Annotated in this window: 32 protein-coding genes, 2 pseudogenes and 1 riboswitch; of the genes and pseudogenes, 20 read left to right on the forward strand and 14 right to left on the reverse strand. The window is 44.9% G+C overall.

Annotated features, from left to right (window positions below; genetic code table 11):
* Window positions 1-195: pseudogene (locus tag AEA42_RS01865) on the reverse strand (IS4 family transposase); the annotation flags it as partial.
* Between the two features lie 110 nt (window positions 196-305).
* Here AEA42_RS01865 and AEA42_RS01870 point away from each other — a divergent pair.
* A pseudogene (locus tag AEA42_RS01870) lies at window positions 306-584 on the forward strand (sugar ABC transporter substrate-binding protein); the annotation flags it as partial.
* A gap of 314 nt (window positions 585-898) precedes the next feature.
* Window positions 899-2,068 carry a YgiT-type zinc finger protein gene (locus AEA42_RS01875; RefSeq protein ID WP_226871854.1) on the forward strand — a complete coding sequence of 390 codons (1,170 nt, stop codon included), beginning with the start codon at window positions 899-901 and terminating at the stop codon, window positions 2,066-2,068.
* Between the two features lie 450 nt (window positions 2,069-2,518).
* On the opposite strand, the gene AEA42_RS01880 is transcribed toward AEA42_RS01875, so the two are convergent.
* The 3 genes from AEA42_RS01880 to AEA42_RS01890 are packed head-to-tail and all read right to left on the reverse strand — an operon-like array spanning window position 2,519 to window position 4,660.
* A complete protein-coding gene (locus AEA42_RS01880) occupies window positions 2,519-3,247 on the reverse strand; it encodes an amino acid ABC transporter ATP-binding protein (protein WP_055646796.1) in 729 nt (242 codons plus the stop codon).
* The gene (locus tag AEA42_RS01885; protein WP_037414942.1) at window positions 3,240-3,920 is read right to left on the reverse strand and encodes an amino acid ABC transporter permease; all 681 of its coding nucleotides are present in this window, start codon (window positions 3,918-3,920) and stop codon (window positions 3,240-3,242) included. The genes AEA42_RS01880 and AEA42_RS01885 overlap by 8 nt, the downstream gene beginning before the upstream one ends.
* A 5-nt stretch (window positions 3,921-3,925) precedes the next feature.
* Window positions 3,926-4,660, reverse strand: coding sequence for a basic amino acid ABC transporter substrate-binding protein (locus AEA42_RS01890; RefSeq protein WP_037414939.1), 735 nt, complete (start codon window positions 4,658-4,660; stop codon window positions 3,926-3,928).
* Between the two features lie 366 nt (window positions 4,661-5,026).
* Between AEA42_RS01890 and AEA42_RS01895 the strand changes: the two genes are divergently transcribed.
* A complete protein-coding gene (locus tag AEA42_RS01895) occupies window positions 5,027-5,851 on the forward strand; it encodes a hypothetical protein (RefSeq protein WP_082389598.1) in 825 nt (274 codons plus the stop codon).
* A gap of 4 nt (window positions 5,852-5,855) precedes the next feature.
* Here the strand turns inward: AEA42_RS01895 and AEA42_RS01900 are convergent, their stop codons facing one another.
* On the reverse strand, window positions 5,856-6,746 hold the full coding sequence (locus tag AEA42_RS01900; RefSeq protein WP_055646797.1) for a LysR family transcriptional regulator: 891 nt from the start codon (window positions 6,744-6,746) through the stop codon (window positions 5,856-5,858).
* Between the two features lie 121 nt (window positions 6,747-6,867).
* Between AEA42_RS01900 and AEA42_RS01905 the strand changes: the two genes are divergently transcribed.
* From AEA42_RS01905 to AEA42_RS01930, 6 genes are all read left to right on the forward strand, one after another.
* Window positions 6,868-7,302 carry a CidA/LrgA family protein gene (locus tag AEA42_RS01905; RefSeq protein WP_055646798.1) on the forward strand — a complete coding sequence of 145 codons (435 nt, stop codon included), beginning with the start codon at window positions 6,868-6,870 and terminating at the stop codon, window positions 7,300-7,302.
* Window positions 7,302-8,036, forward strand: coding sequence for an LrgB family protein (locus tag AEA42_RS01910; RefSeq protein ID WP_055646799.1), 735 nt, complete (start codon window positions 7,302-7,304; stop codon window positions 8,034-8,036). The genes AEA42_RS01905 and AEA42_RS01910 overlap by 1 nt, the downstream gene beginning before the upstream one ends.
* Before the next feature lie 180 nt (window positions 8,037-8,216).
* A complete protein-coding gene (locus AEA42_RS01915; protein WP_055646800.1) occupies window positions 8,217-8,693 on the forward strand; it encodes a GNAT family N-acetyltransferase in 477 nt (158 codons plus the stop codon).
* Between the two features lie 226 nt (window positions 8,694-8,919).
* Window positions 8,920-10,395 carry a carbon starvation CstA family protein gene (locus AEA42_RS01920; RefSeq protein WP_047535412.1) on the forward strand — a complete coding sequence of 492 codons (1,476 nt, stop codon included), beginning with the start codon at window positions 8,920-8,922 and terminating at the stop codon, window positions 10,393-10,395.
* Window positions 10,396-10,651: 256 nt separating this feature from the next.
* A complete protein-coding gene (locus AEA42_RS01925) occupies window positions 10,652-12,328 on the forward strand; it encodes a glucan biosynthesis protein D (RefSeq protein ID WP_037414921.1) in 1,677 nt (558 codons plus the stop codon).
* Window positions 12,329-12,515: 187 nt separating this feature from the next.
* The gene (locus AEA42_RS01930) at window positions 12,516-13,985 is read left to right on the forward strand and encodes an inorganic phosphate transporter (protein WP_055646801.1); all 1,470 of its coding nucleotides are present in this window, start codon (window positions 12,516-12,518) and stop codon (window positions 13,983-13,985) included.
* Window positions 13,986-14,007: 22 nt separating this feature from the next.
* Here the strand turns inward: AEA42_RS01930 and AEA42_RS01935 are convergent, their stop codons facing one another.
* The gene (locus AEA42_RS01935; protein WP_055646802.1) at window positions 14,008-14,904 is read right to left on the reverse strand and encodes a DUF72 domain-containing protein; all 897 of its coding nucleotides are present in this window, start codon (window positions 14,902-14,904) and stop codon (window positions 14,008-14,010) included.
* 367 nt (window positions 14,905-15,271) lie between these two features.
* Between AEA42_RS01935 and AEA42_RS01940 the strand changes: the two genes are divergently transcribed.
* Entirely contained in the window at window positions 15,272-16,636 is a 1,365-nt protein-coding gene (locus AEA42_RS01940; protein ID WP_055646803.1) for a diguanylate cyclase, read from the forward strand.
* An 80-nt stretch (window positions 16,637-16,716) separates the two neighbouring features.
* Here the strand turns inward: AEA42_RS01940 and AEA42_RS01945 are convergent, their stop codons facing one another.
* Window positions 16,717-18,609, reverse strand: a complete 1,893-nt coding sequence (locus AEA42_RS01945; protein WP_047535423.1) for a methyl-accepting chemotaxis protein — start codon at window positions 18,607-18,609, stop codon at window positions 16,717-16,719.
* Between the two features lie 260 nt (window positions 18,610-18,869).
* Here AEA42_RS01945 and AEA42_RS01950 point away from each other — a divergent pair, with 260 nt between their 5' ends.
* The gene (locus tag AEA42_RS01950) at window positions 18,870-20,396 is read left to right on the forward strand and encodes an EAL domain-containing protein (protein ID WP_055646804.1); all 1,527 of its coding nucleotides are present in this window, start codon (window positions 18,870-18,872) and stop codon (window positions 20,394-20,396) included.
* A gap of 55 nt (window positions 20,397-20,451) precedes the next feature.
* Here AEA42_RS01950 and pepN read toward each other — a convergent pair whose 3' ends face one another.
* The 6 genes from pepN to AEA42_RS01980 all read right to left on the reverse strand — a co-directional run bounded on the left by pepN (window position 20,452) and on the right by AEA42_RS01980 (window position 27,153).
* Complete coding sequence (pepN, locus tag AEA42_RS01955) at window positions 20,452-23,085, reverse strand: aminopeptidase N (RefSeq protein WP_055646805.1); 2,634 nt, start codon at window positions 23,083-23,085, stop codon at window positions 20,452-20,454.
* A gap of 240 nt (window positions 23,086-23,325) precedes the next feature.
* The gene (lpoB, locus tag AEA42_RS01960; RefSeq protein ID WP_007645693.1) at window positions 23,326-23,919 is read right to left on the reverse strand and encodes a penicillin-binding protein activator LpoB; all 594 of its coding nucleotides are present in this window, start codon (window positions 23,917-23,919) and stop codon (window positions 23,326-23,328) included.
* A 67-nt stretch (window positions 23,920-23,986) separates the two neighbouring features.
* Window positions 23,987-25,387, reverse strand: coding sequence for a hypothetical protein (locus AEA42_RS01965; protein ID WP_055646806.1), 1,401 nt, complete (start codon window positions 25,385-25,387; stop codon window positions 23,987-23,989).
* Complete coding sequence (gene def, locus AEA42_RS01970; RefSeq protein ID WP_055646807.1) at window positions 25,384-25,926, reverse strand: peptide deformylase; 543 nt, start codon at window positions 25,924-25,926, stop codon at window positions 25,384-25,386. Before def ends, AEA42_RS01965 begins: the two co-directional genes overlap by 4 nt.
* 54 nt (window positions 25,927-25,980) lie before the next feature.
* On the reverse strand, window positions 25,981-26,193 hold the full coding sequence (locus tag AEA42_RS01975) for a SlyX family protein (RefSeq protein WP_037414894.1): 213 nt from the start codon (window positions 26,191-26,193) through the stop codon (window positions 25,981-25,983).
* A gap of 9 nt (window positions 26,194-26,202) precedes the next feature.
* Complete coding sequence (locus tag AEA42_RS01980; protein ID WP_055646808.1) at window positions 26,203-27,153, reverse strand: hypothetical protein; 951 nt, start codon at window positions 27,151-27,153, stop codon at window positions 26,203-26,205.
* A gap of 153 nt (window positions 27,154-27,306) precedes the next feature.
* Here AEA42_RS01980 and fkpA point away from each other — a divergent pair, with 153 nt between their 5' ends.
* From fkpA to katB, 6 genes are all read left to right on the forward strand, one after another.
* Window positions 27,307-28,077: an FKBP-type peptidyl-prolyl cis-trans isomerase gene (fkpA, locus tag AEA42_RS01985; protein WP_037414884.1), complete on the forward strand. Its 771-nt coding sequence runs from the start codon at window positions 27,307-27,309 to the stop codon at window positions 28,075-28,077.
* A 562-nt stretch (window positions 28,078-28,639) separates the two neighbouring features.
* Entirely contained in the window at window positions 28,640-31,252 is a 2,613-nt protein-coding gene (gene exeM, locus AEA42_RS01990) for an extracellular exonuclease ExeM (RefSeq protein WP_055646809.1), read from the forward strand.
* Window positions 31,253-31,396: 144 nt separating this feature from the next.
* Entirely contained in the window at window positions 31,397-31,852 is a 456-nt protein-coding gene (locus AEA42_RS01995; protein ID WP_055646810.1) for a hypothetical protein, read from the forward strand.
* Between the two features lie 108 nt (window positions 31,853-31,960).
* Window positions 31,961-32,398, forward strand: a complete 438-nt coding sequence (locus AEA42_RS02000; RefSeq protein ID WP_037426162.1) for a hotdog fold thioesterase — start codon at window positions 31,961-31,963, stop codon at window positions 32,396-32,398.
* Window positions 32,399-32,450: 52 nt separating this feature from the next.
* On the forward strand, window positions 32,451-32,690 hold the full coding sequence (locus AEA42_RS02005; RefSeq protein WP_037414872.1) for a YgjV family protein: 240 nt from the start codon (window positions 32,451-32,453) through the stop codon (window positions 32,688-32,690).
* Window positions 32,691-33,049: 359 nt separating this feature from the next.
* On the forward strand, window positions 33,050-34,510 hold the full coding sequence (gene katB / locus AEA42_RS02010) for a catalase KatB (protein WP_037426167.1): 1,461 nt from the start codon (window positions 33,050-33,052) through the stop codon (window positions 34,508-34,510).
* Window positions 34,511-34,588: 78 nt separating this feature from the next.
* Here the strand turns inward: katB and AEA42_RS02015 are convergent, their stop codons facing one another.
* Window positions 34,589-35,143 (reverse strand): TMEM165/GDT1 family protein, encoded by a 555-nt coding sequence (locus AEA42_RS02015; RefSeq protein ID WP_037414866.1) that lies wholly within the window; start codon window positions 35,141-35,143, stop codon window positions 34,589-34,591.
* A 405-nt stretch (window positions 35,144-35,548) separates the two neighbouring features.
* A riboswitch (cyclic di-GMP riboswitch) is annotated at window positions 35,549-35,642 on the forward strand.
* 124 nt (window positions 35,643-35,766) lie between these two features.
* On the opposite strand from AEA42_RS02015, the gene gbpA reads away from it, so the two are divergent.
* The 3 genes from gbpA (at window position 35,767) to AEA42_RS02030 (ending at window position 41,374) form a co-directional block, all read left to right on the forward strand.
* Entirely contained in the window at window positions 35,767-37,242 is a 1,476-nt protein-coding gene (gbpA, locus tag AEA42_RS02020; protein WP_051714045.1) for an N-acetylglucosamine-binding protein GbpA, read from the forward strand.
* 581 nt (window positions 37,243-37,823) lie between these two features.
* Entirely contained in the window at window positions 37,824-38,999 is a 1,176-nt protein-coding gene (locus AEA42_RS02025) for an aromatic amino acid transport family protein (RefSeq protein WP_055646813.1), read from the forward strand.
* Between the two features lie 218 nt (window positions 39,000-39,217).
* Window positions 39,218-41,374 carry a S46 family peptidase gene (locus tag AEA42_RS02030; RefSeq protein ID WP_055646811.1) on the forward strand — a complete coding sequence of 719 codons (2,157 nt, stop codon included), beginning with the start codon at window positions 39,218-39,220 and terminating at the stop codon, window positions 41,372-41,374.
* Window positions 41,375-41,608 lie beyond the last annotated feature (234 nt).

Below are 41,608 nucleotides of genomic sequence, written 5' to 3' on the forward strand. Positions count from 1 at the left end.
GAGCAAACGATCAATGCGCTTGATGTTGTGCTTGGTTCGGGCCGTGGTTGGTAAATTTCGACCTAACTCAGTCAAGGTCAGTGTCTTACATTCAATCAGTGCCTTAGAGGCCAGCATCAAGCTGTTTAATCGTTTTAGGTGAAGTTCTGGGCAGTATTGGTGTAAAGAATGTTGTAGGATATTGGCTTCGCGCATCTTGTTGTCCAAGTGTAGTTTTTGGCGAAACCATTTGATCATGCAACAAGATGCGCTTCCACCCTAATTTGATGATTTATTTGTAAATCATCAGGGGATTCTTCAGTGCAGCGCTTTACCGTGAGATGATTGCCCCATACCAAGGAAAAATTAGCAACAAGGAGGTCGTCGTTATTATTACTGACACCTCTCCAGAGCAATTAATGATGTTGAAGGATAATCTTGCGCATATCAATGTCGGTCAAAATCCCTATGAAATGGGCAGGCAGGCAATTTTGACGCTTTATAAAATTGTCACCAAACAAAAGTATCAAGAAATAATTTATACACCGGTGACATTTTGCTCTCCACAGAACTTCAATACCTGTGAAAAGCGTACAGGAATGTAATGTCAATGAGCCAATGTTCCTGAGACTGCTTTAGAGTGTGTAGCCCCAAAGAAGTAATTGACAGATGTTTGTACAGTCTTGTAGTGGCATAGTGATTCATCAACAAAAAATAAGCGTGAAAAAACGAGAAAGGTAAAACGATATCAAGTAATTACCCATCAATCACTATAAAAACCGCTACCGCAAAAAAGCAAATTCCTATAGCATCATTTATACCAATTGACATGAATATGGCTGCGGCCATATTTGAACAAGCGATTTATGTCCCGCAAACAGCGCAGTGCATAAATACTAAGACGTTAAGTGCTTAAGGAGTGAGTTTGGAAATTACCGATTTCTTTCCCGAACAAGGGCATATTCAGAGGCTTCATTGTGATGCATGCAAAGGTCATTTAGATCTTGTTTTTTCTGATTTCCATGAACTTGTTACAGGTGTGGATATTGAAATAAAGGGGCTTCCGATGCTCTACTGCGGATCATGTGAAAAAAGCTTATTTCCTGATGATTCTAAGTTCGCAGTGATCAATTTGCATGAGCAGGCATTTAAAAAATCTAGTAACAAGGTGACTGTTACACGTAATAAAACAAACCAAGATTTCGGTTTTGGTGTTGTTCCATTCATTTACGATTCAGACGACTATAAATATATTCCTGGACTTAAGCGGCCATGGGATGAAGGTTTTCTTACTCCAGTATTTTTTAATCGAGAAGTACTTTTAAAATATGATTCATCCCCAACTTATCGATTGAGCTTTGCTTCAACCACATATGGAAAGATACGGAGAGGTGATGATTTCTCAATGCCATTTGGCATTAATAAAAACGGTAAGGTTGTTATGTGGTTGGGCGATATTGCTCGCCTTCCAGATGCTGAACAATATTATCTCCGCTCTGAAAATATCGCATCCGATCACTCTATAGGTTCAGAATTTTACGATGGGCAAATCGAATGTATTTTTACCGACTTATCTAAAGAAGATGCATTATTTAAAAGTCGCTCAACGTTTCTGGAAGCCTGCTTCAATAAATTTGGTATAAAAATAGCTCACCTAGATAGTGAGGTGTTTGATCTTTCAGTGTCTTTTAACACACCTGTTGTGGACACTGAAAAAGAACGAAGACACGTAGCGGATACGCTTAATAAGATATACCTTGAGTCGTTTGATAAGGAAGCGTTGGGCGATGTGATTTCGCAATTAGGTGGAGATCCCAAAAAACTTGGTAGTATTAAGCTATTGCAAAAAACGATTGAGCTTAGCTGTTCTGGTGAAGATATACCTACTTTGATGTCACCTTTCTATATTCTCTATGATTTACGGGTAGTTTATTCTCATATTGGCTCTAAACAGAGTGAGCAAGAAAAACTAGATTTTGTAATTAGTCGCCTAGGCCTTGGTGCAAACTCTGGCCTCATGGAAATCTACCCGTCACTTGTTGAAAAAATGCGCGAATCATATGAAAGGCTAACAGAACTTCTTAAATAAATTATGCATAGATCGCACTTAACAATCGCGTCAATCGAGACTTGTTTTCCGCTAGCGCTCCAAAAAAGCCATTACGCGGGCGTTAATTTATAGAAATTTTAATCCGAAACTGACGAGTTAGAGCAAAGGGGCTATCACGATTTTGTCCCAAAGCATGCTGTGTGTTTCTTTAAAACCTACAAGCTACACCGATGCTAAAAGGGTGAGTCATGGTGATTAGCGAGACGACCGTCCGCCCCAAGGCCGCTCTTTGGCATCCATGCCATCGCGGCATTCGTGAATCCATTCACATCAGACGGGGCGGTCGAGCATCCACGGATGGACACGCTGCGTGTCGTTGAGTGAATGCCATGACTCATCCAACAATCAGCTCTAGCTTTAAGTGTCTTAAAGCGTGTGGCGTATCATCGCGCAAATACCATTGTTCACCTTTCAATGTTGTATAAGTCTTTATGACCTCAATACCTTACTTAAAAAGCTTTGGGTTCTGGCTTCTTTGGGGCGGGTGAATAATTCCTCGGGGATATTGGACTCCACTACATAGCCGCCATCCATAAAGATGACTCTGTCGGAAACATCGCGTGCAAAGCCCATTTCGTGGGTCACAATTACCATGGTCATGCCTTTTTGCGCTAAGTCCTTCATCACATCCAGTACATCGCCAACCATTTCGGGGTCGAGTGCTGAGGTGGGCTCGTCGAATAGCATGAGATCCGGCTCCATCGCTAGTGCGCGGGCAATGGCAACCCTTTGCTTTTGTCCGCCCGAGAGACTGGAAGGATAGGCATTGGCTTTATCCTGCAAGCCCACTTGAGTAAGCAGCGCCAGCGCCTTGTTATCGGCTTCGGCTTGGGTCATTAACTTTAGGCTCACAGGTGCTAAGGTAATGTTTTGTAATACGGTTTTATGGGGGAATAGGTTGAAGTTTTGGAACACCATGCCCACTTTTTGCCGCAATTTATCGACACAGGCATCCTTGGCGGTAATGGATTGCCCTTCGATTTCAATATCCCCTTGGGTGGGTTTTTCTAACAGGTTGATGCAACGTAAAAAGGTGCTTTTACCGCTGCCGCTGGGGCCGATCACACTCACCACTTCGCCTTGGCGAATATGTTCGTTGATGCCCTTAAGGACCGCATTATCGCCGTAACTTTTGTGTAGGTTGGTTATGTTAATCACTTTGCTTCAACCTCTTTTCGAATTTCGACAGCATAAATGTGAAGCTGTAGGTCAGGAACAGGTAAATCAGCGCACAGGTAAAGAGTGGGATACTGTCTTCAAAGGTACGACTACGGATAATCTCGCCCGCCCGCATTAAATCCACACCGCCAATAAAGCCAATTACGGCGGTTTCTTTGAGTAGCACGATAAACTCATTGCCTAACGCGGGCAGAATATTCTTAATCGCCTGCGGCAGAATAATCAGTTTCATGGTCATGGCTTGCGATAGTCCAAGCGAGCGTGCTGCTTCGGTTTGACCTTTATCGACGGCTTGGATCCCTGCGCGAATAATCTCAGAGATATAAGCGCCACTGTTTAAACCAAAGGCGATAATGGCGGCGGTAATTTTATCGACATCGAATGCGGCCAGCACGATGAAGTAAAGGATCACTAACTGCACCACCACAGGCGTGCCGCGGATAACGCCAACATAAAGTTCGGCGGGAAAGCGGATATACCACTTTGATGACATCTTCATCAGTGTGGTGCCCACGCCTAATACTGCGCCTAATAACATGGCGAAGAAGGTCACAATCAAGGTGACTTTTAAGCCGTTTAAGATCAGCAGTATGCCTATCATGCCGTCGTCACCAATGGGACTAAACAGCGAAGTATTGATTGCTTCTAACATAGGGATCACTTGATATGGGCTGAAACGAGCGTCTGATATTGGCCGCTTTCTTTCAAGTTTTTCAGCGTGTTATTAATGCTAGTGAGGAGTTCAGGCTGCTGTTTTGACACCGCAAAACCATAAAACTCAGCGGGGAAATCTAGCTTGATCAGTTTGAGATCGGGGTTTTTCGCCAGATAGTTCGCCGCAGGCTCGCTATCGAATAGCACTAAGTCGACTTTACCATTCTTCAGCTCCATGATGGCTTCGAAGCCTGTGTTAAAAGCAGTGACATTTTGGGTGTATTTTTTAGACATCATATCGGCGGTTGAGCCGAGCTGCACCGCAAAGTGTTTGTCTTTAATGTCATCAAGGGTATGAATTGTGTCGTTATCTTTATTGACGAGCAGCACTTGAGTTGCCTCATAGTAGGGCTCCGAAAAGTTAACGCTGGCCTGGCGCTCTGGTGTGATGGTCATGCCCGAGGCAATAAAATCAATCTTGCCTGAGTTTAGCGCGACGATCAGTGAATCGAATTTCATGTTTTCGACTTTAAGCGTTTTGCCGGCATCTTTAGCGATTTGTTTGGCAAGCTCAATGTCGAAACCTTTGATTTCATCGCCACTTTGTCCGCCAACGTATTCAAAGGGCGGGAAGGCCGCATTGGTTCCTACCACTAAAACATCGTTGCTTTTCCCACATCCAGCTAACAACAAGGTGGCACTGAGGGCTAGGCCGCCTAATAACATGGATTTTTTCATTTAATACTCTCTTTTGGATAACTGGCAATGTGGCGACTATAGGAGGATTGCGTATTCGTGTCAATAATTATGCTTTATTTGTGATTAAAAATTCATTATTACACTGGCAGTTTAAATAACGACACCATATTTATTATGATTGTGGTGTTTGATATCAATAGTTTTTTAATAGGTTGTGAAATTGTTTAGGGTGACCGTGAATAGCAATTTAGCGCTTCAAAGTGATGAGGTGAGCTAATTTTTATTCACTTTAGTGAATAGGCTGGATTTTTATGAACTATCTCAGATACAAATGATGCAAAATTGATTAAATTAAACTTAAATCATCTAATCGGCAGTTTTAAATCGCAATTGATGGAGCACTATGTGAAATACCAAATTTTGGCGCCTGTAGCGTTGCTTTTAAGTTTAGCAACCTCTGTTTATGCAGAGGAATCAACCCAATGGCATTACACTATGGGCATTCATGATTTTATTGTCGAACAAGAAAATTCGCATACCTTTGGGGCCAATGGCAATATCATTATTGAACATACCACTGCATCGGATATTTATCTGTCTGCGGTGCTGGATATGTTTATCGATATTGATAGAGATAAGCTGGATCCTGACCATATTCCGATGTGGTTTAAATCGGAATATGCCGCGATTGGAGAGCTTTATCGTTTTTCCCCGCAGTTATCCTTAGGTTGGCAAGTGGATTTGCAGGGCAAGCGTAATACTGTGAGTTCAGTGGAGAAGCAGGCGAAGTTTTTTCCAGGACTAACAGCCAATTATCAAGGCCAACAAACCCAAGCTCAGCTTAAGGCGGGTGCGGGCTATTACTTTTTGGAGATCGACGATGACGTGCCCCGCACCCGAGGTTACGATAGAGGCGATTTTGGTAATAGTGAGTTTGCTTACACTGTAATGGGTAGCGTTGGTGTTGATTTAACGCCCAAATTAAACGTGAACTTAGCTGCGCAAACTTGGAACGATGGCGACCAATGGCTTGAAAATCAATATCGCTTCAGCATGAGTTACGATACGGATTACTGGGAGAAGGGGAGCCAGTGGTTACTGTATGTGGAGTATACCGAATACAACCTTGACCACTATGCCAAGGAGAGTGTGCACTCACCCGACTACTTGCCTATTCTGCCTTGGGATAACGATACCTTAGTGCGTTTTAGCTTAGTCGTACCTTGGTAGAAGGTTATTTTTGCGTTAAGTGCTTTTTAACTAACGCGATCATCGCCAGTGCCGCAAAGGACAATACTTGTTCTTTGCGCCAAAATAGCGATAACTCCCAGCGCAATTCGTCACTCGCCAGTGGAATATTGACCACCCCCGCCACACTATAACGCCGCGCGATTGAGCGCGGCAGTATCATCACGCCAGTTCCCGCAGCCACCAGTGCGATACCAAAGTCTGCTTGGCTAACACGGGTGATATTTTGAGGTGAGAATCCGGCTTGCTGACAGGCGTTGAGCACCAATTGATGCAGGGTGTATTCAGTCTCAAACATCACTTGTGGCTCATCGACTAAGTCGTGGATCGACAGCATTGGTCGCGAGGTAAGGGGATTCTCCTTGGGCAGCACTACCACCATAGGATCGTTAAACACTCGAATGCCGTCATAGCCATCATCAAGGTCGATTATGCCAGTGGCTAGTTCGATTTCGCCCTTTTGAATTGCGAGCGTTTGTTCAACGCCACCGCGGACTAATAAGTGCATCTCTATTTGTGGATACTGCTGGCGATACTTGGCAATGATTGGGGCAAAAATCTCAGCACTGCCGAGCGGCGCGAGGCCGAGTTTTAATTCACCCGCAGTCAAACTGCGCTGGGCACTGAGTTCGGCCAGCATACGTTGGCGTCCGGCTAATAACTCCTTACCATGGCGATAAACCACTTCTCCTGCTTGGGTGAGTTTGACCTGAGTGCCACGTTTGCCGCGCTCGAGTAGCACGAGATCGAGTTCTTCCTCTAATTGGCGCAGCGCCTTGGAGAGGGCGGGTTGGGTGAGATGAACCTTTTCACTGGCTTTACCAAAACCGCCAGCATCGATGATCTCGATAAAATAGCGCAGCACTTTGAGATCCATTCTCGCCCCTATAATGCATTCTTAAAATTCATGGATTACATGCTTAATATTCATTTTTTTTATTTAATAGGCAAGCCTAAAATAATCCCATAGTAACTTTTGGTGTAAATCGAGAAACCGCATGTCTTTCCTACAAGCCGCAATACGTCGATGCCGTCATGGGGCTGTATTGTTAACTCAAATTGGCCTCTTTTGTTTATTGTCTTTTGCCTGCCATTGGTTTGCCTCTTGGGCGCATTCACCAGTGCCTGGTAGTGTATTAGGTTTAGGTCTGTTGCTGATTTTGTTAGCGACTAAGTTAATTCCTGAAAATGCCGTGCAGCTCGGCGCGGCTTGGCTTATCGGTGAGCTGCTGCTGTTTTTTATTCCGCCAGTGATCTCAGTTATCAAGTACGAAGGCCTGTTTGAGCAATATGGGTTGAATATCCTCTTCACCTTAGTGATGGGCAGTGTATGCGTGATGGTGGGTACGGGATTTGTGGTTGATAGAGTGTTTCGCTTCGAGCGTCAGCTCAATATCAAAAAGCATGCGCGTCGCCATGCTAAGGCCGTGTAATGTCGAGCGTTAGCTTAAGTCCTGCGGTTGTCTCTGAGTTAGTGTTTTCGCAGACGGGATTGGCACTTATCAGCTTGTTATTAACACTATTTTGTTATTTTGCGGCGAAGCGTTTGTATAAGCGCCACCGGGTATGGTGGTTAGCGCCGATTGTACTTGCGCCTGTAGTGATCACGCTCTTGGTGTTTAATCTCGATATTCCACTGCCGACTTATTTTGAATACACCCATTGGTTAATGGCGATGCTTGCTCCGGCGACAATCGCATTTGCCTTGCCGATTTATCGGGAGCGTAAACTCATTCGCCAATATCCGCTGACCATTGCCCTTGGCGTGATGGCTGGACTGTTGCTGGGCATGGTGTCGAGCTGGCTATTAGTCAAATTTGTGCCTCTACCTGTGGAGCTTGCAAAGAGTTTGTTGGTGCGTTCGGTCTCTACGCCCTTTGCGATGGAGGCCACAAGCGCCTTTGGCGGTGTGCCAGAACTGACCGCCATGATGGTGCTCATCACCGGTATTATCGGCATGTTAGTGTGCGAGCCGCTGTTCAAGTTGATGCATATTCGCACCTCTTTAGGTAAAGGCGTGGCCTTGGGCGCTTCAGCCCACGGTGCGGGCGCCGCCAAAGCCAGTGAGTTAGGCCAGCAAGAGGGCGTCATTGCCAGTTTGACCATGATTTTTATCGGGATTGCGATGGTGCTGGGCGCGCCCGTATTTGCCGTGATCTTCAGTTAGTGTGAGTTAGTGATTTGCTGGGTTGCGTTAACCCTCCCCACCTTAATTGTGATTTTGTTTGTTTAAATGATGTTGTTTTGCCTCTTAGGGCGCTAACCTCTGCTTGGGTTATGCGCCCATTTTTTTAGCTGACGGCGAATGTCGAGATGTCATGATGATGAAATTGAATAGAGATATAGGATGGATAAGCAAACACGCGTATCGAATGTGACATTGAGACCCATAGAACAAGATGATCTGGAGTTGATCTTTACCCATCAGCAGGATCCGATTGCATCCCAATTGGCGCAGTTCCCCTCGCGGGACCGTGAGGCGTTTTACCTTCACTGGCAGCAAAATATCCTCGGACAGGCGTCGGTACTGGCACGGGGGATAGAAGTCGATGGCTTGCTGGTTGGCAATATCGGTCATTGGCATAGGGATGGTCAGGCGATGATTGGCTACTGGATTGACCGTGCATTTTGGGGGCGCGGGGTCGCAACCTTAACCTTGAGCACATTTTTACCGTTAGTGATCTCAAGGCCGCTCTTTGCCCATGTGGCACTGCATAATGTTGCATCCCAGCGGGTGTTGCTGCGCCATGGATTTGTAAAGACGGACAGACTCATTCAAGAGGAAGATGATACGGCGCCATTATTTGAATTTGTGCTGAGTTAAGGCTTAAACAAGCTATACCGCCAATAGCTGAAACACTTATAGAGAAGATTGGATTTATTTTTTACAGACAAATTATTTGAAAAATCTATTTAGATAAGCGAGTCTTATCGTAAATTTAGATTTATCAACCCGACTTTAGTCTAGTATGTGATGGCTTGATCTCATTGGCTAACTCAATGAAACTCTCTAGTTAATCACCTTCTACTAAAGTATGGATAGTTAAATAATGTTAATTTTCTTCTTATGTCTTGCGCTCTTAGTGCTGGCATACAAGTTTTATAGTCCGTTTGTTGAACGCCAAGCTGGGATTGATCCTAAAGCGCAAACACCCCAAGCAAGATTCGAAGATGGCGTGGACTATGTACCCGTCCACCCAGCTAAAGCGTTTTTAATCCAATTTTTAAACGTTGCCGGTGTCGGGCCGATTTTTGGCCCTATTCTAGGGGCTTTATATGGTCCAGTGGCCTTACTCTGGATTGTGTTAGGCAACATTATCGGCGGCGCGGTGCACGATTATTTCTCTGGGGTGTTAAGCATAAAAGAAGATGGAAAGAGTCTGCCTGAAATCGCAGGTCACTATTTTAATATCTATTTTAAAGGCGTGATGCTGCTGTTTACTGCGATGTTACTCTTTTTCGTGGGCGTGGTGTTTATCATGAGCCCTGCAGGACTACTCAGTAATCTCGATTATTTTAAAGATACTATTTTTGGCAATAACACCTTCTGGGTATTAGTGATTTTGGCCTATTACTTCTTAGCCACTATGCTGCCAATCGATAAGATCATCACTAAGCTGTACCCCGCGTTTGGCCTATTAATGATCGTGATGACCACTTCGATTGCAGTGGCTCTCCTCATCAATGCACCGCAGTTACCCGAAATGGGCGATGTGTTCGCGTACTTCAACCACAGCCATTACAACAATGAGTTATTGGAACCTAACCCCGATGGTTTACCGATTTGGCCATTACTGTTTGTGACTATTACCTGTGGTGCTATTAGTGGTTTTCATTCAACTCAAGCACCTATCATGGCACGTTGCCTGACAAACGAGAAATACGTTCGCCCAGTTTACTACGGCGCTATGGTGGCTGAAGGTGTGGTGGCTTGTGTATGGGCGACTGCGGGGATTGCGGCCTTCCCGGGCGGATATGTTGAGCTTAAGAGCTTACTAGACCAAGGCGGCCCTGGCTTAGTGGTTAACCAAGTGGCTACGAGCTATCTTGGGGTATTAGGCGGCGTGATGGCAATTATTGCGGTCGCTGTATTTCCGATTACCTCGGGGGATACCGCGTTCAGATCGCTGCGTCTAACCATTATCGACGCCTTTAATATCCCTCAGAGTATGCGTAACCGTTTGCTGGTAGCGGCGCCTATTCTGACCATCGCTTACTTTATGACCAAGATCGACTTCTCCTTGATCTGGCGTTATTTTGCTTTCTCAAACATGCTGCTATCGACCAGTGTGCTATGGTTGGCGACAAAATATCTATTCGATAGAGGCAGTTTTCACTGGATAGTAAGCTTGCCTGCGATTGCGGGCACTTGTGTGACAGTGTCTTACATTGTTACCGCAGGTATTGGTTTAGGTTTACCTCAATCCCTGAGTCAACCAGTGGGCATCGCCGTGGGTGTGGTGTGTTTAATCGCCTTGATTATTGCTAATAACAAACGCAAAACAGTAATAGATACAAAGTTATAACTTAATTGGCTTTATGACCATAAAGGGCTGCATTTTGCAGCCCTTTTTAATACTATTTTCATAAACTGGCGTCAGTATTGAATATTGTCACTGTGACATATTCCATTGCGTCGAAATTATGTTAGATTCTGGCGAACTGATGAAGATAGAGTTATTGTTATCACTGTCATCAACAGTTCTCCACAGGGCAGTCACTGCAATAATGCTTACTTTTGCAGAGAAGTGTCAGGAAGTTACACCAATTCAGAGTCTGCTTATGCAACCCAATTTATTTCCCGAACAAAGACATTTAAATCCTGAGCCGATGGTGATGCCATCGGTAGAAGCTCAGTCTACTCGTAGCCGCTTACAACGGATGGTTGGCAGCGTACTGCTCACCTGTAGTGTGTTGTTAAGCTTATCTGCTTGTGCAGCGGGTAAAGCCAGTGCGCCGCAGGAAGAAGAGTTTAGCTACGCTTGGTTAAAAGGCTATGCCCATACGCTGGCGACAGAGTCCTATGTAAGCCACAAGGGTGAGTTACCAAAAAGCTTACAGGGCATGAGCTGGGATGATTACCAGCAATTCCATTTCAAGAAAAAAGCCGCACTGTGGCATGAGGATGATTCGGAGTTTCGCGCCGAGTTGTTCCACTTAGGCCTGTATTTCGATACACCAGTGCACATTTACCAATTGGAAAATGGCAAGGCTAAACTGATTGAATATTCTCCTTCTATGTTCGATTACGGTAAGTCGAAGGTAAAGGGTAGCCAGCTTCCTAAAGATTTAGGTTTTGCAGGCTTTAGAATGCAGTTCAACACTGACTGGCAACGTGACGTGGTCGCCTTCTTGGGCGCAAGCTATTTCCGCGCGGTCGGTCAGGAAATGCAATATGGTCTTTCTGCCCGTGGTTTGGCGGTTGATACTGCGTTGCCTAAGCCTGAAGAATTTCCGATGTTTACCCGTTTTTGGTTAGAGAAGCCGCAACCAGGTTCTAATATTGCGACTGTGTATGCACTGTTAGATTCGCCAAGCGTGACCGGGGCTTACCGTTTTGATATCGAGCCGGGTGAGCGTTTGAAGATGAAGGTTGATGCGGCGATTTATCCGCGTAAGGCTATCGAACGTTTAGGCGTTGCACCACTGACAAGTATGTTCATGGTCGGTGAGAATGATCGCCGTACAGGTTACGACTGGCGTCAAGAGATCCACGATTCAGATGGACTTGCCATGCATACGGGGAACGGTGAATGGATTTGGCGCCCTCTGGGCAATCCAAGTAACTTGAGATTCAACGCCTATAGCGATGAGAATCCAAAGGGCTTTGGGTTAATGCAGCGCGACCGTAATTTCGACCACTACCAAGATGACGGCGTATTCTACGAGAAGCGCCCAAGTCTGTGGATTGAACCAACAGGTAATTGGGGTAAAGGTTCGGTGCAGTTAGTTGAAATTCCAACACTGGACGAAACCTTCGACAATATCGTGGCTTTCTGGAATCCTGCAGAGCCCATTCAACCAGGCCAAGAGTTGCTCTATAGCTACAACATGTACTGGGGCGGTACTCCACCTGTGCAGTCACCCCGTGCCCGCGTAGTGGATACCTTTACTGGTATTGGTGGCGTAGTTGGTCAAAAGCGTAAGTACTATAGCAAGCGCTTCGTGATTGATTTTGCTGGTGGTTCTTTACCAATGCTGGGTAAAGATACTCAAGTGAAAGCGGTTATTTCAACTTCACAAGGCCGTGTGGAAATCGACTCTGCTCGCCCACAACATGCGATCAATGGTTACCGCGCTATGTTTGACCTCGTGCCGCCAGAGGATAGCGTTGAGCCGATTAACCTAAGAGTTTACTTAGAAGTAGATGGTCAACCTTTGTCTGAAACGTGGATGTACCAATGGACACCACCGCCGATGAACGAACGTGAACTGCATAACGCAGGTCATCTACAGTAAGCTATATGGGTGAATCAAAACGCCAGCCTCAGTGCTGGCGTTTTTGCATCAAGCGATTTGTTAATTGCAAGTTGGATTCAAAGTTATTGAGCACTAATTCACTTTTTGAAAATCTAAATAATTTTTCACTGTCAAATACCCAACCTTGGGCGTAATCTGTGGCGTCCTCGTCATAGGTTCGCGATTTATGTTTGAGATATTTACCTCTATCGGCTTTGGTTGGTCGGTGGCTTTAGTGCTGGCAGTGTTATTTGTGTTGGCCTACGAATTTATCAATGGCTTCCACGATACCGCCAATGCTGTTGCGACGGTGATCTATACCAAAGCTATGCCTGCAAATTTAGCGGTGGTTTCATCAGCCCTTTTTAACTTTGCGGGAGTGTTACTTGGCGGACTTGGCGTAGCCTATGCCATAGTACATCTTCTTCCCGTTGACTCCTTGTTGGGGATGGACTCCACTCCAGGGCTGTTAATGGTGTTTTCACTGTTATTTTCCGCCATTATCTGGAACTTAGGTACTTGGTACTTTGGTATTCCAGCTTCTAGCTCCCACACCTTAATTGGTTCGATTATGGGGGTTGGTGGCGCATTTGCTTGGATACATCACCAGCCTATATTGCATGGCATTAATCTCACTAAAGCCACGCAAATCATGTTATCCCTGATTATTTCGCCCACCCTTGGTTTTGTGCTGGCTGGAGCACTGCTATTGCTGATGAAGTTCATGTGGCAAAAGCACAAGATCCACCGTACGCCCGATGAACAATTTCAGATTAATGGTAAACGCCATCCACCATTTTGGGCGCGCGTCAGCCTGATAGCTTCGGCCATGGGGGTGAGTTTTGCCCACGGCTCGAATGATGGGCAGAAAGGCATAGGTTTAGTGATGCTGGTGCTTATCTGTATGGCCCCAGCGTATTTTGCCCTCGATATGAGCAGCCAGTCCTATGATTTGGCAAGGACGCAGGATGCAAACCGGCGGATTATGGCTATCTATAGCCGCAATCAAGCGATAATTAGCGATTTAGTTGATGTAAAAGCGCAGCTTGAGGCGAGTGATGAGCTGTTGAGCCATTGTTCGGCACAGACCGTGTTACCCGCGATGTCGTTGCTTGATCGCCGTTTGGATAGGGCGAATAGTTTTCAAGATATGACGGTAGAAGAGCGCCGTGAAGTGCGTAGGTTGTTGCTGTGTATCGATGATACCGCTCGTAAAGTGTCTAAATTAGACTTACCAGCCAAGGAGTTAAGCTCTTTAGCTAAATGGCGTAAGGATTTGACTAAATCGACCGAATACGCGCCGCTTTGGGTGATCGTGGCGATTGCGACTGCCTTGGGTTGTGGCACGCTTGTGGGCTGGCGGCGAATTGTTTATACCGTGGGAGAAAAAATAGGCTCGTCTGGAATGACCTATAGCCAAGGTATTGCTGCGCAGGTGACGGCTGCGGCTTCGATCGGGATTGCCAGCGTTACGGGTATGCCAGTTTCAACTACGCATATTCTATCTTCGGCGGTTGCGGGTACTATGGTTGCTAATCGCTCTGGGCTGCAAAGCCAAACCATTAAGCAAATTCTATTGGCATGGGTACTCACGCTGCCTATTACGATGTTCTTGTCGGCATTGGTCTTTATTCTCGCTAACTCAATTTGGGGCTAAGCTGAAGTTGATATGCAGCCTCTTACCAAGAGAGTTGCATTTGCGCGGTAGGATCTGCCAATGGTGGTGTGTGTAACTTGATTGTTGGTAAGCAAATCTCAGCGGCGATTTGCTGCTGTAACTGCTGATATAAACGAACTGCGAGCTCTGGAGCCGTTTGATTGTCGGGTGTATGGATAAAAAGATAGGGTTCTCGACCTTCTTTAATCCAGAGGGGAAGTTGCTGTAACCAATTGTTGAAAAAGCTATCGTTGTTTTTGATCTGTAACTTATCGTTATTGGCGGCTAAGGCTTCGATAGTACCATCGGTTTGTCCGATAAAGCGAACCACTGGCGCATTTGCAGTTGCGATAGCATGTACGGGCAATTGTGGTTTTTTCTTATGGGCATCAATAATTGCTTCGCTAGCGGGCGGTAGGGCAAACAAGGGCCGACTGTCCATAATGATGCGATTTACCTGTTTACCCATCAGCAAGCGGTTTAGTGCTCGCTCAGCCTCTCCCTTCGCAAAAAAGGCTAAATGCCGTACTTCAACGCCATAGGTCAAGCCTTGGGGAAGCATTTCTAAAAAATGCGCCAAGGTTGTTAGTTGCTCCGGGCCAAAGTAGGCGGGAAGTTGGATCTTCCATAGCCCAGTTTTTTCAGCCAAGGGCGACATCACCCGAAAGAATTCCATTAGTTCCTGCTGACAATGTTGCAGCTGTCTTTGATGGGTGATGAGCTGCGGTAGTTTAAAGGTAAAGCGAAAGTCATCTGGTGTTGCGCTGTGCCAGTTCATCACTGTTTGTGTATTTGGCGTGGCGTAAAAACTGGTATTACCTTCTACAGTGTTAAAAATGGTTGCGTAGCGGGCAAGGCGATCGGCTTGCTTAGTTGTTACACCATAAACACTGCTTTGCCAATGCTGATGAGACCACATTGCAAGCCCTAGGCGAAAATGATTCGCTTGGTGTGAAGGTGACTTAAGCGCCGTCAAAATAACTCCAGATATAATCAACTAAATTTGAATTGGCTATTGTGCTCAAAGAGTTTTATCTCAGTCAAATACTAAGCATCTTGCGGATGCTGTTATTGGGTTAAGCTAATGTCCAATCCGGCTTTATGTATGGAATGTTGTAATAGTGGAACTGCCATGCTAATTACCCTACTCTAATAGTATGATATTATGTACTATTAACCTTAATCATCGAGTATTCGCGCGTTGGTTCTATACAGGGATGCAAAGCTTAGCTGCAATAGTCAGTTAGCTATTCTCGTTTTGTCTGCAGGCGTGGTGGGAGAGTCGTGTGAAAAACGAAGGTTATACTTCACTTGGTCGCTTTATTGATTTGCTATTAGATGCCATCTGTGTGGTGGATAAATCGGGGCGATTTGAATTTGTGAGTGCGGGTGCTGAACGTATTTTTGGTTACACGCCAGATGAAATGATTGGTATGCAGATGTTGGATTTGGTTTTACCAGAAGACCGTGAACGTACGCTTGCTGCGGCCAATGAAATTATGACAGATCACTATAAAATCGATTTTGAAAATCGTTATATACGCAAAGATGGCAGCATAGTGGATATTCTGTGGTCAGCCCGCTGGTCTGATGAATATCAACAACGCGTTGCGGTGGCTCGCGATATTACCAAAAATAAAAATGCTGAGCGTCGGCAAGCCGCGTTATACGAGATTTCTGAGGCGGTTCATGTGGCCGAGGATTTGTTATCCCTCTATAGTCATATCCACCAGATCATTGCAAAACTTTTACCCGCAGAAAATTTTGCTATCGCGCTTTATGACCAAGATTCAAATCAATTAGATTTTCCTTACCAGTTATCGGTGTCCGATCAAAATATCGCATATATCAGTAATGCTAATTATTTTGCTGAGCAGATCATTCAAACGGGACAATCCTTACTCTTTTGTCCCATGTCGAACACGCTTTCATCGCCATTAGCAGTAACTTTTAAAGATTGCTGGCTCGGCGTGCCGTTGAGATTGCACAAAGGGGTGATTGGCGCGTTGATAATGCATAGCAACCCAGGTTCGAGAAGCTATACTACACAAGATTGTGAATTGGTGGAGTTTGTCTCGACTCAAATTGCGTTCGCCATCGAACGTCGTCAAATGTTGGCTCGCTTAGAGCAGATAGCACTCTACGACCAGTTGACTCATCTACCCAACAGAGAGTTATTTTACGATAGGTTTCAAAAGGCTTTATCTCGAGCGCATCGAGATTCGAGTTATTTCTCTTTACTTTATTTAGACTTAGATAAATTTAAATGGGTTAACGATACCTACGGACATAGTGTGGGAGATTTGTTGTTACAAATTACCGCGCAGCGGCTTCTTAGCTGCGTGAGAGTTTCTGATACGGTCGCGCGTTTTGGTGGCGATGAATTTGTTATCTTACTGGAGCGAGTTGATTCTGCACACAATACCTTGCTCGTTGCTCAAAAAGTGCTGGATATATTGAATCAGCCTTTTGAGCTTGTAGAGCAGCAAATTCATATTTTTCCAAGTATTGGTGTCGCTTTGTATCCTGAGCATGGCAAAGATGAACAGCAACTTATTTCCTGCGCCGATGCTGCCATGTATAAGGCTAAAAAGAATGGTGGTAATCGTATTGAGTTGGGGTATCAAGGTTTGAAGGGAAAGCACTTATAGGCCAGTGTTAAGACTCTAACTAAAACCCGCTGTAACGAAAATCGCTACAGCGGGTGTTTATATCAATGCAACAAGTGTATTTATAGTTTAAAACGTGATACTTCCTGTTGCAGTGAGGCGGCTAAGTGAGCCAACTCCTGTGACTGCACCATCGCACTTTGGGCCTCAATAGAGAGGTTTTCTGAGACTTCACGAATTGATTCGGTATTGCGATTAATTTCGCTAGTAACAGAGGTTTGTTCCTCTGCGGCCGTTGCAATTTGGCTTGCCATATCAGATATCTCATTAATTGCTTTGCTTATCTGCAGCAGGCTCTCGCTGGCTGAGTTGGCATCAGCCACACTCGTTTCTGCCATATCATGGCTTTGAGTCATGGATTTTACGGCTTTGCCAGCTGTTTGTTGCAAGGTTTCAATCATTGCCTGAATTTCTTGGGTTGATGAGTGAGTGCGTTGCGATAATACGCGAACTTCATCGGCAACCACGGCGAAACCACGACCTTGTTCACCCGCTCGAGCGGCTTCAATGGCTGCGTTTAACGCAAGCAAGTTGGTTTGTTCTGCAATCCCACTGATCGTTAATAGAATGCTATTAATTTTTTGTGAGTGCTCATTCAGCTCGCTGATAATACGTCCTGCGGTATCAACCTCATTTGCTAAGTTACGAATAGATTGCTGACTTTGCATCACTTGTTTTTGACCATGATTCGAGAGGCTCACGGCATTTTGCGCTGTTTGCGCTGTATGTTCGGCGTTGCTGGCAATCTCTTCTGTGGCGCTGGCCATTTCGGTCACTGCGGTGGCGACCATGGTCACTTCATCCTGCTGAACCGCAATGCGTTGGCTGTTATCTGCCGCAGACGCACTGCTGCCCTTAGCTTGGTATTCAAGTTGGCCCGCAATATTGTGCATTCTTGAAATCATGCCGTGTAGACGTTCGACAAAGCGGTTAAAACCTGAGGCTAAGATCCCAATTTCATCATGGCTGTTTGCGGTGTGAATTCTCACCGTCAGATCGCCATCGCCCTCTGCGATATCATTTAGTGCCAAAGCAACTCGTTCTAAGTCTTTGAATTGCATTTTGAAGATTGCGACTAATACTAAACCAAACATTACCAGTAACCCAGCGCCTACGGCGGACATCCACCAAGCGAGCGTAGTCGCTTGCGACATGATTTCTTGTTTGTTCATCACAAATATTAACGCCCAGTCGGTCGACGGAACGTTCGCTACATAGACTAACTGAGTCTCACCATCTAATTCACGCTCTTCCATAGTATTGGCATTGGCGCGTTGTGATAGCCAGGTGGGGGTAAAATCAGAGTCAATAGTAGTAAGTTGTTGATTATTTAACTTACTATTTGGGTGACTAATAATTAGTCCTGTGTTGTCTACCATCAGGGTGTAGCCATTACCGGGGACTTCGAGCCGCTGTACCGCATCGGTGAGTTGGTCAATGGTAAGGTTTGCCGCGGCGACACCGAAGAGTTGGCCCGCAACCATCACTGGCTCAGCGATAGTCACAACTTGTTTTTTAAGGGTGGCGCTGACATAGGGAGCTGTCATAACCATGCTATTAGCGGCTTTGGCATCCATATACCAAGGGCGGACACGTGGGTCATAGTTTGCGGTATTGAGCGCTGGATCTTGGCGGTACATGTTGCCTTGCTCATCACCAAAATAGGTGAGTGCAAACCCCATTGCATTATGTGCTTGTAACAAATAAGGGGTAATTTGCACACTCGGGTCAGCCTCTATGGTCTTTTTAAGGCTTGTAATGGCTGTTTTTCTATCTTTCATCCACAGTCCAATACCTTCGGCAAAAGTATTCGCTAGTTGATCAATCTCGCCTTGGGTATTGCCTATAGCATGATTTCTAATGACGTAGCTTGAAATACTAACCAGTACTGCAACAGTGATGAATACGGCTAAGAGACTACTAAAAAGTAGGCGAGTTTTAAGTGTTGAACGCATATTCTATTCCTTTAAATTCCGCTAGCAACCTAACGTTAATAAAGTATAGCGGCTGAAATAGCTAAAGCATTAATGGTTGTTCATTCAGATTTGATAAAGTTGTGGCAGCTAACAGTATTTTGTTTTGTATAAGTATTTTCAAAAGTTACTTATATCATGGTGAACTTGTTTTATTGCACAGTTTTGAAAGGCTTTTTAGCATAGTATTCCTAAAGTGTCATAAGCAAGTGCACCCAAACATAAGTAAGAGAGTAGTATAGATGAAATGGAGTTTTCCTCGCTGGTGCTTTAATCCTTGGTTACATTCATGCTTAATCTTTCTTTTACCAATACTTTTAGCGAGTACAATTTATCCTTGGTTGACGGCCTATAGCATAGAAAAAAGGTTTAATCGTGATTTTGATGAAATAACACTTACTTTTGCAAATGGTGTTGATGATTTTAAGCAAAAAAATATTGAACGGGCATTTGCTAAATTATCTTTTACCTGCAATGAAGATGATATTGCGTTACTCAATAGTCAATCCTTGAGTCCAGCAATTGTTCGTTTTATTCAGCTAGAACTTGCCGATGGTAAAAAATGCTCCAATATCGGTCCGCCAGTCAATTACCATCTTGATCGATCTCGAAGTTTATTTTTTGGCACACAACAGGTCGATATTGCGACAACGGTCGCGGCCACCGATCGTGCTCGTAGTCTTGCCTATGCTTTTCATTTAGGTGAGCAGAAGTTAGTCGTGCTGACTAATAGCTCTGTTTATAACGAAACCCTATCTAACCTTTGCCACGGTTGTTATCAATTACTCATCAGTTATCAAGGGCTTTCCCCCATGGTTAGGGGGACAGAAAATCTTGATGAAAACCACAGCATTATCAAGAAATCTCGTTATATTAAAACGTTAGATGTCACCTTAACCTTAAAGGCGGGTGATGATCTCTACTGGCAAGAAGCTTATCGCATTGGTGTCGTACTCTTTATTGCAGCGTTAATTGCAGCATTTTTAGCTGTGATTTTTTATTGGAACTGGCAATCTGCCCGAGTGTCGCTTGGTATGTTGCTGCAAAAAGGAATGAGTCGAAAAGAATTTATTCCCTATTATCAGCCCATTATCGATTGCCGTTCAGGCGAAGTTGTTGGGCAGGAGATGCTGGTACGTTGGCGTCGATTTGATGGTGTATTAGTTCAGCCCAATCAATTTATTCCCTATGCTGAGGATTCGGGGCTCATATTACCGATCACCGATTTATTGCTAGATCAGGTGTATCGCGATTTAGCTCAACTAAAAGGCTGGGTAAGCATCAATATTGTTGCGCAGCACTTAGAGTCTGGCTTGCTGAGTCAATGGTTCTCTTTAAACCGAGATCCCATGGTTAAGCGGATTGCATTTGAGCTGACGGAGCGCAAACCTATCACTCAATTTGAGCTAGCCTTAGCTGAAATAAAAGCCGTTTTACCATTGTGCCATGACTTTAAACTGGATGACTTTGGTACGGGTTTTGGCGGTTTTAGCTATTTACAGCGACTTGGAATTAATAGTATCAAAATTGATAAGATGTTTATCGATACCATTGGTACAAAAGATCTTAAGGGAGCTGTACTTGATGCCATTATTGCCTTTGGACACGAGTCGAATATGGAGATGATTGCCGAAGGCGTGGAAACCCAAGAACAGGTAGATTATTTAGCGGCTAAAGGGGTGTATCAACATCAGGGCTATTTTTATTCTAAGCCACTACCATTGAAAGAGTTATTACATTTTTATCTACAGGTTTCCCATGTAAGGTAAAGATCAAGGCAAAAAGAAGAGGCTCATCAGAGCCTCTTCTTTTTTCAACTCATTATCAGTGGGTCATTTTATTTTTGATTAGCACGCAACGCTGCTCTGCTTGACGCGTTTCTAATAAAGTACGACGGCTAAGATTAGATAAGCCTGTTTGGCTGTCTAATACTTTATCCAAGGCGGTAATACTATTGTAATTACAGTCGGTTGGGATCAAGTTACGGCTGTAGCTACGCATAAACACTGGGCCCTTTTTGTCCATATCGGCTAAGTTTGCGAGGCGCTCTTCAGCTGTGGCTGCGCTTAAGAGTTTTTGCTCCGCAGGATAGAGGTTTTCCATGATGATGCGCTGTTTGGCAAACGGTAGGACATCGGCGTGGACTTTACTCAACCAGCGACGTTTTGCGGCAGCTTCAGGACGGATCACTTGAGCGGCTAATGCCGCTTTTTCCCCAGAATCTGAGTTATCACGTGCTATTTCCCGTGTTATACGTTGCTGCGCATTCGGGAAGTCGTAGCGATTAAGCTGGATTATGATAGCCCAGCGCAGATCTTGATCTAAAGTTAATCCTTTGATTTTAGTGGTGCCGTCTAGCAATTGCGCTAAATGACGTAAACTGTCACGATCGCTGGCTAATTGGATATAGGCATCGAACCAGCGGCGCTGGAAGTCATTATCCCCTCGACTCTCCATGGCCTTACGAAGGCTCATTTGCGCTAAGCCTTTGACTGCATTTTCAGCATAGTTTTGCTGAATAGGCGCGATCTGCGCGAGGTATTCTTTACTGCGTAGCAAGCTAGAAATAATTTGGCCGACTACAGTGTAGTCATTCTCCGCTGGGGCGTTGACGAATACTGTGCTGAGGTATTGATCTAAACTCAGGTTGCCCTCACGTACACTGTCCCACAAGCTTTGCCATAACATTGAGCGCAATAGCGGATCTGTAACTCGGCTTAACTGTTGCTTGGCGGTATCGAAGGATTTTTCATCGAGTTGCACCTTCACAAAGCCCCAATCATCATAGTTGGGGTAAACCAGATCGGGACAACGCTCACCGACTAATTGTTTCACCTCGGTACGCTCGCCCTTGTAGGTTACTGGTACTGTGGTCTCATGCCTTAAATCGAAACGTCCTTTAGTAAACAGTGCAATTTGGACTTTTTGCTCCCTCAGTGTCGGTAGTTCGCTGCTAGCGGGATATTGCAATAGGCTAAATTCGCTAATGCGGTTACCGTCGCAGCGGTATTCGGCTTTAATGGTGTTTACCCCAGCGCTGTATAGCCATTCCTGTGTCCATGCGCTTAAGTCTCTGCCCGCAGCTTTAGCGAGGCTATTGATAAAGTCATCAAGCTCGGCATTTTGGTAGCTGTATTGTTTGAGGTAGTTGCTCACGCCGCGGCGGAACACCAGATCACCAAGTAAATGGCGTAGCTGCTTGAGCGTCGAGGCGCCTTTTTGATAGGTAATAGCATCGATATTGTCGAAGGCATTTTGGGTGGTCGCTACAGGCACTTCAATCGGATGGGTAGTGACTAAGCTGTCTTGCTCATAGGCGCGCTGTTTGCCTTGAGCATAAAAACTGCGCCAAGCATTCGTAAATTCTGTGGCTTCTTGGGTCGCGAGTGTACCCATAAAAGAAGCAAAACTTTCGTTTAACCACAGGCCATTCCACCACTTCATCGTGACCAAATCGCCAAACCACTGGTGGGCCATTTCGTGCATAATAACACCCGCCAAGCTTTGTTTTTGCTCGGCGGTCATTTCTGCTTTGTGGAGGAAATGATCTTCGGCAAAGGTCACTGCTGCTGCGTTTTCCATTGCGCCATAGAGAAAGTCTGGCACTAGGATTTGGTCGTATTTTTTAAAGGGATAAGGAATACCAAAATAGGCATCAAAGAAGGTTAACCCCTGTTTTGTATAGGTAAACCAGTCCTGTGGGGTCACTTGGTGAGCAACGGATTGTCGTGCAAATAATCGCATAGGATAACGGCCGGAATTATCCTGCCACATATGGTACGGGCCAGCATGCATAGAGAAATTGTAAGGGCTTAATTTAGGCGTTTCAGGAAACTCCCAACGATTAATGGTCCCCGCAGGTGTGACAGAGGACTCGCGCATGGTACTGATCACTTGCCAATCCTTCGGCGCGGTCACACTGATTTTGTAATTGGCTTTTAAATCGGGTTGATCAAATACTGCAAACATCTGTTGAGCAGCGGCAGGCTCAAAGTGAGAGTAGAGGTAGACCTTGCCATCGACGGGATCTTGGAAGCGATGCAAGCCTTCGCCATTAGTGCTGTGCGCTCGGGTAAATTGCACTTCAACTGTGTTATCACCCGAGGTCAGTAAGCGGGTGTTTAAGCTGATATAGGCACCATTGTAATTGGGGTAAATGGCGGTTCCGTTAATCAAAAAACGCTTAATTTGTGCTTTGCTTAGATCCAAGCTCAGTTGCTTAGGAACCTCGCTAAGATTGAAGTGGATCTTAGTTGTTGCGCTGAATTGCGTGTCACCCGTCAGTTGAAAATCCAACTCATAATGCACATCCGATATTACCTGTGAACGTAGGCTTGCCTGATACTGGCTGATATAGGGACTGGCGTCCCTTGGCCCTGTATTTAAAGGACTTTTAACGGCGCACGACATTAATGCAGAGCAGGTGAGGGCGACTAGGCTAGCTTTAAACAAATTCACTACTTAAATCCTTCAACGATTTACTTTATTTGTGGCGTAGATGCAGCGTCGTGGGTCAAGAGTCGGCCTGATTGTGTCGCGAACTCTTCTCCATACAAAAGCGGCATCATTGCTTAGTGTTTTGGGCGAGTACACTACCTTATTTAGCATGGATAACCAATGTTAAAAATGTAAAAAAAGCCAGCAAAAATGCTGGCTTTTTTTGGATGTTTCGGCATTAGCCTATCACTTTGAGCGGGATTACATGCCCAAGAAAGACTTAGATTTAGTTTTACGGATTTCTTTTTCGTCAGACCATTCGATAAGACCTGTTTCTAAGTCCATTAGACGCATAGTCATCTTGTAGTAAACGTCTTTGGTGCTGCCATCTTGCTTAACGATGCTAGATAGGTTGCCATACAGCATGTACTGGGCACCGATTTGACGACCAAACTTAATGGCGGTTGATGGGTCAACCATACCGGTATTGTTTTGGTAATCCAGTTGCTTACGAACTGAATCGACTTTTGTCATGTCGATAAAACGGAACTTGCCTGAGCGCAATAATTTGTTGCTGATAGAGTCGGTTACTGACTCAGTATCGATATGCTCAGAGGTTTTGTTTTTGATGCTATCGACAAACAAAATTGGGCGGTTGTTCGCTGTCATGGCCACAATCGGTGGGAAAGTCATCATGCTATCAACCATTTTAGCGGCAATGGCTTGCAGATCCGTTGAGCCAAAGTTTTCGTTAACGGTTTCAACCTCTGTGGCATCACCATACTCTACTTTAGATTGACATGCAGCCAGACCCATCACGGCAGCCAGCACAAAAATCAGTTTAAATTGTTTCATAGTCAGTTCCATTTTGTGATTGTAAAAACTTAATGACACTCGTTTTATTCAAACATTCACCGCTCGGTTAAATGATTATTGAATAAATTCGGGTGTAATTACCAGTATCAATTGCCCAGACCAAGGTGGTCTTGCCTGCGGCAACGTCAATTTTGGCCGGTGGTGCTTTATCCAATTGCAGTGTGTATTCGCCAGGATTGAGATAACGCCTGCCAATTTGTGCCTGTTTCGGCAGTGTTAACCAACTACGGCGATCCGCCTGTTCGGTAACAACGTTAAAAATCTGCATAGCAATACTGCCAATATCGGCGGCATTATTGCCGGGTTTACCACTTTTTTCGACTTGATAAGCCATTTCCGATTTGGCATAAACCCTTGCAACTTGGCGGACTAAGGTTCCGGGTAAATCTTCTTTCAAGGCGGTAATCGCTAAGGCATCAATATTGGCGATAGGTTCAGTTTTAAGCACTGTGCCTAAGCCCTGTACTTGTGTCTCTGGCACATAGCTATTGTTTGGCCCATAGGTCGCTAGAGACACGGTTTGCCAGTTGCCATGGATAGTGAAGGGCACTGTGAGCGCTTGTTTTTCGGGGACAAAGCCCTTTTCGACCATCAACACTACTTGGCCTTCACCCGCTTTAGGCAGTTTGGCATCGCCCCAGCGCTTTTTAAACTCATCGTATTGCGGCATGCCGAGTTGTTTGGCAAGGCGGACCAAATCCTGTTGCAGATACGTGTTATCAGGAGTGATTTGTGCTGCTTTACGGTAATCGATAAAGGCATCGTTTGGTTCACCAAGCACTTCGTGTAGTACGCCCGTCGTGTAATAGCTATAAGCATTTAGGAAGGAGCTGGTGACTGTGCCTGCCGCTTGCCCAAGTTTATTCACTTCGGCATCGACCGTACCATTAGCCATAGCTTGTACCGATTTTTGCGATTTTTGATAGCGTTCTTGCTCTGAACTTTGCAATTCGTTACTACGACGAACTTCCACTAGCGCGCCTTGATAGTCGCCGCTGAATAGGTAATTGAGCGCCTGATATTGGTGCAGCATAATGCGCTCAAAGCCCGGGCCGCGGTAGGGAATCGCATTGTCATTTAACACTAAGCTTGTCGCCGTCGCGCCGATATCGCTGGCGCTAATCTTGGCTTTATCATCAAAGGCGGTGTAGGCCGCCACCGCTTGCTCGTAGTATTTTTTACTGCTGGCAAAATCCCCCGCAACTTGAGCGATGCGCCCCGCTTCTTGAGCGTAAAGCAAACCGTCATTGCCTTGGATATTACTGGCTAATTTGTCGATATCCGCCATGGGCGTCGCGGTATTGAGATCTTGTTTGATTGGCGCGATTTGTGCCGGATAATTGATAAAAATACTGTTATAGGCACAGCCGCTCGAACCGAAGATGGCGGCGAGCATCAATGTGCTGATGGTGGGTCTGATAAAAGAGTGAATGAAGGTGGTGTTCATGCCTGTGGGTTACCTTCTTGTGCCATTAGTGTTTGCTGTGGCATTTGTGAACGCTCAAGCAAAGTGATCCCTTGAAGATGATCAAATTCATGTTGGAAAATACGTGCAATAAAACCCGTTAATTCGGCGTGTTGCCACTGTCCCGCTAGGTTTTGATAGCGCACAACTATACTGTGGTGACGCCAAATGGTAAACCGTTGTCCTGGGACAGATAAACAGCCTTCCTCACCTTTTTCGAGTTGTAAAGATGCCAACTCGATGTGTGGATTAACCACTACAACGGGCTCCATTAGCGGTGCATCGGGGTAACGCTCGTTTGGCCGTGATGCCATGATAAATAGCGCTAGCGGGCTGTGCACTTGTGGGGCAGCGATACCGACGCCTTTTGCCTCTACCATGCTTGCTACCATTTGCGATGCTAACTGACTGAGCGTTTCATCAAAGTCGCGTACTTCAATTGCCTGTTGTTTTAAAATGGCTTCCCCTACCTGGGCAATCGGTAGCGGCTGACAGGAGTGTTGTATCTCATTTTTAAACATCGCATTCCCTGGATATTTAGTCTTCATCGTTTGGCTGACGATTTTAGTTCGTTATTAATAATGGGGTGGCGGCGTTTCTTCAGCTTGGGTGGCAATATTGCTGGGCTCCATTGCCTGCAACTTGCCAACTAATAACTGGATCTGGTGCTGTTGATGAGCCACAAGTCGATTCAGCTTAATCACCTCTTGGTTTAATTCTTCGACAGTGAGTTCTTGAAAAGCTAATTTAGTTTGCAGCTCTTCAATTTGTTGTTGTACACCTTGCATGGCTAACCTCTATTGTTGCCAAGTCTCAACTAAGCCTTGGCTACTGATACTAACGACTTTATTGGTATCTCGAATTGCCACAGAGTATACAACGGCTCCTCGGTTTTGGCTGTTTTTCGTCAACGCAATTTGCCATTGTGCAATAGGTTTACCCGAACTGCGTTGCCAGAGTATGACTTCGCGGGCGGGAGTTCCCGTTAATAACTGCTTGTCTTGCTCAGTAAAACGTACTGCTGAAAAGGTCATTTGGCGACGATTAATTGCTAATTGATTTAAAAGTTTACCGGTTGAGTTGTCCCAAATTTTTGCTTCATTCGTACTGCCATTGGTAAAGCTTAAACTACCACTGTCGTTCAGTGCCACCTTAGTCACCCGGCTACCAAGATCCCAAGTGTGGATTGGTTGTCCGGTTTGTGCCTGCCATAAAATGGCCTGCATATCATTTGACCCTGTGAGTGCGATGCGACCATCCGCCGACAGTGCAACCGTATTGACGCGTTCTTTATGGCCTAAGAATTTAATCAGTGCCGTTTTGGCCGCATTCAGAGACATTACGCTGCCATCGTTTAAACCAATAAGCAAAACCCCATTGTTGGCTACCGCAACACTTTCTCCCGATGCGGGCAGTGACCACCAACCTACGGATTTTCCGTCGGCTATTGTCCATAGTGCTACTGAATCGCGGCTTAACGATGCAGCGAACTCTCCATTAGGTGAAATGGCTGTGCTGGCTACGCCTGTATTAAGGTCGCCATGCACCCATTGGTATTTAAGGCTGTGCTGGGTTAAATCCCAACATTGGACTCCTTGATTCTGAGTTGCGACAATTGCGAGAGTGCCATCACTCGAGAGACTTGCACTGTAAGAAGGGTCTTTTGAGAGCACGCGAATATCTTCGGCTTTAGGATAGCAAGCCGTCAAAAAAATCGTGCAAATTACCAGCAGTAGGGTTTTCTTCATGAACTTGCTCCTAAAGTTGGTGTCTCTAACTCGGTAGAGTGAAATTAATCACAGTTAACCCATAAAGAATCTAGTTGGTATAACCCAGATAACTAGTATAAAGTTGTCGCGCTTAGGTTATTGTAACCGCTTGAGGATGCTGAGGAAGCTTTAATGAAATCGATTTATAAATTATCGTTAGTTGCATTGGCTGTTATTGGCCTATCTGCTTGTAATCAAGAAGAAAAAGCAACAAATGCAAGCACAAATGTTGAATTAACGACAGAAGCACAAAAAGAAGCCTATAGTGTGGGTGCTTCAATCGGTCGTTATATGTCTGGTCATATTAAAGAGCAAGAAGAATTAGGCCTACCAGTTGACCGCACGCTGATCGTGACAGGTTTTACTAATGGTTTGAATGATCAGCTGAAGTTAACTGAAGAAGAAATGCAAACCATTCTTCAAAGTTTAGACAAAAAATTAAACGACAAACGTACAGAACAAGCTAAAGCCATTGCGGCGAAAAATCTCGAGGATAGCAAAAAGTTCCTTGAAGAAAACAAAGCTAAGCCAGGCGTAGTCACCACTGAATCGGGCTTGCAATACGAAGTACTCACTCCTGGTTCAGGTGAAAAGCCAGCGGCTGAAGACACGGTTGAAGTAGATTACGTAGGTACTCTGATTGATGGCAAAGAGTTTGATAGCTCTTACAAACGTGGTGAAACGGCTAAATTTCCATTGAATCGTGTTATTCCTGGTTGGACCGAAGGCGTACAGTTAATGCCTGTTGGTGCTAAGTACAAGTTTGTTATCCCTGCAAACTTAGCTTACGGTGAACGTGATACTGGAACGATTCCACCAAACTCAACGCTGATTTTTGAAGTTGAGTTGAAATCAATTGAGAAAGCACAAGCTGCACCTGCTGCTGAACCCGCTAAGAAGTAATTTTTAGTTACAGTATGCTTTTATAAAAATACCGCCTTTGGGCGGTATTTTTTTATGCTGTTAAATCCTACTTTTGTTTTAATTCATTAGCAAACCGAGTTATAACAGGCTATTTAGCTTTGTTAGTGTTTTATTTTGCTATTTGAATAACAAGATATTGCTGTATCAATAAGCCATTATTTTAGAACGATGGAATACTGATTAAGTTTTAAATGAATAACGCATATTTAAAGCAACAAATTTAATACGCTTATTCAGAATGGCATGTTTAAAAATATCATAAAAATATCATATTTTTTTGCGATTATTATTTGTTCACCTAGGTTAACTAGGGGGACTGGATGTCTTTTTCTTACTTATTGTTTTATCGCTGTTTAATAATTTTGTGTTATGGCACTGTTCTGAATGTAAGACAATTTACTCTGTAAAATTACATTTCCATCAATATGTTATGCATGCATAGTGAGATCTTGCCCCCTTTTTTTAGCCCTACAAGTCTGGAATAATCCGCCCGCACGTTAATAAAAATTAGCGGCAATATTATAATAATGGGGTTGTTGATATGGAAAATGTTAATAAGTTGACGGCTATTTCTTTAGCTGTAGCCGCGGCGTTGCCTATGATGGCAAGTGCTGATGTCATAATCACTGAGTATGTTGAAGGTAGCTCTAATAACAAAGCTATCGAATTGTATAACAGCGGTGATGCGGCAATTGATCTCACAGGTTATAAGCTCGTTCGTTATAAAGATGGCGCAACAGATGCGTCAGATATGCAAGTATTAGATGGCCAGAGCATTGCGCCTAAAGCCACTAAAGTGATTCTCAATTCAAGCGGTGTTATTACCCTGCCACAAGGCGTCGATAGTTTTTCTGGTAGCTTAAGCTTTAACGGCGGTGATGCTGTCGCTTTGGTTAAAGATGGCGCCGTGGTTGATATTATTGGTGATGTGCCAACGCCAGTCGGTTGGGGACTTGATGTTACCCTTAAGCGTAAACTAGACTCATTAGTCGCAAATACCGTCTTTAATGCTGCCCAGTGGGAACAATTACCTAAAGATACTTTCACTGGTCTTGGTTCTCTGAATACGCCAACCGCACCAGAAACACCTGTATTTAGTTGCAGTGGCGCGAAAATTGTTCCTATTTATCAAGTACAAGGTGCTGGAGAATCTAGCCCTTATGTTCCTCAAGGTGCATTTGAGTCTGAAAGTGAAGTGACGGTTCGCGGGGTGGTGACTGCCCGTGGCGAGAGTTTGTTCAAAGGTTTTTATTTGCAAGAAGTGAAGGGTGATAACTCGCCATATACTTCCGATGGTGTATTTGTCTTTTTAGGTGAAACACCGCCAGCAGCGATACAACCTGGGGTTGAAATCTGTGTTCAGGGTAAGGTCAAGGAATACTTCGGTCTAACCCAAATTGATATTAAAACCGATAAAAAATTTGAAGTGGGCGCGAAGGGGGAAGTTCCTGTCGCAGCGCCTTTCTATGTTGCCGAGGGAGAAACATTAGCGCAGGCTTTAGAGCGTTATGAAGGCATGAACGTGCTATTAGATGCGGGCAGTGATCTGAAGATCAGCCGCACCTTTAGCTTCGACTATGCGGGCAAGCGTAATAACATGTTGGTGTCTTACAAAGAACCCTTGATGAAGCCAACCCAGTTATACCCAGCGCTTTCTCCAGAGGCAACGGCATTAGTTAAATCTAACCTAGAAAATCAGCTGTTTATCGAATCCGATTACAAACCTGCTGACGGTGTAATTCCTTACTTCCCTGACTTTAATGCTGAAACAGGTTATATCCGCGTCGGTGATCAATTGACCAATCTGCAAGGGGTGATTGGTTATAGCTACGGGGCTTACCGTTTAGTGGCTACGAACACTATTACTGCTGGCGATTTTATCCGCGGCGATGATAGAACAGATGCACCAAGTGTGGCGACTAAAGGTGATATCCGTGTGGCCAGCTTTAACGTACTGAACTTCTTCAATGATGTTGTGGGTGGTGATACTAACCCATCGGGTGGCAACCGCGGCGCATTGACCGAAGAAGAAATGCTGTTACAACGTGCGAAAATCGTTAGTGCCATTACTGCCATGAATGCCGATATCGTTGGCTTGATGGAAATTGCTAACAACGGTTTTGGCGAAAAGAGCGCGATTAAGAACTTAGTCGATGCCTTAAACGAGAAGCAAACTGCTGAAAATGCTTACAGCTATATTGAAATCGTCGATGAAGATAAATACGACGGTAAGTACTTCGGTAGCGATGCGATTACCGTTGGTATGCTGTACCGTGCGGGTAAAGTAAGCCTTGCAGGTGCTGCTCGCACTATTGATACCCCAGAGCAACATGCGAGTGCAGGCAGTGTGACTCGCATTAAAGAGGGTAAGACTGAGACTAACCCAGGTAACGATGCTTACCAACGCCACAGCTTAGCGCAAACCTTTAAGATCCATAATGAAAATCTAACCGTTGTTGTTAACCATCTGAAATCAAAAGGCTCAGGCTGTTTGGAGGATTGGGTTAACTTCGAAGAGTCTGTTGATCCTGCGGATCAACAGGGTAAGTGTAATGCTTTCCGCGTGTCAGCAGCTAAAGTGATCGGTGAAGCGTTGAAAGACGTAAAAGGCGATTTACTGGTTATCGGTGATATGAATGCCTACGGTATGGAAGATCCTATCCGTGTATTGACCGACTACGATGCGAGCAAGTCTGATCGTGCAATCATGACCGCCTCTTGGACAACCTTAAATGGCAAAGTGTTTGAACGCCAAGGCAGCAAGATTGAGAAAGGTTATGGTCTTATCAATCTCAATACTAAAGCTCACGGTACTGGCACTTACTCATACAGCTACAATGGTGAGTTAGGCAACCTTGACCATGCCTTGGCAAACACTAGTCTCGCCAAGCGTTTAGTGGATATTGAAGATTGGCATATCAACTCTGTGGAGTCTACCCTGTTCGAATACGGCAAAAAATTCTCAGGTAATCTCGTAAAATCTGAAAATGCGTTTTCTGCTTCAGACCATGACCCTGTGATAGTTGCATTAAGCTATCCAGCACCTGTTGAGCCACCAAAACCTGAGCCAAAGCCTAAGGATGATGGTGGAGCACTAGGTTACTTAGGCTTAGCCTTGTTATCACTATTTGGATTACAGCGCCGTCGCCGTTAAATACGTGTTAATACGCTCACAACTTATTTTGTGAGCTAAACTCAGAGCTAAGGGATGGTTTTACCATCCCTTTTTATTGAGCTGGTTTTATCGTGTTTTCATCGTATTTCATGGGAATGAGTCTTGAGCCCAACGGAGAAAAAGATGGTTGTGAGTACACCCAAGCATTCCATTGGTGTTACCAAGGCGCCATTGTGGTTTTACGTTATCGCAGTCGTTAGTTTGCTTTGGAATATCATGGGATTATTGGCCTTTGTTATTCAAATGACTATGACGCCAGACGCCATGGCGCAGATGAGTCCTGATCAGATTAAGCTCTATGAATCGACACCCGCTTGGCTCAACTTTGTGTTTGGTTTTGCAGTGGTTTCTGGCGTTATCGGTTGCCTGTTTCTACTGATTAAAAAAGCCTTCTCTTATAAAGTGTTGCTCGCGTCACTGGTGGCGGTATTGGTGCAGATGGGTTATGTATTTGGGATTCAGCAGGCGGCAGCGGTATTAGGCTCTGATGCTCTTGTGATGCCAAGTGTAGTGATCCTTTGGGGGATTTTCTTAGTTTGGTTTAGTCGTTTGGCTGTCACAAAACATTGGTTAAGTTAGTCGTAGCGTTTCCTTGCCGTACAGAACAGGTTAAGCGATGGCTTATGTGTTGAACTTCAGTCACTTCTTAGTAAACTGCTAGCTGGTTTTCTTTACTAGGATGTTGAAATGAGTATTTGGTTTAGACCGGTAAGCTTAGAGGATTGTGCCCGTTTAGATGCTGGTATGGGGGGCAAAGGCACCTTGATGCAGACCCTAGGGATTGAGATCAGCGAGATTGGCGATGACTTTATGAAGGCGACTATGCCTGCCACGCCCGCCGTACATAATCCCTTAGGCATTGTCCATGGGGGCGCGAACGTTGCCTTAGCCGAAACGGTTGCCAGTTATGCGGCAAACTTTGCGGTGGATTTCGAGCAATATTATTGTGTCGGACAAGAGATTAACGCCAACCATTTACGTGCTTCACGTAATGGCGTGCTAACCGCAACGGCAAAACCCATTCATCTGGGGAAACGCAGCTCGGTATGGGAAATCTTAATCCATAATAGTGCAGGGGAGTTGACCTGTATCTCACGGATGACAGCAGCGGTAGTTAAACGCTAATGCAGATTAACCAACCTGTTTCAATGTATAAATCGATAAATAAGGTTTTAATATGGATAGTGCAATGATTTGGGAATGGGTTGGTTATTTGGCGTCTGTGGTAGTAGCTATCTCTTTGATGATGTCAAACATCAAGAAGTTACGTTGGTTGAATTTGCTTGGGGCGGCACTGTTTGTTGCTTATGGGATGGCGATACAGGCTTATCCTGTTGCAGCGGTTAACTTTTTTATTGTACTCATCGATGCTTATTATCTTGTTGTTATCTACCGTGAGCAGCTAAGCCAAAAGTAAGTTTGGAGGTTGGTTTCGATGCAAGTCCTAACCAATCTGCTTATTTTTCATACCTTTAATTTTAGTCCTCAGTGTAAAACTCATATCTTCCATCAGTCGGGGATACCCTTTAATGGGTTTTACTCTCCAGATATTAAACAATAATACTGTCTGCACTTAAGTGATGACAGTGAGTATTTCTTAGTCTTAATCTTTAAAGTAGATTGTTTAAATCTGTATTAATCGTTTTATTAGATGTCATCTTTTCTCTATTCTAGCTCCATCGACAACACGTCGCCTGCCAAGGAGATAAGCCATGGCTACTATTTTCGATTTAATTGAATCTTGGATTCACACTAAAAAAGACTAAGGAGCAAGATATGAGTCAACAGTATTTAACCAGCCAGAGCGGTTCCCCTATTGCAGACGATCAAAACTCGTTGTCAGCGGGTGAACGTGGTCCTTTACTCCTACAAGATTGGCATTTAATTGAAAAGCTTGCTCATTTTAACCGTGAGCGTATTCCTGAGCGTGTAGTACATGCTAAAGGGACTGGTGTATACGGGACTTTTACCCTCACAAAAGACTTAAGTGATTACACTATTGCTGACCATTTCAATGGTGTGGGTAAGCAAACTGAAACCTTCGTGCGTTTCTCAACCGTTGGCGGTGAAATGGGCTCTGCCGATGCCGAGCGTGACCCCCGTGGTTTTGGTCTGCGCTTCTATACTGCTCGTGGTAATCACGACATAGTGGGTAACAATACGCCGACTTTCTTTCTGCGTGATGGCATTAAGTTCCCGGATTTTATCCATACTCAAAAGCGCAACCCATTGACCAACCTTAAAGATCCACAAGCGATGTGGGACTTCTGGTCATTAAACCCTGAAGCTATGCATCAGGTGACGATTTTGATGTCAGACCGTGGTATTCCGGCAAACTACCGCCAAATGCACGGCTATGGTTCGCATACTTTCTCGTTCTGGAATACTAAAGGCGAGCGTTTCTGGGTGAAGTTTCACTTTAAATCGCAGCAAGGCGTAGTGAACTTAACCAACGAACAGGCTGATAAGTTAAAAGGGATTGACCCTGATTCATCGCAACGCGATATGGTGGTGGCGATCACCGATGGCAATTTCCCGCGTTGGACAGTGAATGTGCAGATTATGCCTGAAGCTGATGCCAACACTTACCATATCAACCCATTTGATTTAACTAAGGTTTGGCCACATGGTGATTACCCATTAATTGAAATCGGTGTGTTAGAGCTAAACCGTTTACCGCAAAACTACTTTGCGGAAGTCGAGCAAGTGGCCTTAGCACCGAGTAACTTAGTGCCTGGTGTAGGCGCATCACCAGATAAAATGTTACAGGCACGTTTGTTCGCCTATGCCGATGCCCAGCGTTATCGTATTGGCGCGAATTACAACCAATTGCCAGTAAACTGTCCACATGCGGCTAAAGCCAATCATCATCAACGTGCAGGCGCAATGGCGGGAACTCAATGTCCTTACCATGGCAGTCAAACAGGTGGCGATGCTTCAGCAAACTATGGCCCTAATAGCACTGCGGGCGCCTTGGTAGAACCGGCAAACTTTGCTGAGCCACCACTGCGTTTAGATGGCGAAGCGGCGCGTTACAGCCGATACAATCAGGATGATTACACCCAAGCCGGTAATTTGTACCGCATCTTCAGCGAAGATGAAAAAGCCCGCTTAGTGGAAACCATTTCAGGCTCACTGCGTCAAGCGAGTTTAGATGTACAGCAACGTATGCTGGCACATTTCCAAAAAGCTGATGCTGATTACGGTCAACGGATCCAAACCGCATTAGGGCTATAAGTTAATCTACTAACCCATAGCAAAGGCCTGTGATATCACAGGCCTTTTAATTATTTAAAATTCAATTGATTAGTTGAATTAATAGATTAAGGTTGCGACCCCAAGTAGGGCAAACAAAATCGCGCAGCCCCTGTGGATCCACTTCATCGGTAATTTTTCGGCACTAAAATGGCCCGCAATCACCACTGGCACGTTCGCCAGCAACATACCCAAAGTGGTACCTGCAACCACCATGGCTAAGGCATCGTATTTTGCGGCTAACACGACAGTCGCGATCTGGGTTTTATCGCCCATTTCGGCAATAAAGAACAGAATAAAGGTCGCGACAAAGGGGCCCATTTTATAGAAACGGCTTTCTTCAGCATCCACTTTGTCGGGGATTAACACCCAAAGGGCAATCGCGAAGAAGGAGGCGGCAACCAAGTAACGCGCTACATCAGGACTCACCCAGTTAATGGCCCATTGTCCAAGCCATGCGGCGGCAAAATGGTTAAACAGGGTTGAGAGCAAAATCCCCATAATGATCGCGGTTTTATTTTTAAATCTTGCAGCGAGTAAGAGAGCAAGCAGTTGAGTTTTATCGCCAATCTCGGCGATAGCAACCGTAAAGGTTGAGGCGAGTAACGCTTCCAAGTGTGATCCTTTTAGGGGTGGTTTTTGACATAAGCACAATAGACCGTCCACCCCTAGGTGCGGTTATTGTGCTCAGGTCTTGCAAGACAAATCGATGATTTGCTGTGAACACCATGGCATGCGGCCAAGTATGTTGACGTTCACCCTAGATATTGATGACTCAAAATCCAGTTAGCTACTCCCCCGAAGCGAGGTGGGCATTATACCCAAGTCGCGATCCGTTTCAAGGTTAAACTTATCAAGATTAAAAGCATAAAATCTGGCAGGTGCCAAAAAAATACCGATTCACATTCTGTAATTCATTGAATTGTAATAATTTAATTTTTGACAGCGTTGTCTTTTGTTGTTAGTTTAGCCGCATCTCAGTCTTTGAGTTACATCCTGTTAACTTAATCAATTGAGATCCACCGTATTGGGCAAACTAATTGAAAAATTAGGACGCAAAGCCTCCGGTCTAAGGTTGTAAAAGGATGTTAACTAAGATAGCGGGGTTGCTGTAGAATTCAGCGAATATATTGAATTCTTTAAAAAATAAACGGCTTTGCTTAATGCTGTTTTGCCTAAATACCACTTTTATACCAATGCCAATCTTTTATTGAATGGCCCCTACGGAGTACATTAAAGTGGAACATCTGACTGCTTTTTCTCAATCAACTGTCCCTAAATTTGCAATTCCTAAGCTTACTCAGTTAAGCCTAGTAGCATTAGCCTTGACTGCCGGAAGTTCGTTGCTGAGCCAAACGGCATCGGCTCATGGTTATGTTATATCACCAGAGTCTCGCTCCTACGCCTGTAAAACGGGCAGCAACGTCAACTGTGGCGCCATTCAGTGGGAGCCGCAAAGTGTTGAAGGTCCTTCTGGATTCCCTGAGTCTGGCCCTGCTGACGGTAAAATTGCTAGTGCGGCAAATGGGGCATTTTCTCCTTTGGATGAACAGAGCCCAAGTCGTTGGTCTAAGCGCGATATCAAAGCGGGTTGGAATGACTTTTCTTGGCAGTTTACTGCTAACCACGTTACCCGCAATTGGCGTTACTATTTAACTCGTCAAGGCTGGGATCAAAATCAAGCTCTGAGCCGCGCAAGCTTTGACTTAGCCCCCTTCTGTGTGATCGACGGTGGCATGGTGCAACCGCCAAAGCTAGTGACTCATAATTGTTATGTGCCTGAAGATAGAACGGGTTATCACGTTATCTTGGCCGTGTGGGAAGTGGGTGACACCACCAACAGCTTCTACAATGCCATCGATGTAAACTTGAGCTCAGGCGCTGTGGTGCCGGGCGAGTGGACCGATATTGGTGATATTAATCCGTCACTCGATCTTAAAGCGGGTGATAAGGTAATGACGCGGGTGTTTGATGCTAATGGTGAACAAAGCGCTAAGCAAACCCAAATTACCATTGCCGATGCCACCCAAGGTGCTAAGCAAAATTGGCCATTCCTTTTAGCTAGCGCGATTAATGCTCAGCAGCCACAACTTAAAGCTGGGCAGAAGAATGCGGCTGGTGTGATTTCACCTGTGTATGGCAAAAATGAGATTTTTGCCGCGCCTAAGTCGGGCTTAGAGCGAGTGGAAGTGAGCTTTGATATTGCGCCAGCACCGGGAAATCAGCTTAATGTCACCTCCTTGGCCGATGATTACACCATTGTTGATGGTGCGGCGCAGGTCAGCTTTGATGTGAGTACCAATGCGGATATGCAGGTTTCGGCCTATTTATTTAGCCACGATGGCACCGCAGCAGGTTATGTGACGCAGGCGGTAAACAATACCAGCGCGAGTTTTGTGTTGGATGTCGTTGCCCCTAAGGCAGGACATTATCATTTACAAGTGAAAGCCGAGCCTAAACAAGGTGAAGTTATCCAGCAAAACTTTGATCTTTTCCTAAAAGATCAAGCCACTGCACCGGATGCTGACTTTGTCTTCCCTGAGGGAATAAAAAGCTATGCAGCGGGCACTAAAGTGCTACAACCTAAAACTGGTAAAGTCTATCAATGTAAACCTTGGCCCTACAGTGGCTATTGTGTGCAATGGTCACCAACTGCAACGGGTTTTGAACCTGGCGTAGGTAGCTCTTGGACCATGGCTTGGACTGAGCTGTAATTTAACATTTTGAGTGATTGTTAAATTCAACGGAATGGACTTAAGCATATGGAGGGTGTTTAAGTCCATTATCAGCGCGTTTGTGATGTTGCAAAGGCCAAATTAACCTTACGATGATTTTAATCGCGCATTTGGCGTATTTTCACAAAGGTAGCGATTTTGTTGGTTTGTATGTTTTCGTTTATCACTGCGCTATTGAGTTGTTACCATTAGGCGCACCTTCTATCTTTGTTCACAACTGGCTTGCCCACTGGGATTGGCTCTGTTAATGTCCCTAGCTATCTTCTATTACGCGCGTTGTCGCTGTTTTGCTAAGGCAATCACGGTTGAAATTAATGTCACTTTTCTGCAAACGATTTAGTTAGCCTCAATGGCTACTGGGTTGAAATATTCAAAAGCTATTGGGGCCAATTGATCTGCTCTATCGAGATCGGATTGGATGCTTTAAGTTTAGTGACGCTTTTCGTTTGAGATTGCTGTTGGCTTAATCACAGAGTGCGCAAGGCTTTATCCTTCAAATCTACTCAAAAACCTTAAAAAAATAATTAATACTTGAACAGGATAATTGTGTGAATTCAAAAATGTTAGGCTCGATAGCCATCGTCGCGGGAACCGCCATTGGCGCGGGAATGTTAGCCTTACCCTTAGCCACGGCTGCGTTAGGTATGATCCCCGCTATTTTATTGATGGTGGTTATTTGGGGGCTGTCAGCCTATACCTCATTGTTAATGCTTGAGATTAACCTTCGTTCTGGTGTGGGCGATAATGTCCATGCGATTACTGGCAAATTACTCGGTAAGAAAGGCCAAATGGTGCAAGGCGCATCGTTCCTTAGCTTACTCTTTGCCTTAACGGCGGCGTATCTAACAGGAGGCTCATCGCTATTAGTGCTCAAAGCGCAAAATATGTTTGATATCGTGTTAGATAACCAACTTGCGGTGGTGTTATTCACCTTAGTACTGGGCGGGTTTGCGGCATTAGGCGTGGCTTGGGTCGATAAAGTGTCGCGCTTTTTGTTCTCATTGATGATTTTATTGCTGATTGTTGTCGTGCTGTTTTTATTACCTGAAGTCAGTATTTCCAGTATGGCAACCAATGCGATGACGCAATCCTTGACCAGCAGTTGGATGGCGGCGATCCCTGTGGTATTTACCTCCTTTGGTTTTCACGTGTGTATTGCAACCTTAGTGCGTTATTTAGATGGTGATGCCGCCTCGCTGCGTAAGGTATTGTTAATAGGTTCAACGATTCCGCTTGCCTGTTATATCTTTTGGTTGTTAGTGACCTTAGGCACTGTGGGGGGCAATGAAATCAGTGGCTTTAATGGTTCTTTGCCAGCGCTTATCAGTGCGTTACAAGAGATTGCCCATACGCCTTGGATCAGTAAATGTATTTCGCTATTCGCGGATTTAGCTTTAATTACCTCTTTCCTCGGGGTGACCTTAAGTTTGTATGATTTTGTGGCAGAACTCACCCGCGCTAATAAGACCTTTTTGGGGCGGACGCAAACCTGGTTATTAACCTTTGTGCCGCCATTGTTATGCGCGCTCTATGTGCCCGAAGGCTTTGTTGCCGTATTAGGCTTTGCTGCGGTGCCGCTGGTGGTGATGATTATTTTTCTGCCGATTGTGATGGCGCTACGTCAACGTCAAGCCGTGCCCCAAGGATACCAAGTGTCAGGCGGAACATTTACCCTTGGACTTGCAGGTCTGTTGGGAGCCATCATTATTGGTGCTCAGCTATTTGTCGCACTTTAAACTGCGGCAATTGAGCACATTTAAACTTGTAGTGCTTAGTTAATGTATTTGCTTTGTAAGCGAATTTTTCTGAGTCTGTTATAAAGTGCGTACGATATGCTAAAGTCAGGCTCTGTGCCTGACTTTTTACTTTCTGGCTGTCGGGTAAGTGATTCACATCATACGTAGAAATAGCCTCGCAAGCGCACGGCTTTCTTTATCAAAACGGACTTAAGACAATGAAAAAATGGTTACTCTCAGTTGCTGTGGCGGCGAGTTTTGCTTCCCATGCTGACGAAGGTATGTGGCAGCCCCATCAATTGCCCGCAATGGCCGATGAACTCAAAGCGAAAGGCTTAGAAATTGATGCTAAATCAATCTCTAAACTTACCGAATTCCCGATGAATGCCGTGATAAGCCTTGGTGGCTGTACGGCATCTTTTGTATCACCCAAAGGCTTAGTGGTGACTAACCATCACTGTGCCTATGGTTCGATTCAATACAATTCCACTCCTGAGAAAAATCTCCTTCAGGACGGTTTTTTAGCTAAAACCTTTGCCGATGAATTACCCGCAGCCCCAGGCTCTCGGGTATATGTGACTGAAGATGTCACCAATGTTACTGAACGCGTTAAAGCTGGGCTAGAAAACAAAACGGGCCGTGAGTTTTATCAAGGGATTGAAAACCAAGAGAAAGCCCTCGTTGCCGAGTGTGAAAAAGACGAAGGCTATCGTTGCCAGGTGTATAGCTTCCACGGTGGCTTGGAATACTATCTGGTTAAACAGCTAGAAATCCGCGACGTGCGTTTAGTCTACAATCCTGCGGGCAGCGTTGGTAAATACGGTGGCGATATCGATAACTGGATGTGGCCACGTCATACGGGCGACTATTCTTTCTACCGCGCCTATGTGTCTAAAAATGGTAAACCTGCAGAATTTAGCGCTGACAACGTGCCTTATGAGCCAAAGAGTTTCTTAAAAGTATCAGCCAAAGGCGTGAGTGAAGGTGACTTTGTGATGGTAGCGGGTTACCCCGGCCGCACAAATCGTTATCGCACCGCGACTGAAGTTCAAAATGAGTTTGAGTGGGCTTATCCCGAAGGCAAAATGCTGCGTGAGCGCTTTATTGAAATCATTAAAGCAACTGCGCCAGAGGGCAGTGACGAGCGGATTAAGTATGAGAGCCAAATCGCGGGCTTAGCAAACTATGCTAAAAACTTCACTTCGATGATCGAGTTCTACGGCAAATCGACTATGTTGGCCGACCGTAAAGCCCTTGAAGCTAAACTGGCTGAGTGGATCGCTAAAGACAGCAGCCGTGAGGCTAAATACGGTAAAACCTTAGCCGAATTAGATGCCTTGATTGCTAAGAGCAAAGCGCACCAAGAACGGGATATGATTTTAAGCTACATCAGTAGCACCACTATGTTACCAACGGCGACGAATCTGTACCGTTTAGCCCATGAAAAGCAACTGCCTGATATGCAGCGTGAACCAGGCTTCCAAGACCGTGATATGACTCGCTTTAAGGCAAGCATGGAACGTATTGATCGTCGTTATGCCGCGAGTGTCGATAAGGCCGTACTCTTAGATATGCTAAAGCGTTATGCCGCGTTACCTGAAGCGCAGCGTTTACCTGCGATGGATAAAGCCTTTGGTATCGATAACAAGGTTAACGAAGCTAAGCTTGCTAAAACCTTAGATAAAATGTACGCCAAAACCGAACTCGGTAATAAAGATGTGCGTTTAGCTTGGATGGAAAAATCCGTCGACGACTTTAAAGCCTCTAAGGATCCTTTTATTCAATTTGCGGTGGCCATGTATGACACCAATATGAGCGAAGAGAAGAAAGAAAAAGAATTAGATGGCGAGCTGATGAAAGTGCGTCCGCAATATATGGATGCCATTATTGCCTATAACCTTGAGCAGGGTAAGCCCGTTTACGCCGATGCGAACTCTAGCCTGCGTGTTACGGTTGGCCATGTGAAAGGTTATTCGCCAAAAGATGGTTTAGTGGCTGTGCCATTCACTCGTCTTGAAGGCATAGTGCAAAAGGACACGGGAATTGATCCATTCGATGCACCGAAAAAGCAGTTAGAGCTTATTAAACAGAAGCAATACGGTGATTTCTATATGAAATCCATCGATTCTGTGCCTGTAAACTTCCTGTCGACCTTAGATACCACCGGTGGTAACTCAGGTTCACCTACCTTAAACGGCCGTGCCGAATTAGTGGGTCTGCTGTTCGATGGTGTATATGAAAGCATTATCGGTGGTTGGGCATTTGATAATGAAATTAACCGCTCTATTCATGTCGATAGCCGTTATATGTTGTGGGTAATGAAATATTTGGATGGTGCCGACAATCTCTTAGCTGAGATGGAAATCGTTAAATAATCCATTGCCGGATTAGCGTCACTGCGGTCAAAGCAAGACAATAAAAAGCGATAAACCCATAGGGCTTATCGCTTTTTCATTTTGAGATGATAAAACGACCCAATGCCCTGAAGGATCCCCTCATAAATCAGCCATAGCATAGCCATATTTGAGCAACTGATTGGCGAATAATACCCAGGCCGCCAGCAATTCTTTCTCCGTGATTTGATAATCAGGCCGCCTGAGTACCTCCAA

The sequence above is a fragment of the Shewanella sp. Sh95 genome, assembly GCF_001308045.1.
Taxonomy (GTDB): domain Bacteria; phylum Pseudomonadota; class Gammaproteobacteria; order Enterobacterales; family Shewanellaceae; genus Shewanella; species Shewanella xiamenensis.

Coding starts and splice junctions, on each gene's coding strand:
- AEA42_RS01885 (WP_037414942.1), bottom strand. CDS start 3,920: ATGTTAGAAGCAATCAATACTTCGCTGTTTAGTCCCATTGGTGACGAC.
- AEA42_RS01890 (WP_037414939.1), bottom strand. CDS start 4,660: ATGAAAAAATCCATGTTATTAGGCGGCCTAGCCCTCAGTGCCACCTTG.
- AEA42_RS01900 (WP_055646797.1), bottom strand. CDS start 6,746: ATGGATCTCAAAGTGCTGCGCTATTTTATCGAGATCATCGATGCTGGC.
- AEA42_RS01905 (WP_055646798.1), top strand. CDS start 6,868: ATGTCTTTCCTACAAGCCGCAATACGTCGATGCCGTCATGGGGCTGTA.
- AEA42_RS01910 (WP_055646799.1), top strand. CDS start 7,302: ATGTCGAGCGTTAGCTTAAGTCCTGCGGTTGTCTCTGAGTTAGTGTTT.
- AEA42_RS01915 (WP_055646800.1), top strand. CDS start 8,217: ATGGATAAGCAAACACGCGTATCGAATGTGACATTGAGACCCATAGAA.
- AEA42_RS01920 (WP_047535412.1), top strand. CDS start 8,920: ATGTTAATTTTCTTCTTATGTCTTGCGCTCTTAGTGCTGGCATACAAG.
- AEA42_RS01925 (WP_037414921.1), top strand. CDS start 10,652: ATGCAACCCAATTTATTTCCCGAACAAAGACATTTAAATCCTGAGCCG.
- AEA42_RS01930 (WP_055646801.1), top strand. CDS start 12,516: ATGTTTGAGATATTTACCTCTATCGGCTTTGGTTGGTCGGTGGCTTTA.
- AEA42_RS01935 (WP_055646802.1), bottom strand. CDS start 14,904: ATGTGGTCTCATCAGCATTGGCAAAGCAGTGTTTATGGTGTAACAACT.
- AEA42_RS01945 (WP_047535423.1), bottom strand. CDS start 18,609: ATGCGTTCAACACTTAAAACTCGCCTACTTTTTAGTAGTCTCTTAGCC.
- AEA42_RS01950 (WP_055646804.1), top strand. CDS start 18,870: ATGAAATGGAGTTTTCCTCGCTGGTGCTTTAATCCTTGGTTACATTCA.
- lpoB (WP_007645693.1), bottom strand. CDS start 23,919: ATGAAACAATTTAAACTGATTTTTGTGCTGGCTGCCGTGATGGGTCTG.
- AEA42_RS01965 (WP_055646806.1), bottom strand. CDS start 25,387: ATGAACACCACCTTCATTCACTCTTTTATCAGACCCACCATCAGCACA.
- def (WP_055646807.1), bottom strand. CDS start 25,926: ATGTTTAAAAATGAGATACAACACTCCTGTCAGCCGCTACCGATTGCC.
- AEA42_RS01975 (WP_037414894.1), bottom strand. CDS start 26,193: ATGCAAGGTGTACAACAACAAATTGAAGAGCTGCAAACTAAATTAGCT.
- AEA42_RS01980 (WP_055646808.1), bottom strand. CDS start 27,153: ATGAAGAAAACCCTACTGCTGGTAATTTGCACGATTTTTTTGACGGCT.
- fkpA (WP_037414884.1), top strand. CDS start 27,307: ATGAAATCGATTTATAAATTATCGTTAGTTGCATTGGCTGTTATTGGC.
- exeM (WP_055646809.1), top strand. CDS start 28,640: ATGGAAAATGTTAATAAGTTGACGGCTATTTCTTTAGCTGTAGCCGCG.
- AEA42_RS01995 (WP_055646810.1), top strand. CDS start 31,397: ATGGTTGTGAGTACACCCAAGCATTCCATTGGTGTTACCAAGGCGCCA.
- AEA42_RS02000 (WP_037426162.1), top strand. CDS start 31,961: ATGAGTATTTGGTTTAGACCGGTAAGCTTAGAGGATTGTGCCCGTTTA.
- AEA42_RS02005 (WP_037414872.1), top strand. CDS start 32,451: ATGGATAGTGCAATGATTTGGGAATGGGTTGGTTATTTGGCGTCTGTG.
- katB (WP_037426167.1), top strand. CDS start 33,050: ATGAGTCAACAGTATTTAACCAGCCAGAGCGGTTCCCCTATTGCAGAC.
- AEA42_RS02025 (WP_055646813.1), top strand. CDS start 37,824: ATGTTAGGCTCGATAGCCATCGTCGCGGGAACCGCCATTGGCGCGGGA.
- AEA42_RS02030 (WP_055646811.1), top strand. CDS start 39,218: ATGAAAAAATGGTTACTCTCAGTTGCTGTGGCGGCGAGTTTTGCTTCC.